The organism is Paenibacillus sp. 203 (assembly GCF_037027525.1).
GTDB lineage: Bacteria > Bacillota > Bacilli > Paenibacillales > Paenibacillaceae > Paenibacillus > Paenibacillus polymyxa_B.
The window spans coordinates 115,343-173,013 of record NZ_JAXCHD010000010.1; the positions used below are offsets into that span (position 1 = coordinate 115,343).

Genomic DNA, 57,671 nt, shown 5'->3' on the forward strand with positions numbered 1-57,671 from the left:
ATTCGTTAATGACAGCCTGCCATGCCTCTTCGCTTTGCGGTCCAGTCTCTTCGGGCCAGCTTTCCATGACATTGCCCGGAAGCTGGGGCTTCCGTCCTTCCAAATGCTCTAGCATAAACTGCTGCCAGTAAATCATATGCTTCAGCAGTTGATAAATGCTGTAAGGCATTTCTGCATTTTTCTTCCCTGCCAGCTCGACGTCGATGTCTGGTAAAGCCCGAGCTACTCGAATATGTCCACGTTCCCCGACCAGTGATTTAACCAGTGCTTGACCGAATAATTGGTTTGCATCCGACATGTATCATCATCCCTTCTATGGAGAACTTGTTTCTAGCTTATTCTCATTTTACGATTATACAATTATATTTTCCAAAATGAAAATATCCATGTAGTAAGAAGAGAAACAGAAATAATTTTTAAAAACAGTTGATAATAATTCTCAATTGCACTAAAATAAAATTGTTTCAAAGGAAACAAAGTATCAATAATAGATATATTTTGTATATATACGGAAATGTTAAAGGGGAGCTTTCCGTAATGCATATATTGTTTTCTTTGAAACAAAAATGGGCTATAATGAAAGGAGGAGTATGCCAAAGGAGTGACCATTTTTTCGTATGGAGAAAGCGACATCAGTTCAGCATGTTTATGATTTGCTCATTAAGATGAATCACCAGCTGGAGCAGCATCAGCAGAGAGAGAGCATGACTATTCTCGAAGAAATACACGAGCATTTTGATGGAATTGCTTCACTCAATCTGACGGATGTGCACGTCATTGACTGTATTGGGAGGCATGAGCCGATTAATGTTACGACATTAGCGGATCGAATTGAGCTGAGCAAGGGTACAGTTTCGAAAGTCAGCACCAAGCTGCTCAAGGAAGGCTGGATTCGTAGAACCCAGCTTAACGACAACAAGAAAGAAATCTATTTTCGGTTAACCCCGTCAGGGAAAAGACTCTTTCTTATGCATGAACGACTGCATGTTAAGGTACAGCAGCAGTTATTTCAATTTTTAAATCGTTATAGCTCGGAAGAACTGAATGTCTTGAAACGTCTGCTGTCCGATGGTGTAGATCTCTTGGAAGCTATGGAGTGGCAGGACAAGAGTCTGGACTAAAGGGATATCGAATCATCAACGATGGGCACCTGTTAATCTCCAAGTAATAGATACATGGGGAGATGCAGGTGCTTTTCTTTTAATGTAATAGCCGTTTTGCTTCCATATAGAGCACCTGTACGAACTTTTTCGTATTAATGCGGGCTTGGGACAGTGAAGGCTCCACATTGTTTTGCAGTTCCAGCATTTTTTTGCGGATTTCTGTAAAATCAAAAAATTTGGATGCATAATTTTCAAATTTAGGATGGGTATAGTCAGTCAATCCGAGCGATACTATATGGCTTAGTGTCTGGAAAATAGCACGGCGGACACGTTGCTCCGATGCCTTGATTTCCTTACTCAGCTCTACTGCTGAGGCTGAAGCCCCTAACCGTTTGGACGCTACATTAGCAAATATATCCTTCAACGGCGGGAACAGATAGGGAGATAGATTGCCTGTTTCCTCCTCATACTGGTCCAGAAATTCCAGCATGTCCAGTAAATCCATACTCCCGGCTTCGCCGATCATCCCCATTTCGGAGAGCAGAAACTGCCCGGAAGTTACGATGTTTCGGGTCGGTTCAATTGTTGCCGTTGGGTTATTCGTTGTGAACATCGACAACCCTTGAAGCGTGCGCTGAATATCCGTAATCGACTGCTGCATGCGCAGACGCTCAGCCACCTTATGAATAACTGCAATAATCTCCAGTCGATTCAAAGGCTTGGCCACATAATATTCAATACCGAGCGAGTATGCCTCGCCGATCATGTTTTTGGATTCGATGCGAGAAATCATAATGATTTTGCCGCTGAATTGATCGCCGAGTGCGCGCACGGTCTGAATGCCGTCACGAAGCGGCATCAGCAAGTCAATCAGCAATACATCAATCCGGTTCAGCTCCAGGAGGCCGCTATTCACGTAGGTACCATCCTCTGCTTCCCCGATGACTTCTCCTAGACCTTCGTCTTCAATAATGTCTGCCAGCATAGAACGAATTCCCTGATCGTCATCCACAATATAAAAACGCATCCGGGCTATCTTCCTTTCTCCGTCAGTTTCCGTAAAGGCAATGTAATTCTAAAAGTGGTCTGTAATCTATCTGTATTCTCTTCTTCATCCTGTTGCAGTTCAATCGTTCCTCCAAGGCTCTCCGCGACCTCACGTACATAAAACAATCCCATACCGGTCGACGGCTGTCCTTCCTCATCATACTTGGTCGTATACCCTGGTGTGAAGACCATTTCCCGTTTCCGTTGAGGAATCCCCGGACCGTTGTCGGTAACACTAAAGGAAGCTATATCCTCTTTTCCCGGTAGACAGCGAATGGAAACGTCAATCCTTCCGTTGTCCTTCATTGCTTCAACCGCATTGGCTGTCAGGTTATTAATAAGTGTCAAAACGGTATAAACATGCAGCTTGGGTAACAATGGATCGACATCTAGGGTAAAACGAATAGACTTGTCCAGCGATTGTGCGTATTTGCTGTTCGTTCGAATGATTAGCTCCCCAAGCTCTTGAGAAGCCATGTAATGCACTCCGCTTTCGGCATCAATCAGCTTGGACAAACCAGCAAAAATCCGCTGGCTGTCTTTTTTGATCTCGTGAACCTGTCCGGAAATACGAAGTGCCTGTCTGGCGTAATGTTCTCTATCCTTCAGAGATTCATCCTGCTGCAACTCACGGTACAGCTCGTAGCTTTCACGAGTGATTTGTTCTGCATGTGACAGCGTTTTGCCTAACTGGACCGACTCCTCATACAAGTCCGATACAAGGAGTAAAATTCGCTCCGTCTGCTGCCTTTGTGCCTCTTCATGCTGGACCGATTGATTTAACCGAATCATATTATAAAACCCAAGCACGAAGAAGCTGCGGATCATAGCCATGAAAGCTACTTTGCTGATCTTAATGATGTCCCAGAAATCGCCGTCCATGCTCCACCGGACGCTAAGCTCCGACACACTTGCGGCAACCTCAATCCCTACAGAGAGGATGCCCACGCGGAGTGCGCGGTAAGGCTCAGCATTAATGTTAAGGACCTGGAAGAGCAGGCCGTAGACCATGTAATAAAAAAAGGTAGGGCCGTGCAGTGTCAGCAACTCTTCGAAGAGAAGGCCGGGCTGAGTGTAATGATTGAGTAAGATGCGAAAGGCGACTACCGCTATCCCTGCAAGCACTCCCGATAATGCAGGCGGAATATGACGAATAGATAACAGAAAGAAAAAAAATACAGGCGTACCAAAGCTGAGACGGAATGTATTAGCGAACGGGTGAATATTCAGCTCACCTGCGAGCGGTACAAATACAAGCATGAGCAGGAAAAGGAGCGTATTCAACTTCATCCATATTCACCTCCTGGGTATTCAGTCAGAAAGGCAATGTGAGCTAAATTCACAGGCTCGCCGTTAAAGTTTGTGAATTTATAGAAAAAAATAAATGCAGCTGTAGATAATTGTCGTTTTTTATAGATCAGATTGTAGTATAAATAACATCATTTGAATATTAAGAACAGCATACTGCAAAAATATACAAATCAGCCAGGGGGGACACGAAGTGAAAAAGATTAATTTGACGATGCAAATCTTTATCGGTCTGGCTTTAGGTATTATTATTGGTGCCTTATTTTACGGCAATTCAGGGGTGGAAGTCTACTTAAAGCCAATCGGTGATATTTTCATCCGCTTGATCAAGATGATTGTCGTGCCTATTGTGATCTCAACGCTCATTATCGGCGTAGCCGGCGTCGGAGATATGAAGAAACTGGGTAAACTCGGCGGAAAGTCTATTCTGTACTTTGAGATTGTAACGACAATCGCCATCCTTTTCGGACTGCTTGTTGCCAACTTGGTTCGACCGGGTGACGGCGTGGACATGTCCCACCTGGCCAAGAGTGATATCCATTCCTATGTAGAGACTGCAGAGAAGTCAGGCCATAGCTTTATAGATACGATTGTGCATATTGTTCCTACCAATGTTATTCACGCCCTGGGCGAGGGAGATATGCTGGCTATTATATTCTTCTCCGTACTGTTTGGATTAGGGGTAGCGGCGATTGGTGACAAAGGCAAGCCTGTGCTGAATTTCTTTGAAGGTGTAGCCGACGCCATGTTCTGGGTAACCAATCAGGTCATGCGCCTGGCTCCGTTCGGTGTATTTGCCCTGATTGGAACGACAGTGGCCAAGTTTGGATTGGCCTCGTTATGGCCTTTATTGAAGCTTGTTTTGTCGGTGTACGGCTCCATGATACTGTTCATTGTGATTGTTTTTGGAATTATCGCCAAGCTTTGCGGTACCCGTCTCTGGACCATGGTTAAAATTTTGAAAAGTGAGCTGTTGCTTGCATATTCGACGGCCAGTTCGGAAAGTGTTTTGCCTAAGATCATGGAGAAGATGGAGAAGTTCGGATGTCCTAAAGGAATTACGTCCTTTGTCATTCCGATTGGGTATTCTTTTAATCTGGACGGTTCCACCCTGTATCAGGCACTGGCTGCGATTTTTATTGCCCAAATGTACGGAATTGACCTGCCAATCACGACACAAATCACGCTGGTGCTAGTTTTGATTATTTCCTCCAAAGGTATTGCAGGGGTGCCAGGTGCTTCCTTTGTCGTTTTGCTCGCTACACTTGGAGCAGTGAACCTCCCGCTGGAGGGGTTGGCTTTTATTGCTGGTATTGATCGCATTCTGGATATGGCTCGTACGGTAGTCAATGTATTAGGCAACTCGCTTGCCGCTGTGGTCATGTCCAAATGGGAAGGCCAATATGATAAAGAAAAGGGCGAGGAATACGTTGCTTCAATTAAATAAGATGTAACGAACTGAATAGTTGCCAGAAAGAGCACTTTTGCGAAGTAATGCGAAGGTGTTCTTTTCATTTCCAGACTTATTAAGACCTTTCCTTTTTCGACATTTTTCGATGTTTTTTGTATGAATATATAGGTATATGGACATAAAAACGATTCTTATTACCTATGCAATTTTAGATTTATTTATAATGATTCTTAATAAAATTCCGATATTAAACTATATCGTTTTATATATTGGCTTAGAAGGGAAGAGCATATATGTTTCTTAAAAAAAATGAGACCCACTCACTTGCTCCTTTAGTAGAAGAAAGCCGCAAACTTTCACAAAGAATACAGCAGAAGGATTATTCTGCCGCAATACAAGTTTCATCCAAATCTTCCGAGATTCAAGAAATCGCAAACAATGTAAACCAAGCGCTTGAATCCATGAAAAATGATGCTCAACATGTTGACATCCGTCTGAAGCTTGTTACCAAGGCTATAGAGATTGGCTTATGGGACATGGAGGTGGTTGCGGGTGATCCCGTCAATCCAAATAATACGTTTACATGGTCAGAAGAATTTCGTGCTATGCTGGGGTATCAGAGCGAAAAGGACTTCCCCAATGTATTAAACAGCTGGGCATCCCGGCTGCACCCCGAAGATCATGACAGAGCATTGACCGAATTGTCGGATCATTTGCTGGATTTTACGGGAAAGACGCCTTATGACGTACAGTATCGTTTGAAGCTGAAGCATGGAGAATACCGCTGGTTCCGGGCTACCGGAACGACGATCCGCGATCAGCAGGGAGTGCCGCTTCGGATTGCCGGCGCTCTATTGGATGTGCACGACCAGAAGATTAAGTCTGAAGAGTTGGAGGCCATGGTTACAAGATACGATCTCATTAACCTTGTGCTGGTAGAGGCTCCTTACGATGTAAACATTATTGGAGGAAATATAGAAAATCCGGATAATACATTTTGGTGGTCACCGCAATTCCGCGCAACGCTAGGCTTTAAGGACGAGCAAGATTTCCCAAGCAAGCTTAGCAGTTGGGCTTCAATCCTGTATCCTGAGGATGCCGAAATGGCGATTAAGATTTTGAATGATCATTTAAATGATTATACGGGACGCACACCGTACGAAATGGAATGCCGTTTAGTGCGTAAGAATGGCGAGCATCGGTGGTATTATTGCAGTGGAAAAAGCATACGCGATAGCAAGGGAGTGCCTATTCGTATTGCGGGTACCATTCGTGATATTACTGTCGAAAAGGAAAAGCAGGCTGTTGCGGATGAGCTGACGCTCAAGATCCAGCATCTCTCCGATTCCATTACGGAAATGGTGAACGGCGTTAACTCGGTTAGTAACCAGGCGCAGGAGTTGGCTACGGCTCAGGAGCAATCGACAGAGGCAGCGAATCAAGCCAAAGTCAGTGCAGAAGAGACGCAAAACATTTCCAACTTCATTAAAGAGATTGCGAATCAAACAAATCTGCTGGGTCTGAATGCCGCCATTGAGGCATCGCGTGCGGGCGAGCAGGGACGGGGGTTTGCGGTAGTTGCAGATGAAGTGAGAAAACTCGCCATACACAGTGCTGATGCGACCGGAAATATCGAGACTAGTCTGGACGAAATGAAGACACTCATCGAGCGGATTTTGCACAATATCGGTAATATGTCTACGCTGACACAAACACAAGCCGCGCTAACGCAACAAGTGAATGCATCTACAGACGAGATCAACAGCATGTCCAAAGCTTTGTTGGATTTTGCAAGAACGATGTAAGGCTTCATGTAGAAATGAGGCCGGGCCTTAGGCTCGGTCCCTTTACTGTTTTTGGAAGATGAACTATACTTTTCGAGGATAGATCTAAAAATCGCCTCATAGTAACTTTATGTGGAAAAGAGGAATATACTTGAGCTTACTTAGTTCAATATTGGTCGGAATTGTAGCTCTGGAGCATGTGTACATTCTAATATTGGAAATGTTTCTGTGGACGACTCCGCGGGCGATGCGTACGTTCGGCACCTCGAAGGAGCTGGCGGAAGCAAGCAAATCCTTGGCTGCAAATCAGGGGCTGTACAACGGCTTTTTGGCAGCCGGATTGGTGTGGGGCTTGTTCTATCCGGATATTGTGTTCGGGCGGCAAATCCAATTATTCTTTGTCATTTGTGTGGTAGTGGCTGCGTTGTATGGTGCATTTACTGCCAATAAGTCTATTTTATTAAAGCAAGGCCTGCCTGCCATTCTGGCACTAATCAGTTTGTGGATACTCTGAAGACACCCTTAACGGGTGTCTTTTTCTAGATTCGATCACATAATGTCTGGAATGCTAATGACAAGGGGAATAAACAGTTTTTGATCGATTGTAAATCCGACTATTCCGATTTATAATAAATTTATTACATACTAAGTGGACACGGGGGCTAGAGCGATGCGTCGTAATTTGACTGGTGTATTGGTATTTATTGTATTGATGTTGGTTGTAAGTGCATGCTCCGGCGGGAATTCTGGATCTACGTCTGAGACGAATGGGAATACACCCGGTAAAGCTACCACAACAGCTGATAACGGACAGCCTAAAGATGGCGGCAGCCTGATCATTGGCGTACAAGCTGATCCGGTGGTGCTGAACCCGAACTATGCGGGTGATCGGGTAAGTCTGACGATAGATCAGGCGATATTCGCACCATTGTTTCAAGTGAACAATGGCAAAAAGACATTTTATTTGGCAGACAGTCTGACTCCTTCAGCAGACAAGCTGACTTATACACTAAAACTGAAAAAAAATCTGACTTGGCATGATGGCGAGAAACTGACGGCTGACGATGTTGTTTTCACCATTAACAAAATTTTGGACGAGAAGCAGCACAGCTTTTTGAGAAGTAATTTTATGGTTAATGGCAAACCGGTTCAGGCGAGCAAGGTTGATGATACAACGGTGGATTTCAAGCTTCCTCAGCCAGCTCCTGCTTTTGAGGCAGCACTGGTACAGGTATCCCCGATTCCGAAGCACATTTTCGAGAATGAAGCGGATATTGAGAAGAGCACAAAAAACAACTCTCCGATTGGATCTGGTCCTTTCAAATTTAAAGAGTACAAAACCGGTGAGTACGTTACACTCGAACGGTTCGATAACTATGTTGGCGGAAAGCCGCATCTGGATTCAGTAACATACCGGATTGTTAAAGATTCAAATGCTGCGAATTTGGCCCTTCAAAATGGTGAGATCAATGTAAACTATCTCGATCCGCAAAATGTGGAGACCATTAAAGCAACAGATAAGTTTGACATTTTCCCTTACAGCGAAGGTCGCTTGGCTTATCTGATGTTTAATGAAAATAGTGATACGAAGCAGTTGAACAAAAAAGAAGTACGGCAGGCGCTTTCTTATGCATTGAATCAGGATGAATTGATTCAGGTATCCTATGGCTCCAAGGAATATGCAGATACTGCGAAATCTGCTCTGACACAGGATGTACTGTATCACACGAACGACGTTGCATTTTTCAATAATGATGTGAACAAAGCAAAAGAACTGCTGAAATCGGCTGGAGCTGAAGGACTGAAGCTGCGCATTATCATTCCGGGCGGCAACAAGATACAAGAAGCACAAGCGCTCTATATCCAGCAGAAGTTAAAGGACATAGGCGTTCAACTGGACGTGAACAGCATGGATTCCTCGGCATGGTCGCAAAAATTCGTCGATACGAATGCCAAGGACTTCGATCTGGCGATCAGCGGCTATATCATGGGATATGACCCTGACGCATATCGTATTTTGTATAGCACCGGATCATCCTCCAACTATTCGCATTATTCAAATAAAGAAGTGGATAAGCTGCTGGAAGAGGGCGCGGGTGAGTCGGATACGACGAAACGTGGAGCAATTTATAAAAAGGTACAAGAGCTGCTGGCTGAGGATGCTGTCATCTACCCGATTGCTTACACCAAGACTATTGTAGCCTTCGACAAGCAGTATGGCGGGATTGATCAGGCTGTGTTAAAGCCGGTCGTGATTTTCGAGGATTTGTCCAAAATTTATCACAAATAAGACAGGGTTTTCAAAAATAAGCTGGGCTAACCAGCTTATTTTTTTCGAAAACAGCAAGGGGAAGGGAAACGTATGAGACAACTCATCGCCAGAAGGTTGCTGCAAGTTATACCGATGCTATTTTTTGTGTCCATTGTCTGCTTCGGCTTGATCAAGCTGGCTCCAGGTGATCCGGTTCTCTCTTTTGTTACACCGAATATGCATCTGGAAGACATTGAACGAATGAGGCATAGCTTGGGGCTGGACCAGCCTGCTTATGTGCAGTACATATTATGGCTTAAAAAAAGCCTAACGGGTGATCTCGGCTACTCGCTAATTAATCACCAGCCCGTGCTGGATCAGATTCTCGATCGTCTCCCGGCAACAGCCGGGTTGATGGGCGCCTCCATCATACTGGCTGTACTGATTGCGATTCCACTCGGTTTGACGGCTGCGGCTAATCGGAATCGCTGGATCGACAAGCTCATTAATCTGATGTCGTACATCGGAATTTCTGTTCCGCTATTTTGGCTTGGTATTTTACTTATTTATTTGTTTGCGATTTATCTGCATTGGCTTCCGAGTACAGGAATGCGTACCATCGGTACGGACTCGGTGCTAGATGTAATCAAGCATGGGATTTTACCATGTTTTGTACTGGCCTTCGGCTTTCTGTCTGTGTATGTGAGGTACATCCGTTCCAGCACGATTACGCAGCTCAAGGAAGAGTATGTGCAGATTCAATACGCGTTCGGATCTGGAAAAAGACTGGTTTTGTTTCGACATGTGCTCAAGCATGTGCTGTTGCCCATCATTACGCTGCTTGGAATGTCGGTTGCGGACCTGGTGGCCGGAGCCATTGTGACGGAGACGGTATTTTCCTGGCCGGGCATTGGCTCGCTGGGCATGACGGCGGTAAAAGGGATGGATTATCCCGTCATCATGGGGATTACTTTATTTTCCGCTCTGCTGCTGATCCTGGGTAATCTGCTTGCAGATATCTTGTATAGCATCGCGGACCCGAGAATTAAATCAACGAGGTGAATTCATGAATCAGAGCAAATGGCGCAACATCGGGATCGAGCTGATGACGAGCAAAATGGGCGCCGTCGCTCTCATACTATTGATCGTATTCTCGCTGGGGGCGATTTTCGCATTTTTATCGCCGCAGGACCCGAATAAGTTGAACGTGCTGGAGCGTCTCCAACCACCGGGAGCGGCACACTGGTTTGGGACGGATGATTATGGGCGGGACTATTTTACAAGAGCACTGTACGGCGGACGTGTATCATTGCTGGTAGGCTTCGCGTCCATGATTATTGCGACCAGTATTGGTGCAGTGGTAGGGATTATGAGCGGGTATTTTGGAGGATGGATCGACAATCTGCTTATGCGGGTTTTGGAGCTGATCATGTCAATTCCGTCTTTCTTGGTTATTTTGCTGCTGAGTGTGTTTTTGAAGCCGGGCGTCGGCAATATCATTGTCATTATCGCACTGCTCATGTGGATGAACATTGCCCGTGTGGTTCGTGCAGAGACAATGACGTTGCGCGAACGGGAGTATGTACTATACGCCAAAGCTTCGGGACAAAGCACGTTGGGTATTATTATGAAGCATATCGTACCGAATCTGATTCCGGTAATTATCGTAGGGGCGACGAACAATATCGCTTCAGCGATTATGATGGAATCGTCACTGAGCTTCCTCGGCTTTGGTGTTCAGCTGCCGAACGCTACGTGGGGCAGTATGCTGAATAATGCCCAAGGATATATTGCACAGGCCCCATACATGGCATTATTCCCGGGTCTACTTATTTTACTGACTGTATTGAGCTTTAATGTTTTGGGAGATGTGCTGCGTGTAGGCTTTGAACCCAAATTAGTAAAACGATGATTCATAGCACAGATCCATTACAAATGGCTCCAGGAGCGACAGGAAGGAGCGAAAAGACAATGACAGAACATCTACTGTCCGTCGAACAGCTGGAGGTCTCCTTTTTCACTCGTGAAGGGGAAAATCAGGCAGTTCGAGGGGTTAGTTTTCATATTGATGCTGGAGAAACGGTAGGAATCGTAGGAGAATCCGGGAGCGGCAAAAGTGTTACAGCGAAAGCGATCATGTCGATGATTGCCCCGCCGGGCAAGCGGCTGAACGGCGATATTCGTTACCGGGGACAAAGCCTGACCGCTCTGACGGAAAAGCAATGGCGCAAAATACGCGGAAACCAGATTGCAATGGTTTTTCAGGACCCGATGACCTCGCTGAATCCGGTCAAAAAGGTTGGCTATCACCTGGTCGAGGTGATTCGCAGACATCGAGGACTGAGCAAGGAAGCGGCTACGCAAGCAGCTGTAGAACTGCTGCGACAAGTAGGCATTACCGAGCCGGAGCGCCGAATGAACCAATACCCGCATCAATTCAGCGGCGGGATGCGCCAGCGGGTGATGATTGCCATGGCGCTCTCGTGCAGCCCGGAGCTGCTGATTGCAGATGAGCCGACTACAGCGCTGGACGTAACGATTCAGGCGCAAATCTTGGAGTTGCTCAAGACGCTAAAGCAGCAATCCGACATGTCGATTGCTCTGATCACCCATGATCTGGGCGTCGTCGCCCAGGTGAGTAGCCGTGTCATCGTCATGTACGGCGGCATGGTGATGGAGGAGGGGCGCGTGGACGATATCTTTTATCGTCCGGGCCATCCGTATACACAGGGCCTGCTGCGTTCTGTGCCCCAGCGCACGAACGGCTTCCGCGAGCGGCTGGTGCCGATTGAGGGCACGCCGCCGGACCTGCTGAACCCGCCATCAGGCTGTCCGTTCATGGAACGGTGCCCACACGCGTTTGCCCGCTGTGTGGAGCGGCCGCCGATGGTGGAGCTGCGCCCGGATCAGCGAGCAGCCTGCTGGTTGAACGAGCCGGACGCAGTGCCTGCCGGAGTCTGCGAGACGCCGAAAGCGGGCCACGCGGAAGGAGGGAATGACGGTGAGTGAAACAAACGATGTATTGGGTGAGCAACAGCCCTTGGTGGAGGTACACCAGCTTAAGAAGCATTTTGTGACCGCAAAGGATTTGTTAGGGCGTAGCTCTGAGGTGCTCAAGGCGGTGGATGGCGTGAGCTTTCAAATCAAGCGTGGCGAGACGTTCGGACTGGTCGGTGAGTCAGGTAGTGGGAAATCAACGGTTGGACGCTGTCTGACGCGATTATACGATTATACAGAAGGTACGGTACGCTTTGACGGTCAGGATATTTCCAAGCTGAACGATAAACAGCTCAAACCGCTGCGTCGGCGTATTCAGAGCATTTTTCAGGACCCATATTCCTCTCTTAATCCGGGTATGAACGTGCTTGACCTGATCGGTGAGCCGATGGATATTCACAGATTGCATCAGGGTAGTGAGCGTAAAGATGCTGTAGTAGCTTTGCTTGAAAAGGTAGGGCTGAAGCGGGAGCATCTGTATCGCTACTCACACGAGTTCAGTGGTGGGCAGCGCCAGCGGATTTCCATCGCTCGTGCTCTCTCCGTGAACCCCGAGTTCATCGTCTGTGACGAGCCGATTTCGGCACTGGATGTGTCCATTCAGGCGCAGGTCATTAACACGCTGGAGGATCTCCAGCAGGAGTTCGGGCTGACGTACCTGTTCATCGCCCATGACTTGTCGATGGTGCGGCATATTTCAGACCGAATCGGTGTGATGTACCATGGGCGACTGGTAGAAGTAGCCGATGCAGATGAACTGTATGAGCAGCCCGCTCACCCTTATACGCAGGCACTGCTATCCTCCATCCCTGTGCCTGATCCGAGAGCGGTCGGAGAGCAAGGGGGACTGGGAGGAGGCTTGGCCCAACCAGACGGTTCATTAGTATGGGACAAGGATAACAACAGTACAACCGAGCTGAGAGAAATCAGTCCCGGCCATTATGTAGCATACCCGGTTAACCTTTAGGGTTAAGAGCGGTTGTACGATGTGCATGACCCAAAGGAGGCAAAAAACGATGACTGAATCGACGAAAAGAGTACGTATTTCCCAATGGGACGCGCTCTTGCTGGAATCATTACGCTCTTTAGGCTGGTCCCAAGAGGAATTAATCCGTCGCGTGCAGCAAAATGAGCTGCCAACGGACGGACCATCCGATTTTGATTATACAGAGCTTGTCACCGGGCTGGCGTCCCAAGAGCCGGAGGTGTTTGTCAGCGCAGTAACGGATGGATATCAGATCAAGTACAATACGATCCGGGGCATTCGTTCGTGGATTGCCGTTGCGTTCGGGCGGGAGCCTGAGCTGTCACTGGAGGAAGGAAGCGAAGCCGTTACATCTGAACTGACGAAGGCTGAGTATGATCGGCTTGGGCGGGTACTGTCATTAGGCTGGGTCATCCAGGAAGTACGTCGCGCGGCGGGCGAGACTTCAGGATTATACCGAATTGTACCTGCTTCACAGACGAATTAAATCATGGGGATGGAGTAACACCATTCACCAGAAATGAAAACGAGCTGACCGTGAAGGCCAGCTCGTTTTTTTAATGCAATCCTTCTTCATCTTTTTTATTCAGCATAACCAGACTATTGTGAATGATCCGTGTCATGCAGTAAAAGAAGGCCATTCTGGTGGTTTGCACAATGGCTCCCAATAACATGGACATCGATTCCATATCGGGAGAGTGTTGGATAACAATCCGATTAATAATTCCTTCACCAAACCAGACAAAATATAGCGGAACAATCATCTTTTGAATATAACGGGCTTTGCCCTCCAATTCGGGGTGGAGCGCAAAGTACCTATAAATATGGGTGAATGTATTAGAGAATCCCCACAAGTTAATAAAAGGAATCATGCGAGCAATGGCTCCCACGGTACGAATCGGATAATCGGAATGCTTTTGCCGGATGGCTTTATGTACTTGAACTAGCCAGATCAGATAGGTTACAAAACACAAGTAGTACAGCACAAAGCTAAAAACTGTAAATTTTTGCTCCAGCTCGTATAGATGATCATAATAAAAATCATTTGCGTAGATATACACTAATGTAAAAATAAGGATGATAAATTCGCCTATAGTGCCCACTGCTAGTAAGGCTTGATGTACGCTGCCAGCTGTCTTGGATGGGAATGCTTTGGAATCTGGATCATTCAAGATGTACTTCCTCCCAATCTAGTTGCTTCAAATACACGATAGCATCCTCCAGTGTTTCTACGGGGATAATGCGTAACTTGAGTTCATGCTCCTTTTGAACTCGGGCAGCCTCTGCTTCGTTGCCTTCCTCACCGTACCATTCATAATCTGCCGGTACGAAAAATAGATCAACCTTTGCCGCCTCGGCTCCCAGCAGCTTTTGCTCCAGTCCACCGACTGATCCGACATCTCCGTATTCTTCCATTGTGCCAGAGCCTGCGATTTTGTGACGTCCGCCATCTGAAAAGTCGATATTATTGGCTTCCTCATACAGTCCGATACCTGTCATCAGACCCAAGGAATTTCCCGAAAGATCCTGCAAATGAGTCAATAGCTCCGCATAGCGAGCATCCTCCAATTTGTTAAGATTCGAGAAAGTCGCCGTAGCCCCAGCTGTGTCGCTGTCTACGCTTAATTCCGTCGCTGCATGTACGGCTTGCATGGCAGAATATTTTAGCGTGTCCGTCTCTGTAAGGTCCTTCAAATAAGAGTCCACTTCATCAGGGGCAAGAGGTTCAAATTTAATCGCTCCCCCAGATACATTTTCACTGGAATATACATTCCAACGCTCCAGGAGATTGTTAGCAATACCCGTTTGCACAGACGCAAAAAACACGCTTCCCTGAACGCCAAGATCTTTGACCGGATGCATTTCTCCCTGCAAAATATACTGCGCAGGCATAGGCCTTGTTCCAATAAAGGCAGCGATAGCGGGGATCAGCAGCAGCGCGAAGATGAGTATACGTTCTTTGTTTATGCCAAATATCTTTTTGAGGAGATATGGATTACGGCTTGGCACCTCATTCACAACCTTTCCAACTGTTCTCATACGGATATCATCGGTTGAAATGATTAGAAAGGTTACATTTTTCACCATAAATGACCGATAAGAGTATAGTAGTATTCATATTTTTTACGCTCTGCCAGATCATCAGACGCTCATTTTTTATGCTATATTTTATACATAAGGAAAATTTGAGAGTTGAGGTGCAGCATGACATCAATGAATATTTTCGAATCATCCGTCAAACCAGGATTAATGGCTTTTCAGGCAAGCACTGAAGATCAGGAGCAGGTTCAGGAGTTAATTTTAAAGACGGCCAGATGGCTGCACAGCAAAGGCTCTACGCAATGGGGACGCTTACTAAAAGGAAAAGATGATCATAACCTAGGCGGCGCTATTGCACGCGGAGAAGTGGTTATTTTCCGAGCATCAGAGGATCATAGCCTGGCAGGCGCAGTGATCTTGCAGCAGCAACCCAGTGCATGGGACCGTAAGTTGTGGAAACTAGACGAAACGGATTCTGAAGGAGGAACCTCAGTATATCTGCATCGTTTGGTTGTGGATCGCGATAGCACCGGGAAGGGGCTAGGCCGTGAACTGATGCAATGGATTGAACGAGGCATCCACTTCACAGGCAAGGATCGAATCCGTTTAGACTGTATTGCGGGCAATGACAAGCTTAGTGAGTTTTACAGACAATGCGGTTATACGTATATAGGCGAAACGAACGGCTATAATATTTTTGAAAAGATGCTAATAAATTCATAGAAAACGGAATCATACTGAAGGAATACGAAAGAAGGAAGCAGGTGATCTGCATTCTTCTTTTTTTGTTGTGCAGCCCTTTACTTTCCCTTGGTCGCTGTCATATCAGAGCCCCCAAAAGAAAAAAATTTATATAAAAATGAAAATGGGGATATCGCGCCTCCCCCTCCTACATATGATGATAGGGAAAGTTTTGTAAGCGCTTCAAAAGAAGGATGACATACAACCATGCGAAGCTACAGGAGGCGGTTAAGGTGGACAATTACATGAGCTGGATAAAGATTGGATTTTTCCTCAGCGTTCTGTTTTTACTTGCAGCGGCATGCAGTACCTCTCCCAAAATAGAGGAGACAGAAGGGCAAAAAGTGCGACTTACAATGCAGGCTTGGGGTAATCCTGCGGAGGTGAAGGTGTATCAGCGGGCGCTGGATGCATTTGAAAAGGAAAACCCAAATATCGAGGTTAAGCTGGTGCCTGTACCGGGAGACCAATATGAGCAAAAGCTGTTGACACAGCTTCAGGGAAGTCGCGGACCGGATGTGTTTTATTCGTATGAATCGACGATTGCGCGTTTGATCGGGGCGAAGCAGGTACAGCCTTTGGGTGAGTTTTTAAAAAGTGATGCGAGTGATGTGAAGGCTGAGGATTTTCCGGAAGGATTGTGGGGACCGGCAAAGCGTGATGGGGAAATTTATGGGGTCACTCCCGACTCAAACCCGATGGTCATGTATTACAACAAAAAGGTATTTAAGGAAGCAGGCGTGAAGACGCCGCAAGAATACTATGACGAAGGCAAGTGGAATTGGGACGCCTTTGAAGAGGTTACATCCAAGCTGAAGGCAGCCGGAAAGCAGGGTTATATTGCGGAAAACTGGTGGGCTCACTGGTATTCATGGGTGTGGTCGAATGGCGGTCAGATCTTTGATGAACAAGGCAAATATGTGCTGGACCACAATGAAAAGGGCAAGGAAGCCTTCGGTTTTATGTACGATATGGTGAAAAAGGGAAATGCGGTATATCTCGGCTCGCTTCCCAAAGGGCAAGGGGCTGACGCGATGTTCATGTCCAATCAAGTCGGTATGCTGGCGGCGGGAAGATGGCTGGAACCCTTGTTTAGCCAAAATAAAAGCCTCGACTTCGATTATATTTACTGGCCTTCCAACACAGGCAAAAATGAACCTGTCGCTATTCCGGTTGCCTATGTAGCTGTGAACAAAAATAGTCCGCATGTGCAAGAGGCCATGAAGTTAGCAGCATTCTACGTCTCTGTGAAGGGGCAGGAGGCCCGGCTGGTTGAAGGTGGGAATGCCATGGGTACGCTTGCTGCCGCAGATGAGAGCATTATGAAAAAGGCGACAATTGAGCATTCAAGCTATTTGACCGAAGGACGTAACATAGGGCATGCTCATGGATCTGCACTGGCCTATGATGCTCAGGTGCCAGGGCTGAACTCGGATATCACGGAAACCATCGACCTGATGTTCCTGGGCAAGCAGGATGCTGCGGCAACCATTGAAAAGTTGAATCAGATCATATCCAAGGCGGTCAAGTAGGCACGGGATGGGCCGTGACCGGGGAGGAAGGTGACAAGATGCAGAAAAAGCATCAAGCGCTGTGGGGCTATCTATTCATTGGCCCCCAGTTTTTGGGTCTGTTATGTTTTTCGCTGTTGCCGTTGCTATATGCGCTTTACTTAAGCTTTGTAAACTGGGATGGATTTGGCGTACCCTTGTTTGTCGGCTTGGACAATTTCAAGGGCCAATTATCTGATCCTGATTTTTGGAAGGCACTCATCAATACGATGTACTATATGGTGTTGGTCATCCCGGCGGGGATTATATTGGCTCTGCTCGTAGCCATCATGCTCAACAAAGTGAAGGGCAAGGAAATTTATCGCTTGTTCTTTTTCATGCCTGTCGTAACCAGTTCGGTATCCGTTGGTGTCATCTGGATGTGGATACTGAACGGCGAATTTGGCATTTTAAATCATCTGCTGCGAGCGATTGGGATTACAGGCCCGATGTGGCTTACCGATACGCAGTGGGTGATTCCGTCGATTGCGCTTTTGAGCATATGGCTGGGACTGGGATATAATATGGTCATTTTTCTGGCAGGACTCCAGGGTATCTCCAAAAGCTATTACGAGGCAGCCGAAATTGACGGGGCCAGCAAGTTCCAGCAGCTAAGGTATATTACATTGCCGCTGTTGTCACCGACGACCTTTTTTGTGACCATCATGATGGTCATCAGTTCTTTTCAGGTGTTCGATCAGGCGTTTGTCATGACGAATGGAGGGCCAGCTAAAGCAAGTTATACACTGGTGTACCACATTTATGATCAGGCGTTCATTGACTTCACGATGGGAGAAAGTGCCGCGGCAGCAATGATTTTGTTCGTGATCATTCTCGTATTTACACTGTTGCAATTTAAAATGCAAAAGAGGTGGGTGCACTATGGAGATTAGTTCCAGAGGTAGGGTATTCCTGCGCCATGTGCTGCTCGCTGTCGGCTCTTTAGTCATGTTTTTTCCATTCCTGTGGACTGTTCTAAGTTCCCTGAAGGATATTTCTCAAATTTTCGTCGTCCCACCTCAATGGATTCCTGATCCGTTCGTATGGAGCAACTATCCGGCATCGCTGGAGGCGATGCCCTTCGTGCAGGCGTATATGAACAGCTTTTACATTACGGTGATCATCGTGACAGCGACACTGATTAGCGCGTCTATGGCGGCGTATGCTTTTGCTAAAATCCGATTTCCGGGCTCGAATATACTGTTTATCTTGTTCCTCGCTACGATGATGGTGCCCAAGCAGGTGACGATGATTCCGTTATATTTGGTGATGGATCGCATCGGTTGGCTGGATACGCATTGGTCGCTGATCGTACCTGGAGCCTTGTTTAATGCATTCGCAGTGTTTCTGCTCCGCCAGTTCGTCATGGGCATCCCACGCGATCTAGAGGAAGCGGCGGTAATGGATGGGGCGGGCTACATTCGTATTTACTGGAGCGTCATCCTGCCACTCATTCGTCCGGCATTGGCGGCAATAGGGATTTTCACCTTTTTGGGTGCCTGGAACAGCTTTCTTGATCCGCTTATCTATCTCAATACACCGGAGAAATTCACGGTTCCGCTTTTACTTAACAATTTCAAAGGGTTATATACCGCCGATTGGTCACTGATGATGGCGGGTACCACCATTTCTGTCGTCCCGGTGCTAATCGTCTACATCATTGCCCAAAAGCAAATTATTGAAGGCATCACCTTGACGGGAATTAAGGGGTAGGGGCATCTCTCTACTCCTTTTTGTATTTTTTTCGGTACTGTAGTGGGGTGTGCCCGGTAAGGTGCTTGAATACACGACCAAAGTGAGCGATGCTGTCAAAACCCGTTTTTTCAGCAATGGAAGTCACTTTCCAGCTTGTTTCTCTTAAATACGCCCGAGCCTGCTGGACCCGCACATCCTGAAGATATTCTACTAAGGTAAAACCTGTTGTCTGCTTGAAAATACGGCATAAATACGTGCTGCTAATATAAAAATGCTCAGCCAGCCGATCTAGCGACAGGCTCTCGTCATAATGAGCATGCAGGTATGCGATGACCGAGTACACGCGCTGCTGCTTTTCGCTACGTTCCGGTGCAATGGTATCGGCAGTGGCCGATTGTATGCGCCGGATACGGATAAGGAGCTGGAGTAGCAAGCTCTGGAGATATAGCTGGCTGTAGGCATGTTCTTGGTGGTATTCATCTAGCATTTGCCGGAATAGGTGTTCCAGCTCGCATTGTTCTTCCGCGGAGGGGCGAAGCAGAAAGCTTTTCTCTGGCAGAAGAAGCTGGTTCTGATCGCTGGAGGGAGAGACGGTCATTGACGAGGCTGCAAATTCTTCATCAAAGTTAATCAAAATCCGTTCATGGCTACCGCTACCCTTGTTACTCGTACGATGAAAATCATGTTTGCTGATCCAAATCAGATCGCCCTTCTGGAGGGCGTATACCCGTTGATTAATGTAGTAGTAGCGCTCTCCTGCCAGCAAATAATAGATTTCGTGCGCTTGGTGGACATGGTCGGCGGACATGCTGAATGGCACCTTCCGCAACGCTTGCTCGATGGCAAAACGGGGTGTAGCGATCATATCGATAGTCTCCTTTAGTGAAAGAATACATAAGGATAATATATGTATATTTTACGGATAAAATCATAATAAAAGCGAAGATTTTGCTCTTTCTTATACTATAAAATAAAAGCAATTCATGTAAAGGGTGTGAACCAATTGGCTAAAATCAAATATGCACTTGTGGGTACCGGAGGAAGAGCCGAATTTTTTTACGGTGAAGTTGTTACCGTTTTCAAAGATACCTCGGAGCTGATCGCGTTCTGTGACGTCAATCAGACGAGAATGGATTATGCCAATCGGCTGCTGCAGGAGAAATACGAGCATGAGCCGATTCCTACCTATAAAGCTCACGAGTTTGATCGGATGATCGCGGAGACGCAGCCGGATATCGTCATTGTCACGACCATTGACCGGGTACATCATCGGTATATTATCCGGGCGATGGAGCTGGGCTGTGATGTCATTTCTGAGAAGCCGATGACGGTGGATGAAGATAAATGCCAAGACATTTTGGATGCCATAGACCGCACGGGACGGAAGCTACGCGTCACCTTTAACTACCGCTATGCGCCGCATAATACGAAAATCCGTGAGCTGATCATGGACGGAACGCTCGGAGAGGTGCTGTCAGTCAATTTCGAATGGCTGCTGAATACACAGCATGGCGCGGATTATTTCCGTCGGTGGCACCGGGACAAGCGCAATAGCGGCGGTCTGCTGGTGCATAAATCGACGCATCATTTTGATCTGATGAACTTCTGGCTTGGCTCGAAACCGGAGACGGTGTATGCGATGGGAGATCTGAAATTTTACGGCCGGGAAAATGCGGAGCAGCGTGGCGTGACGGAGTTTTATCAACGGGCTTACGGCAGCAAGGCAGCGGAAAATGACCCCTTTGCGCTACATCTGGACCGTAACGAGCATCTAAAAAGCATGTATCTGGACGCTGAGCATGAGGATGGATATGTGCGGGATCAAAGCGTATTTGGCGACAATATCAGCATTGAAGATACGCTGAGTGTCATGGTGAAGTATCAGAACAAGACGGTAATGAACTATTCGCTGAATGCTTACATGCCTTGGGAGGGCTTTATCATCGTATTTAACGGCACGAAGGGACGGATGGAGGTTCGGGTATCCGAGCAATCCTATGTTAATTCCGGTGGCAGCAAGGCAGATGAGGGTGCGCTAAAAGAGAAGACCATCACCATCTATCCCCACTTTGCAGCACCTTATGAGGTCGAAGTGGAGGAAGGCCAGGGTGGTCATGGCGGAGGAGATCCAGTTATGCTGCGTGATATTTTCGATAAGCCGGCAGAGGATCGGTTCCATCGTGCGGCCTCACATATTGACGGTGCATGGTCCATTTTAACAGGCATTGCCGCCAACCGTTCTATGCGTACAGGTCAACCGGTGAAGGTGGAGGAACTGGTGCGCTTGTAATGAGCAGTAAATTTAATACCGAAAAGCCCCCTCTAACTAGATGAATAGAGGGGGCTTTTGGGGTGTATTTATATATAGAATGCACCTTACATCTTACGGCACTTTATTTTATTATTTATCGGCAGTCAGTTCCCGGGTTCCCAGTTGTTGTACAGGACGATGGTTATCGGGAAAAATGGCAGCAAACTGGTTGATTTGGTCTGCGGACATTTCAATAGGCTGCTCCAGCACTGTCCAATTTACATGTTCTGTGCATGGCGGGGTAGTCAGCGATCCATTGTAGCGAACGGAGTGCAGGTCTTTTGGCAGCAACGCAGCGAGATCTATTTCTTCATCTAGAGCCGCCGCTTCTTGGGAATTATCCTTCGGTAGTTTGGACCAAATGCGGTTGAAAGCCTTGTTTTCTTTGCCACTTTGGATAAGGACTCCTAAGACAGCTGTACTTCCGTTGTCGCTTTGATGGACAAAATGAAGCTCCATTTCAGCATTTTTACCATCTATTTGGTGTTCGCTCGGGTGATGAAAATGAAACTGCTTTAAAGTGAATTTAGTACCGTCCAGCATGATGCTATTGCTGGCATCGGCAACATTGATTTGCACAGTGTGCCCATTATTCAAAATGGATGCTTTCGTATTAGTGTAATGAACTTGCAGCGGTTGCTGCGTTTGCGATGCTTCCAAATGGGTATGCTCTATATTGACAGGAGATTGTTCGTGGCCGTTACCACAAGCAACAAAATCTTTTTCCAGCTCTCCCCAATGCTCCGGTCCCTGATCTCCTTCATAGGACCAGTGTGGGCCTTTCTGAACGACTGCATGAGCGTTGGTAGCTGATGAGGATGAAGTGCTGGTGGTACTAGAAATGGCGGGCTGTGAATTGCATCCTGTTACCGACACAACCAAGATAATGGCAAATATGCTGAACAGGCAACCTTTCCAGTTTTTTTTCATGTTTCTTTATCCTTCTTCCAAATAGAGTATGTGAAACTTTTTACATTGTAAATTATTGTACAAAGTTCCTACAAGGGTCCAAGGACTTAGAAAGAAGCATTTTTCGATTAAATAGTTTTAAGTTAGTAAGTTAGATTTATATTTGTCCTTTTCGGGCAAAAATTACTATAATAATGGAGTGTGCATTACAAAATAATTCCATATTATTTAAAGGAGAGATCTACATGAAAGCAGCAATTGTTACAAAAGACAAGAAAGTCAGTGTAGAAGAGAAACCTTTACGCTCCCTGAAGCATGGGGAAGCGTTAGTCCAAGTCGAGTATTGCGGAGTTTGCCACACAGATTTACATGTAAAAAATGCAGATTTCGGTGATGTCACAGGCAGAGTTCTGGGGCATGAAGGTATTGGGAAAGTCATTGAATTAGGTGAAGGAGTAACCAGTCTTAAGATTGGTGATCGCGTAAGTATTGCCTGGATGTTCCAAAGCTGCGGTCACTGCGAATATTGCCTAACCGGGCGGGAAACGCTGTGTCGTGAAGTTAAAAATGCCGGATATACGGTAGACGGTGCAATGGCAGAGCAATGTATTGTCACAGCTGACTACGCGGTCAAAGTACCAGATAGTCTTGATCCTGCCGCTGCAAGTAGTGTAACTTGCGCAGGGGTTACCACATATAAAGCAGTTAAAGTAAGTGAAGTCAAACCAGGACAATGGATCGGTATCTTCGGCATTGGCGGCTTGGGTAACCTGGCTGTGCAATACGCCAAAAATGTATTCAATGCTAAAGTTGTAGCCTTTGACATCAGTGATGAAAAACTAGAACTGGCCAAACAAATTGGTGCTGACTATATCGTTAACAGCATGAAAGAAGATCCGGTCGCTCGAGCTAAGGAGTTAACAAACGGTGCTGGTCTGGATGCAACCGTGGTTACTGCTGTTGCCAAAACACCTTTCAACCAGGCCATCGACGTTGTGAAGGCTGGCGCGCGTGTCGTAGCTGTAGGTCTCCCAACCGATAAGATGGATCTGGACATTCCACGTCTGGTTCTGGACGGCATTCAAGTTATTGGCTCCTTGGTCGGCACTCGTGAAGACCTTAAAGAAGCGTTCCAGTTCGCTGCAGAAGGTAAAGTTGTCCCTCTTGTACAAAAACGTCCGCTCGAAGACATTAATGAGATCTTCGAGGAGATGGAGCAGGGCAAAATCCAAGGACGCATGGTCATTGATTTCACAAATTAAAATGATGTCCAATTCGTAACCCTTGGAATTCGGAGAGAGAAAGCGCCTGCTGATGTATTGTAGGCGCTCTTTTTGGCTTTACAACTTATTCAGAATGTTATCTTCCAAAACCGCAGATTTATCCCCGTATTCTTTAATAATATGTCTTTCTCCCCAAGCACAAAGAGAATCTAAAATGCCTTTCAGACTACATCCATATTCACTAAGCTCGTACTCCACCTTGGGTGGAACCTGATTATAGCTAATCCGATTGACAATGCCGTCTTCCTCTAATTCACGAAGCTGCTGAGTCAGCATTTTTTGGGTTATGGAAGGCATCATCCGTTTTAATTCGCTTGTCCGCATCTTTCCATGTGTCAAATGACACAGAATGACGCATTTCCATTTCCCCCCGATCACCTCTAACGTCGCCTCAACAGAGATATTGTATTTTTTCTTCCCCAATGCCGATCCCCCCATGTGTATCGCTTCTGTTATACATACCTTAACAGCCTGTTTTAATTAAAAAGAACTTTATTTAGGGTACTTTTTAGTACCTATATCACTAAAAAGTACGTACTGTTCATATTTGCTTGAATAACTCATAATAACATCTGCTGGTCGAAGATTTCTATAGATAGGAGTGAAAAACATGTCGCCAGAATCAAAACGAAGTATCTGGCCATTACTGGCTCTAGCCGTAAGCGCCTTTGCGATTGGGACAACTGAGTTCATCAGCGTGGGACTGCTTCCCCTGATTGCTGAAGACTTGCACATATCTGTAACGATGTCTGCACTAACTGTAACGCTGTATGCATTAGGGGTCACCATCGGGGCACCTGTCTTGACCTCATTAACATCAAGTGTTCCCCGTAAAACGTTGCTGCTGTGGATCATGATTATATTTATTGCAGGCAACAGCCTCGCTGCGGTCTCTAGCGGAATTGCCTTGCTACTGATTGCACGTGTGATCTCGGCGTTCGCTCATGGGGTGTTCATGTCTATCGGTTCCACCATCGCGGCCGATCTTGTGCCGGATGATCGGCGAGCGAGTGCGATTTCCATTATGTTCTCCGGGTTGACCGTAGCCACGGTTACAGGCGTACCTTTGGGTACCTACATTGGGCAGCAATGGGGTTGGTGGGCAGCGTTTATGGCGATTGTGGTCGTCGGTGTAGTGGCACTCATCGCCAATCTGATTCTGCTGCCATCTACGCTGCGCAAAGGGAACAAGACTCCTTTCCGCGAGCAGGTCAAACTGGTCACCAATGGTCGCTTGCTACTCGCATTTATCATTACAGCTTTGGGGTATGGAGGCACATTTGTGGTATTTACTTATTTATCTCCATTACTTCACGACATAACCGGATTTCAGCAAAGTACGGTAACGTTTATACTTTTGCTGTATGGAATTGCGATTGCCATCGGGAATGTTATTGGCGGAAAAGCAGCAAACCGCAAGCCGCTTTCAGCTTTGTTTTACATGTTTCTGATTCAAGCAGTGATCCTGTTTCTCCTGTTGTTCACGGCACCTTTTAAAACGGCAGGACTGATTACGATCTTCTTTATGGGATTGCTTGCGTTTATGAACGTGCCCGGGCTACAGGTATATGTCGTCATGTTAGCCGAACGGTTTGCACCCAAAGCTGTCGATGTTGCCTCTGCTGTTAATATTGCAGCTTTCAACGCAGGGATAGCCATCGGAGCTTATGTAGGCGGGATTGTAACGGATTCACTCGGTCTCATTCATACGGCCTGGCTCGGGAGCATTATGGTTTTCGTTGCGGTTTTGCTCACAGGCTGGAGTCGTATGCTCGAAAAAAGGGATACAACCCCCATTACAGGTTAAAGCTTTTAAAAAATAGAGAGGAAGATTCAAAATGACACAAAACTTACAAAGCACAACATTGTTAAACAACGGAGTTCGCATGCCTTGGTTTGGCATCGGGGTATTTAAAGTGGAAGAAGGTTCGGAGCTGGTCGATGCTATAAAGGTTGCTGTAAAGCATGGCTACCGCAGTATAGATACAGCTGCAATCTATGCGAACGAAAGCAGTGTAGGGCAGGCTATTCAGGAAGCCCTTCAGGAAAATAATCTGTCCAGAGAAGAACTGTTCGTCACGTCCAAAGTGTGGAATGCAGATTTAGGCTATGAAGAGACACGAGCAGCTTATGAAGCCAGTCTGGACAAGCTGGGTCTGGACTATCTGGATCTATATCTGATTCATTGGCCAGTTCAAGGAAAGTATAAAGAAGCTTGGAGAGCGTTGGAATCCTTGTATAAAGAAGGACGGATTAAGGCAATTGGAGTCAGCAACTTCCAGATTCATCATTTGGAAGATCTCATGAAGGATGCTGAAATCAAGCCCATGATCAATCAGGTGGAATTCCATCCACAATTAACCCAAGCCGAGCTGTTGCAATTCTGTCAAAAGAACGACATTCAAATGGAAGCCTGGTCTCCGTTAATGCAAGGCCAATTGCTCGATCATCCGGTACTGCAAGACATAGCGACCAAGTATGGCAAATCGGTGGCGCAAGTGATTTTACGCTGGGATGTGCAGCAGGGAGTTGTCACTATTCCCAAGTCTACCAAGCCGCATCGTATCGTGGGAAATGCTGACATTTTTGACTTCGAACTGACGCGCGAGGATATGGATCGAATCCAGGCGTTAAATGCCGATCTTCGGGTAGGTCCAGATCCGGATAACTTTGATTTTTAAAATTACGTTCATCATGAGACGCCGTTTCCTTCTTCACTGAAGGGACGGCGTTTTGTTTGTGCATGATGGGTCTGGGGCTACAGCAATCCAATCCCGCCATATGGTATTATAGGGTTATGAAAAGAGACGTTTTGGAAGCTTGTGAATACGAAAAATCACCGGGGGACTTCATGAATAAGACGATTGCAGATATAGCCCAAATGGCTGGCGTATCCAAGAGCACGGTATCCCGTTTTTTGAACGGCGGGTCTGTCAGCGTGGATACGAAACGAAAAATTGAAAAAGTGGTTAAAGCCACGGGCTATGTGCCCAATGCCTTTGCCCAGAGTCTTAAGGCGAAGCGGACCAACATCATCGGCACCGTTGTGCCGCGTCTAGATTCTTTTGCGACATCTCATACGCTGATGGGGATTGATGAGGAACTGCGTTCTCAGCATTATCAGATGCTGATCTCTAATACGAGCCAGGATGTACAGCGTGAAATCGAAGCCATTTATGAGCTGGGAAGACAAAAGATTTCGGGTATCATTTTGCTGGCTGCTCAAATTACAGACGACCATCTGACCGCGATTCGTGACATTGGTATTCCGGTGTTGCTGGTGGGCCAGCAGCACGAGCAGCTTCATAGCCTGATCCATGATGACTATCGTGCAGGATATGATATCGGCACGTACGTTTTGTCACAGGGACATCACGAAATTGCCTACGTTGGTGTTACTGAAAAGGATGTTGCCGTCGGTGTGCAGCGCAAGGAGGGTTTTAGGCAGGCGGTTCGCGATGCATTGCCTGCGGAGTCTCATACGGACGATGCGATGCGAGCAGCAGGGTATGATATCAGATACTATGAGACCGGATTTAAAATGTCCGATGCACGGATTGCTGCATCCGCCATTTTGGACCATTTCAAGCCAACGTTAATGGTGTGTGCTACGGATAATATCGCGCTGGGCGTAATCAATGCGGCTTATTCCAGAGGGATTGTCATCCCGTCGGATTTGTCGGTAACTGGCTTTGGGGGATACGATATTACGGAGGTCATTCACCCTGCCCTGACAACCGTTCAATATCCGTATATGGAGGCTGGACGTGTAGCAGCGCAAAATATTATGCGGCTGGTAGAACATAAATCGGTAGAAAAAGTGACGGTCATGAATTATTCTCTTATCGAAAGAGAAAGCGTTGACAAACGCTGAACAAGTGGATTATAATTTCTACGAAACCGGTTCCATAGCATTCGGGCACAAATGGAATCGGTTGCAAATCCATGGATGAGCATTTTTTTAATCGTATGGGAACCGGTTCCGATAGAATTTTTTTCATTGAGTTGGAACCGGTTCCTGAAGCGAAAGTTTTAATAAAAATGAGGTACACCTATGAAAATGACAAGAGAACAAAAGTATCGAATGATCGAGCAGGCAGAACCCGGTGAAATAGCCGGCTTGGAGGAGAAAGTGGAGCAATGTCACTGGCGGCAGGCGTTTCATATCCAGCCACCGACCGGTTTGCTCAATGACCCCAATGGATTTTCTTATTACCAAGGTGAATACCACTTATTCTATCAGTGGTTTCCGCTCGGAACGGATCATGGGATGAAATACTGGTATCACCTGAAATCTAAAGATTTGGTCACATGGAATAGTGCGGGCATTGGCATCGCACCGGGGGACTATTTTGATTCGCATGGGGCTTATTCCGGCAGCGCACTGGAGCATGAGGGCAAGTTATATATGCTGTATACGGGAAATGCACGAGATGAAGACTGGATCAGACATCCTTATCAATGCATGGCTGTTATGGACGAGAATGGTCACATTACTAAATGGGAGCACCCCGTTATTTCCAATGTGCCAGAAGGGTATACAGACCATTTTCGTGATCCCAAGCTATGGAAAGACGGCGATAGCTTTTACTGTGTGATTGGTGCCCAAAGAACGAATTTAACAGGCTGCGCCGTCCTCTACCGATCAACCGACCTTCGTACGTGGGAGTTTGAGGGAGAATTGTGCACAGGCCTGGAGTCGTTTGGCTACATGTGGGAATGTCCGGATTATTTTGAACTGAACGAAGCGGGAGTCTTGATCTTTTCTCCTCAGGGCTTGGAGCCTTCTGGGGATGAAAAACGCAATATTTATCAATCGGGCTACGTAATCGGCAAGCCGTTGGATACCGGAACAAGAACACTGGAGCACGGTGCATTCCACGAGCTCGATAGAGGCTTTGACTTCTATGCGCCACAGACGATGATTGACCCACAGGGGCGGCGTATTATGGTGGCATGGATGGGCCTGCCGGATATCGAATATCCCACAGATCCGAACGGATGGGCTCATTGTCTGACATTACCAAGGGAGCTTACGCTTCATGAGGGCAAACTCTTGCAGCGGCCGATCCCTGAGCTGACTACGCTGCGTAGAAATCGTGAGGATCGGGTAGCTGACACGTTATTTTCAGAGAGCAAAACCTATGAAGGATTTACAGGTACGGCCTATGAGCTGATCTGTGAGGTAGATCTTTTGAGCGCTAAGGTGTTTGGTATTGAATTCCGTGCGAGTGAGACTGAGAAGACGGTGATTAAATATAATGCCGTCAGTCGCAAACTTGTATTGGACCGTTCGCAATCGGGTGAGCCTGTAGCCACTTCGTATGGTGAGGTACGGCAGTGTCCATGGGATAAAGATCATATCAAACTACATTTGTTTGTAGATGCGTCTTCAGTTGAGATTTTCGTCAATGATGGGGAAGAGGTGTTCACCAGTCGTATTTTTCCGCATCCAGAGAGTGACGAAATACGCTTTTTTGCCGACAAGGGAGAGGCTCTCTTCCAGGCGGTAAAATGGGATTTTACATGAGTAGGCTAAAACATCAAGTGGTTCGTTAATCATCAAATATAACGGAATGAACGAGGGGATGAACATCATGGCGGAAAACAGAGAAATAGCTAAAGAAGTGATCCAGGCAATCGGTGGGCAAGAAAATATTGCATCTTTTGCTCATTGTGCGACGCGCTTGCGGATTATGGTGCATGACAAGGAGAAGATTGATCAGAAAAAAGTTGAGGAGATCGACAAGGTCAAGGGTGCTTTCTTCAATTCCGGACAATATCAGATTATTTTTGGTACAGGTACGGTAAATCGAATTTTTGAAGAGGTCGAAAAGCTTGGCGTGACCGGTTCATCTAAAGAAGAGGTGAAGAGTCAGGCGAAAAAGGAAGGCAACGTCTTCCAACGCTCCATTCGTACCTTTGGCGATGTGTTTGTACCCATTATTCCTGTGCTGGTTGCTACGGGGCTGTTCATGGGGCTACGTGGCTTGCTCACTCAGCCGCAAATTCTCGCTCTACTCGGCATGACGCCACAGGACATTTCACCCAATTTTCTATTATACACACAAGTATTAACGGATACAGCCTTTGCTTTTCTGCCAGCGTTAGTCGCATGGTCAGCCTTTAGAGTATTCGGCGGTAGTCCAGTGCTGGGTATCGTTCTCGGTCTGATGCTGGTAAACCCGGCCTTGCCCAACGCTTATAGTGTTGCGGACGGCTCAGCCCATCCGTTGACGATGTTCGGGTTCATTCCTGTAGTGGGCTATCAAGGCTCGGTATTGCCAGCTTTCTTCGTGGGCTTGATCGGAGCTAAGCTGGAGCGGGCGCTGCGCAAACGGGTGCCTGAAGCGCTAGATCTGATTCTCACACCGTTTTTAACACTGTTGATCATGATCACTTTGGGATTGTTTGCCATCGGTCCGATTTTCCATTCACTCGAAGAATGGGTGCTGCACGGAACAACGTTTGTGCTGGATTTGCCTTTCGGTATTGCAGGGATTGTCATCGGTTTCTTGCATCAGATTATCGTCGTTACAGGTGTGCATCATATATTTAATTTCTTGGAAATTCAACTGCTTGAAAAGAACGGAGTAAATGCCTTTAACGCCATCATTACCTGCGCTATGGCTGCTCAAGGTGCTGCCTGTCTGGCGGTTGGGCTGAAAACGAAGAATAGCAAGCTGAAAGCGTTGGCACTTCCTTCCTCGTTGTCTGCTTTTCTGGGGATTACGGAGCCGGCTATTTTCGGGGTCAACCTGAGATACATGAAGCCTTTTGTTATGGGCCTTATCGGTGGGGCGGTTGGCGGCTTTATCGCTTCTGTCTTCCATTTGGCGGCTACAGGCATGGCAGTTACGGTCATTCCAGGGACGTTGCTCTACATGAATCATCAGCTTCCGCTTTACATTTTGGCGAACTTGGCTGCTATGGTTGTAGCCTTTGTCCTGACCTGGATGTTTGGCTATAACGATAAAATGTTGGAAGAGGTCAAAACAGCGGGTTCCTCCAATTAACACCACCAAGTAATGCGAATACACGCAGATTTATACGCGTAATTATAAATATGATGGTCGTTCTATATGGAACGCTCTTGGTCCCTAATCAAAAAGGACTGCTAGAGCAGGGTTCCAGGTAGAACGACCATTTTTATTAACTATAAAATTCCACCCAGATCATCAAACTAAACGATTGAGGAACGTTCATCCAGAAATTCGGACGGCGAGCAGCCTGTCAACCGTTTGAAGATTCGATGAAAATAGGAAACATCACTATATCCCACATACTCCGAAATTTCACGAATCGTTAGCCGGGACTCGGTCAGCATGTAGATGGCGGTTTTAATACGTTGCGTATGTACATGCTCGCTGATCGTTTGGCGTGTTACCTCACGCAGCAGCGTCGCGGCATAATTGGGGGTTTTACGGATGGCGTCACCAAGCTCCTCCTTGGTTACCTTTTCCCGGTAGTGGTTCTGGATATACTGTTTCATATGTTCCACATGTCGCTCTCGATCGCAAGAAATGGCGCCTTTGTCCCATTCCTGATTCATATATATCATTGCCTCGGTCAGCAGACAGTCAGCCATCAGGGTGTAGTAGCTTGGGTGTTCAGTCCATTGATAGTACATCGATTTAATTCGTTCATGCAGCATATCGTAGCATCCAGGTTTGATCAACAACGGCTTGTCAGTATTCAGTATGGGAAGTGTGCTGTTCGTACATGTTTTGCGGCAATGTATCACATACTTGGTATGAAAAAGCGTAGGAATGCTCTTGCCATAGTAATCCAGATGACCGGGTAAAAGCAGTGTTTCACCCTTACCGAGAATGAATTTGCAATCGTTCACCCAATATACACATTTGCCAAAGGTGACCAAAATGAACAGTAAGTCATCGTTGTCGCTATTTGCACCAGCCTTTTCATACCAGTCCACACCGTTATCCTGCCGTATATCCACCAATGTAATCATGAAACTCACTCCCCGATGTCTTCAACATTCATTATACTGTAGTACATTCATCATACTATAGTTCATAGTCTTGGTGCACGGGTACAGGTAGAATAGAGCTATATAAGTTTAATGTAGATAGAGAAGCAAAGTGGAATAGAAAACCATACAGTAAAGACATTCAGGAGGATGACATTACTATGCTTAAAACGAAAATTATTTGTACTATGGGACCTGCCTGTGACTCCATTCATTTGCTAAAAGAAATGATCCAGGCTGGTATGACTGTAGCCCGCTTGAATATGGCTCACGGGGAGCTAGAAGATCACGTTAAACGTATCGAAAATGTGCGTCAGGCTGCGAAGGAAATGAATACCTTTATACCTGTCATGATGGATATTAAAGGACCGGAAATACGGATTGGCAAGCTGAGAGAGGCATCTTGTCTGCTAAAACCAGGAAGCCAGCTCATTCTGACCACAGAAGAGATTCTAGGGGACGAGCATCGTATTTCAGTGAATTACCCGGATATGCCGAAGGACATCAAACCAGGCGACCGCATTCTCATTGACGACGGTTTGGTTGATCTGACTGTAACCTCCATCGAAGGTACGGAAATGATTTGTAATATTGTAAGCGGCGGTATTTTGAAACCGAGAAAAGGTGTAAACCTGCCAGGGATTCATACGACCCTTCCAGGCGTGACGGAGCGAGATGTGAGGCACATCCAATTTGGGGTGGAGCAGCGTGTTGAGCTTATTGCGGCTTCTTTTGTGCGTAAAGGCGACGATATCCGTGAAATCCGTGAGATTTTGAAGGGACATCATGCTGAGCATGTACAAATCTATTCCAAAATTGAAAATGCTGAAGGCATGGAAAACCTGGATGATATTATCGAAGCTTCCGATGGCATTATGGTAGCCCGTGGCGATCTGGGTGTCGAAGTGCCGATTCAAGATGTGCCTGTGATGCAAAAAGAAATGATCGACAAGTGTAATCTGGTCGGCAAACCCGTTATCGTAGCTACCCACATGCTGGAATCCATGCAGGTGAACCCGCGTCCGACGAGAGCCGAGGTTAGTGACGTGTTTAATGCCGTTATGCAAGGAGCCGATGTTGTTATGCTGTCGGGCGAATCAGCTGCGGGTAAATACCCTGTCGAGTCTGTACGGACCATGGCCGCTGTAGCTGCCAGAGCAGAATCGCAATTCGATTATCAGGAGCAGTTTGATAAGCGCAGAGCACGTCAAAGCACCAACATCACCGAAGTGATTAGTCAGGGTGCGGTGAGTTCGTCTCTGGAGCTGGATGCGAAAGCAATTATTACATCGACTGCCAGCGGATTCACGGCACGTATGGTATCCAAATATCGTCCGAAGGCACCTATTATTGCGGTTACTCCGAATAATACGGTATTCGCTAAAATCTGCCTGTTATCCGGCGTATTCCCGATCAAGGGGGATAAAGTAGCAACAACGGATGAAATGTTCGAATCCTCCATCCGTAACGCCCTCAATGCAGGATATATCCATAAAGGCGATACTGTAGTCCTGTCAGCAGGTGTTCCTGTCGCTGAGGCGGGCACCACTAACTTGATCCGAGTATATCAAGTGTAATTTACAACCAAATATAGACAAGCCAAAAGGCGCTGGCCCCCATGGGTTCAGCGCCTTTTTCACATTCTGTCATGTCACTAACTTACAGCCCGAACACACTTTTAGCAACGACCTGTGTCAATTCTGCCTTATGGGCTTGGTATTGCTCAGGTGTAATGCTCTTATTGGCCAGTCGCTGATCCAACTGCTCCGTTAACTGAGCTACCTGTAAATCAACGACAGCCTGTGCGTCCTTTTTATTGGTTTGTGCAATATCTGCCAAGGTTTGACCGTTATATAACGCATCATACAATTGCTCATCCGAGGATGCGCCCAGTGTTTTCAAAAGTTCATCATCCTTGGAAGCTTCATTATCCTGTACCTGAGGGGCTCTCTCTGGAGCCAGTGTAGCAGCATTAGCCCGACTTCCCCAAGTAGAAGACTGCCCAATAGATAACGCCAACAACAGTGTACAGATGACTATAATTCGTTTTCGATTCATGAGTGTAAATCTCCTTTGTGTTCATTCAATTTCTGACAAGGTGGAGCCTTATATGGATATCCAACGGGAGTAATGTTTATGCCTTTAGCCGATCCGGCTTATGTAGTTACCAGATTCTAATATACATCATACACACCCAATCTTAGCGCCAGCTTAATACTCGTTTAAAATAAACTAAAAGAGGAGGATATAAACAGGTAAAACCAAAAAAATTCACAGCTGATGAATAATACATGTGATTTACCCTTTGGATTCTGCTGGATATGAAAAAAACCTCCTTCACAAAAGTGAAAGAGGTTTTAGACAAAACCATTACAGTTTAGGGTTTTTCCCATACTTATTGTCGCTAGGCTGACTGTCTTGGCAGAAGAATACAATCAAAATAATTGACCCTACGAGAGGAATCAGACTGATTAGAATCCACCATCCGCTTCTACCTGTGTCATGCAGTCTACGGGCCATAACGGCCAAGGATGGCAACAGGACAGCAAGAGAATAAATCAAAGTCAATATTGGTGATAAGCCTACAAGGCTATCGATCAGGCTGACTACAAAGCTAGCGATTGCACTAAATAGTACAAACATCCAATACTCTGTACGTCTTGCTCTACCTTGAAACCCTACATAGTTTTTTAATGCATTTAAATACCATTGCATATATTTTTCACCTCCTTATAAAATCTAAATGTTTCTATACACGTAAAATTGTTCTTTTAGGTATATCGGCAGGAAACATATAGAATTTTAGTTGTAAAATTATAACTTTAAACTAGAAATTTACGCAATACATTTATTAATGTTAATAATTCGATGAATAATTTATAAAAACATAAAATTACATATTGAATTTTCCATATCCATTGAATAATATAGAGGTACGGTTAACCGCCAGGTTTGAATCGTCCTTCTTAATAGAAGGTGCTTTTATTTTTCAAATCAATTGAAAGCGCTTTAATTCAAAATAGGAGGGATGACCAACATTAAATTCGAGGGTGAAGAAGTTAATACAAACATAATCCTGACCGCTTTCTCAAGATTTTTTTATGTTATCAGGGATGTTCAAAATGAGAGGAGATTGATTTATGAAGCAATCATTTGTTCGTAAAGTAACGGCAGCTTCACTCGCAGGTGCGCTGTTGTTGCCTGCTTCTTTGGTAGGCGCGGAGCTAACACTCAATTCAGATACAGATGGAATTCAAAATGTGGGGCAAACTTCTGCTCAAGACCTAGAAAACTTTTCAATTCAAAGTAAAAAGGCTGTCTCTTTCAAGGAGACTTCCGTACATGATCCATCCATTCTGAAAGTGAAAGACACATTTTACATTTTTGGCTCACATCTGGCGGCTGCAAAGTCCAAAGACCTTATGAATTGGGATACGATTGCTACAGGAGTGGCGAATGGTAATGCATTGATTCCCAATGTCAAAGATGAATTAAAGGAAGCACTGGATTGGGCGCAGACGGACACGCTGTGGGCAGCTGATGTCATTCAACTGGCAGATGGCAAGTTCTATATGTATTATAACGCTTGCAAGGGTGACTCCCCGCGTTCAGCGATGGGCCTAGCAGTTGCTGATAAAATTGAAGGGCCTTATAAGAATAAAGGAATTTTTCTGAAATCCGGCATGTGGGACCAACCGAGTGAGGATGGAACGATCTATGATGCAACCAAGCATCCAAATGCCGTAGACCCGGACACCTTTTATGATAAAAACGGCAAGCTGTGGATGGTATATGGCTCTTACTCAGGAGGCATATTCATTATGCAGATGGATGAAAAAACAGGGAAGCCGCTCCCTGGTCAAGGCTACGGGAAAAAGCTGACAGGCGGTAACCATGCTCGTATGGAAGGGCCGTACATACAATACAGTCCGCAAACGGACTACTATTACTTGTTCCTGTCCTATGGTGGATTGTCAGCGGATGGCGGATACAACTTGCGGGTGGCTCGGTCCAAAACACCGGATGGCCCTTTCTACGATGCTGAAGGCAATGATATGATCAAGGTCAAGGCAAATCCTGATAAACCACTTTTTGATGACGCTTCCATTGAACCATACGGTGTCAAACTGATAGGTAATTACCTGATTCCAAGAGAAATTGGTGATCCGGGTACTGGACTGGGTGCAGGCTATGTGTCGCCCGGACACAACTCGGCTTATTATGATCCCAAGACGAAAAAGCATTTTGTCATTTTCCATTCCCGTTTCCCGGGGAGAGGCGAACAGTATGAAGTGCGGGTACATGAAATGTTCATGAACGCTGACGGTTGGCCTGTGGTTGCACCTTATCGTTATTCGGGAGATGAGGATTCACTGAAAAAGCTGTCAGAAAAGGATGTCCTCGGTCAATATTCGTATGTAAATCACGGGAAGGAAATTTCGGCAAATATTAAACAAGCCGTTAACGTCAGTCTGGATAGCGGCGGCAAGCTGTCTGGTGGAGTGAACGGTACATGGAAGTTGGGGGCAGGCAATCAGCTGGAAATTACAGCAGAGGGTACGAAGTACAAAGGCGTATTCCTGCAGCACCGTGATCCAGACACAGGTGCCAAGACGCTTGCTTTTACCGCGTTGTCCTCAAAGGGTGTTGCGGTATGGGGTTCGCTAAAGCCTGACCTGAAGGCCAGCAAGATTGTAGCTGCTGTGCAGAAGGATCTGAGCCTGGGCGATACGAGCAATGTTCTTTATAATCTGACGCTACCTACTCAAGCAGCACAAGATACCACTATTTCATGGGAGTCCACCCACCCGGAGAGTATTTCTGTGACAGGTGAAGTATACCGTCCAGAAGCCGGTTCTCAGCCTGTAACAGTTACATTGACGGCGACCATCAAAAAGGACAAAGCCACAGCTAAGAAAAGTTTTACAGCCACTGTTCCCGGACAGGCCCAAGGTCCTCAGCTTGCACGCTATTCGTGGAGTGAAGATCAAGGAACTTCGGTTGTCGACAGCACATACAATCAATTCGACGGTAAGACCTATGGTGGTGCTGCATGGGATAAAGACGGGAAGCTTGGCGGTGCTCTCGGCCTCAACGGTAAGGATGGTTACGTTCAACTACCAAATATGGTAACAGATGTGAAGGATTTTACCTTTTCCGCTTGGGTGAACTGGAAGGGCGGTGCAGCTTGGCAACGGATTTTTGACTTTGGCAACGGCCAAGCCCGGCATATGTTTCTTACCCCTTCCCAAGGAAGTGGTGTGCTCCAGTTTACAATCCATGAGGGTACGGATCAAAGCTTGCTTTCCAAATCATCATTACCTCTAAACCAGTGGACGCATGTAGCGGTTACACTGGAAGGGAATACAGGGAAGTTGTATGTAAATGGTGAGGAAGTAGCTGTTAATGACAGCATTACCTTTAATCCCAATGAGTTGCTGACGAGCGAGGCTTATCTCGGCAAAAGCCGCTTTGCGGCCGATGCTTACTTCAATGGCAGCCTGGATGAAGTTCAATTGTATAACAAAGCGCTGACAGCAGAGGAAATTAAAGCGCTGGCGGAGTTGTAATTCAAATGAACTAAAATGAGCAAATAACGCAGGAGATGAGCTTTTAGAAAGAAGTTCGTCTCCTGCACAATGTTTTGTATATTTATTTCTTGATTGCTGGTATAATAGGAAGCAACTGCGGATATAATGTTTTAAGTAGGCGTTAATGACTCACTCCCGCCGAATGAACACAGCTTTGAAGCAGCAATAGAGAACATAAGCACTCTGCATAAATTAAATTCACCAGTGCTTGCGTTTTCAATACACTTATGGTAATATGAGTATATTGAAATTGTGACCTGAGATTCGCATATTGTAGAGGGCTATTGTTTTAGGTTGAAATAACCTTGTGCAATATGTGAATTTTTATTTGTAAAAAATAAAGGTCATATAAATACATTTTGGAGGTAATTCCATGCAAACAGGTACAGTTAAATGGTTTAACGCAGAAAAAGGTTTCGGTTTCATCGAGGTTGAAGGTGGAAGCGACGTATTCGTACATTTCTCCGCAATCCAAGGCGAAGGTTTCAAATCTTTGGACGAAGGCCAACGCGTAGAATTCAACGTAGTTGAAGGAAACCGTGGACCACAAGCTGAGAACGTTGTAAAACTGTAATTTAAAATTACAGCCTACTTCAGATGCCCCGAACATAGCGTTTGGGGCATTTGTTTTTATCTGTTCACAAGACCGTTTTTGAACTGATTACATCTTATCGCTTTATAAATCATGAAGAAAGAGGGATGTTTATGTACAATTCACGGAAAAAGCCAATGGATGAGATTCCTGAGGAAATTACAACTGTCTGGAATTGCGCCAGCGATACATGTAACGGCTGGATGCGGGATAACTTCGCTTTTTCTGTCGAGCCGACATGCCCCATTTGCGGTTCTGCCATGGTGAAGGGCGAGAAAAAGCTGGCAGTTTTAAATAATACGAGCTTCAATCATACCAAACAATCCTAAGCGGATAAATGTTTGTAGTGAAAGATGCCCCATAGCCATTAACGGCGCTGAGGCGTCTTTTTGTTTTTTATAAATATAAATTATACATAAGAATGAACAGGCTTTCAATTATGGTGTGGAGGATGGGGCTAGTATGCTCAGTAAGATAGAATTAAATTCAGGTAGCGCTTCGTAAAATACACCGTGCCCGCTACGTTCGAAAGGAATAAGTTTTGATCCGGCAATTCCTTTTTGAGTTTGGACAGCCAGGGGGAAAGGACAGACCCGATCCAGCTTGCCGTGTAGAATCCAAGTAGGCACGTGTATACATGGCAAATCAGGACGCAAATCAGAGTCACGTAGTGAATACAAAGTACAAGCCATGCTATGAACTGAAGCCGCAAAGCCCTGATCACGTAACCAGTCGCGTAAGCTCTGGCTGACGGGATTGGCAAACAACATTTCGCCAAAAGAAGTTACCAATTGTGGGCGATCTGTATAGGCTTGTTTGATGAGTTTATCTACCTCTGTGACAGGAGTACCATAAGGGAAGTCGCTGGTTGGGGTGAACCGGGGTGTAGCTGCTCCGATCAAGATCAACTGATTGACGCCAAATCCCCGGTGCCTGCTCATGTAGCGTGTGACCACAGCTCCCCCCATGGAAAAACCAATGAGCCGGACCTGGTTTAACTGAAGCGCCTGCATAACAACCAGCAGATCGTCCGCCAATCGATCATAATTGTATCCATGCCATGGTCGATCAGACTTGCCGAACCCCCTAAGATCAACCTGAATACAGCGATACCCGTAAGCAGGCAACAAGGCGACCTGGTATTCGTACATTCGGTGATCCAGCGGCCAGCCGTGCACCATCAGAACAGGGATGCCTTCTCCAATATCCTCAACATACAGCTTCACGCCGCGTTCCACCTCAATATAATATCCCATCGTGTTCACCCCTCTAGAAATCACGTCATTTCATTCTCTCTCACATATATGTAGCCAGGGCTTAGCTCATTCGAAAAAGGGATGAGTCTGTCACGATATAAGCATATAATATGTCAAAAAATGTATGTCATCCTGTATAGGGATAGGATATAATTATGGAATGAAACAGCATCGGGAGAGTGGAACAATGACACCATCAAAAACATTAAAATGGATTACAGGCGGATTGGAGCTATTTTTAGCTATTCCCGTTTTGGGCGGGCTGCTCATCGTAAATTCCGCGTATACTATATTGTTCTTTATGCTGATTTTCCACATTGTTACGTTGGTGCTATCGGTGACGAATAGAGAGTCTTATTATGGATCTATTTTAGGGATCGTGACCTCGGTTATTGGATGGATTCCGATTGTGGGCTGGTTGATGCATTTGCTCTCAGGCATATTTTTGATGATTACCGCAGCTCAGCAGCCGCGTGATCAGTATCGCAATCGCAATCCTTATGATGATTATCGCTACTAGGGGATGTGTGGCGATGCAAAGATGAGAGATCCTGTTGAACAGGGTCTTTTTTTATTTATGAAATCTCCCCATGATGATGGTGTTGTAGTATTTGCCATCTGAAAGAACCTTATCGTTTTTTAATAACCCTTCGATTTCAAATCCATGTTTTTTATAAAGCTCAATGGCTTTATCATTCGTTTCCAAAACTTGTAGAGTCATTTTCTTGATGCCATTGGAGTCAGCCCAGGAAATAGATTTTTTTAAAAGATTTGTCCCTATCCCGTAACCCCAAAAATCCTTTAGTACACAAACGCCGAATTCAACTTTATGAGAGAATCTGCTCAGAACATGGCCCTCACATCTTGAAAATCCGACGATTTTATCATGAACTACCGCAACTAAAAATAGGTTTCTGTTATTCTCTGTATCTGACTCAATGAGCTGTTCAAAACCGGATGTACTTATAAACGCTTCTCCCTTCTCTCTATCTAAATTTTCAGTTTCTCCATCAATCAGCAAGCGGATTTCAGACAAATTCTTCGCATCTTGAATTATGGCTGATCTGATCGTATAGTGTATTCCTTGCACATCAAATTCCTGTTGATTTATTTTCATTACATTCTCCTTATTATGAATTAGAGTGAAAAATGACTCTGGATCATGTTAGTCTACCACATATTATCTTGTTTACATGACAAATAAGCCTGTCTCCTTCTGTTGTATCGCAGCAGGGGACAGGTCTATTGGTTTCTCTATCCGTACAGGGAGGCCGGATGGAGATTTATTATACATAGGTGGATGTGTCAGATTAATAAATGGTTTTTATGAATGCGACTTATCGAGCTACAGCTTTTGGAAAACAGGAGCTGTAGCTATTTCTGCTTAGCAGAGGCTTTAGCTGCATTGGTTTTAGCAGAAGCCTTGGCTGCATCTCCCTGAGCAGGAGCTTTACCTGCATCCGCTTTACCGCCATCTACTGGTGGTTTGGATGGTTTCACGCCATTCACCATATCTGTCATCATTTGCTTCAGATTAGAGACACGTTGGTTATATTCGGTTGCCGTAATCTTGCCGTTTTGTTTTTCCGTAGCCAGTTTTGCTTTCATATCTGAAACCATTACATCAATAACGGAATTTACGCTCACGCCTTGTGCTTTGGCGATCGTAGCAAGGGATTTACCTGCTTTCAACTGTGTATCCAACTGACTGGAGGACAATTTCAATAATTTCAGGAGAGCTTTGTTCTCAGCATAGTTACCTCCTGCGATTTTAGGGCCATTAGCATCGCCGGGATTCCCCTTAGGTGCCTGTGCTTTGTCTGCGATGGGAGCCTTCTCAGGTGTAGTTGAAGCAGCATGGGCTGCGCTTGTGGAGTACAGTGCCCCGCCTCCTAAAAATGCCAAGGCCATCGTTCCAGCCAAAATTGCTTTCTTGGTGCTCTTCATCTTCATTTTCCACCTTTCGGTTATGGTTTGCTTGGTACGTGATACATCATAAGGGATCAACTTGAATGCTATCTGAGCGCAAGCTGAGCATTTACTGAATGAAATTTGGGTGGCATGACTAAAATTTCAGCTAAAGTAAACTTGTATTATGTGTATTAAGTGATATAATACACTACAGGCACGATAGATGCAGCCGATTAGGGGGAAACACCCATGGAAGAGCAACGGGTTGGCTCGTTCCGATTTTTAATTGACTTTAGCCAGCCATTATATGAACAAATATTAAATCAAGTACGAAGCTCCATTGCTAAAGGGGAGATCGAAATGGGAAGCAAAATGCCATCTGTTCGTGATTTAGCGCAGGAATTACGCATGAATCCGAATACCGTGATGCGGGCATATCAAGAGCTGGAGCGGGACGGATTGACTGAGAAGCGGCGCGGGTTAGGTACTTATGTTACTTCGTCCAGTGAACGGATTGCCAGCTTTCGGGAACAATTGGCTATAACGTATATAGATCAGTTTCTCGGACAGATGAGCAGTCTGGGGTTATCGTGGGAAGATGTACAGCAGTATATACGAAGCAAACAGGACGGAAATGACAAGGAAGGAGGCGATAAGGCATGACGGAGTCTGTTGTGGTTGCGAATCATCTGGTGAAGCAATACCGCAGTAAAAAAGCACTGGATCAATTAGATGTCATCATTCCGGCAGGACGTATTGTAGGCGTGCTTGGACCCAATGGCTGTGGGAAGTCCAGCTTCTTTCGAGCAATCACCGGATTGATTCAGCCAGATGGGGGCGAGCTTCAGGTGCTGGGCCGACAGCCTAGTTGGGAAACCAACCGGGATATATCCTATCTTCCTGACCGGGCACGCTGGTACCCCAATCATACAGTTCAGCAGACGCTGGAATGGGGGAAGTCTTTTTTGCCTGGCTTCAATATAAAAGACGCGTATAAACTTGCTGATCATATGGACGTCGAGCTGGAACTTAAAATGACTGGGCTGAGTCGCGGACAGGAGGCACGTGTGCTACTGATTTTATGTCTGGCACGTGAGGTTCCACTCATGATCCTGGATGAGCCGTTTGCGGGTATTGATGTTCTCTCTAGAGAGGCGATTGTAGCCGGAATTATTGATTATTTGGAGGGGCGGCAGCAGTCGATACTCATTAGCACGCATGATATTCAGGAAGTAGAAGGCTTGTTTGACTACACGGTCATGATGGACCGTGGACGGATCATATGGTCTGGTGATTCGGATGATCTGCGTGCAGAGCATGGCTCGCTGAATCAGGTGTTCCGCAATTTGTACAAAAAGGAGTGGAAGGCGTGAATTCATCAGGGCTGTTCAAAGATTTGATACGCCATGAATTTCAAAATAAAGGAAGCTGGAGAAAGCAGGGCCGCAGTCGACTACCGAGATCGTGGAGACTCGTGTATTTCTCATTATTTCTAATTGCGGCGTTCGCTATTTCCTTGTACTTCGCACTTCACAACCAGCTCGAATTAACAAGGCTGTGGTATGTCACCCTGGGCCTGCCGTACATGATCATTTTTATGGGTGTGGGAAGCTTGAGAAGAGAATGGGAAAATGATACCTACGGATGGTGGCTGACCCTTCCCTATCCGCGCATATGGCTGATTAGCGCCAAATGGATTGCGGCTATTTTACAAACCATGGTCGTAATATTGCTTCTGTTTGTGGTGGGTTCTCTGTACGCGTTGTTCATCTCATCAACCATACAGCCTTATACGTTTGCGGATGCAGCGTCTTTTATTATGGCCGGATTGAACTGGTTTGTGATGATTATCGCCTTCACGCCGTTGGTTATTGCGCTGGGTCTATTGACGGCCAGTACCAAATACAGCACCTTGCGGCCGCTTAACCCGATACTGTGGATTCTTTTGATGGGTGGCGGGAGTGTCTTTTATTGGTCGGGCGATCAGGGGCTTTATGAGCAGTTTGACCATGCTCAAACAGGACAATGGTTTCCATTTACCTGGCATTTCCCGATTGCGGTGTTGATGAGTTGGATTGTTGCGTATGTATTAATCCGCTTGAGCGCGTATCTGCTGGAGAAAAAACTGTCGATTTAGGCTAGCGTATCTACAGGATCTATGAGGAAGGAGTTACTACACCATGACGACGATATTTATATATGTATTGATGGCTGTTCTGGTGGGGCTGATGATCTGGTTAAGGACCAAGAGACGAAGGGGACCGGTAAAAGGAAATGGAATCCGGATTCTGCTCCCCTTGTTTATCGCTTTCCCGCTTATGATGATGTCTGTGTACCAATTAATGCATATTCCCGGTCAAACGTACGAGCTCCCCGCCTTTTGGGAACTGCTGGTTGCCGGGCTACTAGGGGCTCTGTTCGGCTATGTTATTTTGCTGCATACGGCGTATGAAAGACGGGATGACGGTCTTATTTATCCCAAGCCGAACCAATATTTTAAATATATTATTATCGCTATTATCTTGATTCGCGTCGTTTTGACCCAGTATCTCAGTAGTTTGGGTACGACCGAAATTAGCATGCTGGCGATTACGATGGCGCTGGTGTATATCTCAATCTGGCGAATCGGGAGCTTTATCAAGTTTCGGAGGACGTTATCCGTATAACAATAGCAATGGGGTTAACACAGCAGCTTACTATTCAAAAAGCGTTCATTCGCTTGGCGATAGGAGCCGCTTTTTTTTGAGTTTTGGCATTAGCAAGTTATCACACATTGTTATTGCTCCCCATATCCTTTATTCTAAGGCTTGTGGCTTGCATTGTAGCAGTACAATTATAAATTTTTGAAAGGAGGGTTATTGAGGTTTCAAAAGATTTAAATGGGGTTTAAAGTTAGATAGGCGGGGAAAAGTTGTTTCTTGCGATTAGGTGTAACTATATTAGTTACATAAAAGGAAATTGTTTTCCACATTTTATTTTACATGTTGAGAGGGGTTCACATCCATGAAAAAACATACGGTTACTGCTGCACTCGCTGGTCTGCTTGTTCTGTCTTCTGCTGTACCGGCTTTAGCAGCCGAGGTAAAACCTACTACGGGTATTCAGGTTTGGGTAGATGGCAAGAAGGAGGCTTACAAAATTGCGCCTATCGTGAGAAATAAGCAGGTCTTAATTCCCTTGAGACAATTGGCCTCCAGTTTGGGAATTCCGATGGATGCCAAGCATATTACGTTCAATACGGCGCGACAAAGCACGACCATCCGATATGATCAGGCGACGGTTGTACTGGTGTCTGGCAGTCCGGAAGCGCAAATCAACGGGATTAAGGTACCGCTATCCACCTCGACCCTATTGACCAAGCAGGGAGTAACCTATGTACCGGTTGATGTCGTCAAAGAAGCATGGGGCAAGCAAGTGATTTGGGACCCGGCCAGCCAAACGGTACAAATCGGGGTGAGTAATAAGGATAAGGTCATTGAAATCGTGAAAAGCTTTGAAACCGGAGACACGAAAGTGGCCGAGACTTGGATCAGCAAGGATCAGTACATTCAGCACAACCTGAGCTTTGCTAGCGGAAGAGATGCGTTGCTGCAAGGGATTAGCCAGGCGAAGGGAGCCAATGTACAGGTTGAAATCCAACGTGTAATTCAGGATGGTAATGATGTAGCAGTTCATTATAAAGAGTCCATTGCAGGGAAAACGAGCATTGTTTTTGATATTTTCCGCTTCGATAGCAATGGTAAAATTGTTGAGCATTGGGACAACATGCAGGACTCGGCTCCAGCCAATCCAAGCGGACACACCATGATTAATGGAACAACACAGATCACGGATCTCAACCAAACTGAGACGAACAAAACACTGATCCGCAAGTTTGTGGATGATGTCCTGGTTGGCAAAAATCGTGCTGCATTGGAAAGCTATTATAACGGTGACCATTACATTCAGCATAATCCTCTTTTTGGTGACGGTGTATCCAATTTGAAACAAGCATTTTCCGCAGCAGGAAGCCAAGGAGCTTCTTTTGGATATGATCAGGTTCACATGGTCATTGGAGAAGGCAACTTTGTGCTGGTTGTGAGTGAATTGACATCGTCTAAGGGAACTTCAGCCGCTGTCTATGATCTGTTCCGGGTAGAGAACGGCAAGGTAGCGGAACATTGGGACGTAGTTCAGGAGGTTCCAGCTAAAACAGAGTGGAAAAATACAAACGGCAAGTTTTAAGAAAGTGCATTTGTGGTATGGCGTGATTGGCATGCTTTCCTAATCGTCCTCTTCCTGTTAAAATGATGCAAACTTATAACAGGAGGTTGGACGATGGAAGGCTTGAAGCAACGTGTGGGCTGCCTGCATGCACATCACTCGAACATAGCCTATGTGGAACGAGCTTTTGCTTCTTATGAGGTGGAACTGATACATTTTGTGGACCCTGGGCTTATGCGCCGGATCTCGTCAGACCCGCATTTTTCTGCGGACGATGCGAGTCGCAAGGTAGAAGAGCAACTGAGCTGGATTGCCCAAAGCGACATAGACGTTATTTTGATAACGTGTACGAATTATATTGTTTTGGCAGAAAAGGCCCAATTGACCCTGTCTACACCAGTAATTACGCTGGATGAGCCCTTTTTTCATGAGATATGCGATGATTTGCTGCCACGGACCTTGGTATTCACGAATCCGGCTACTGTAGAGGGAACGATGAAGCGTCTTTATCATACGGCTGCTCTGTTAGGCAAACCGGATATCTCTTCTTGGATAGAGGTTAAGGTGGTGGAGGACGCTTTTGAACTGATTATGCAGGGACGTGAAGACGAGTATAAGGAATTGCTGGTTCGTTCGCTGTATGAGCTAAGGGAGGCTGATCCAAGCAGGGGGCTGGCTGTAGCACAGTTGTCTATGGTTGATGCTGCGTTACAGGTGGAGCTGGAGACGGGGCAAACGATTGGTAATCCCTTACGGTCGTTGTCGAATTCAATTGAGGATTTGTTAGGTTAAATAAGTATAACCAAAAGAACTTCCACCCCGTGTTTTGGGCCTGTGGAAGTTCTTTTTTTGGGAGGAGGCTGGCGGGCAGGTTACTTCTGCGTTGTTCATCACAGACTCTGTTGATCTTGGGTGATGAATGCTGCGCCTGCCGATTCTCTTTGGACAAGCGTAACGTATAAACGTTCATGCTCCACGTCTTCCCCAGCAATGATTTTGAGAACCTGTTCGGCAGCTACAGCTCCCCATTTTCGCTTGGAATAGTCAATCGTTGTCAGACGGGGCTGAATATATTGCGCCAGCTCGATATTATCAAAACCGACGATATGAATATCCTTGCCAATCGTCAACTCTGACTGAGCCATTCGATTGTAAAAGCCCACTGCCATTTCATCATTGAGAGAAAATACGGCTACAGGTTCCGAACCCGGGCTAACGTGTTGCTGCAAAATGATCTCAGCCGCCTGTTCACCGCCCGATTTCTCAAAATCGCCGTCAATTTCGATCATTTCAGCCACGCCGCTACGCTCAATGGTCTGCTTGACCGCCTGCATCCGTTGCCATGAATCGTAAGAACCTTCTGGTCCGGTAACCACATATAGCTTACGGTGTCCCAATTCCAATAAATGTTCGATTGCGAGAGCGGCGCCCGCTTTGTTATCCAGCAGCACCTGGTTAATGTTAGGATGATTCAGTTCACGGTCCAACACGACAATTTTATGTCCTCGCTCGGCGTAGTTCAGTAGCTCCTGACTATCAAACGTCTGATCCAGCACAATGGCGCCGTCGATCATGCGTTCCGGCAACATTCGGTGAGACTGCTTACCGCTGCATACGATGAGATCATAGCCCTTGCGGTTCAAAATTTCCTTGATGCCATACAGTAAATCTCCATAAACGTCTCCACGGAAATCAGTTAGGAAAACGCCAATAATTTTGGTCTGCCTTTTCTTGAGATTACGTGCGGCGGCATTGGGCACATAGTTAAGCTCTTTGGCAATGGCTAAAATACGTGCGCAAGTTTCTTCTGTTACCTTATCGCTACCATTCAAGGCATATGAAACGGTAGATATGGAAACGCCCGCCTGTTTGGCGATATCTTTAATGCTGACCACATCGTCACCTCCTTGTCGTCCATCTTATAATTGCTATTGTATATTCATTATTAACCACATATCTATTCCAAATGTCGTAGTCCTACACATAAGCAGCAAAGGGCGATCCCGCAAGATCGCCATCCCTTTGTTGCCTATACCAGATTCAGCATTAAAAACACTTTATAAAATAATCTCCAGACGGTGTACACCGTCATGTTCTGCCAAGGCTTGCTCGAAAATCTCGCGTTTGATGCGCAAGGCACCGGAGCGGTAGCGATTATCATCGGCTGGCACGCTTTCCAGTGGTATTCCGTTCAATACTGTACGGCCTTGCTCACCGCCAGTATGCTCTTGCAGCATGCGGTAGACGAAGGTAATTGGTTTTCCTGCAAAGGAAAATTCAAATTCCAACCCATCGAGATGATCCGGTAGCACGGGGTCTAGGATCAGATCTTCGCCTGACTGACGAACACCAAGGACGTTCGATATGAGCTGATTCATATAGATTCCTGGACCACTGGAATAGATTCTCCAGCCGCCTTTGACGGGTACGGCTCCTTCACGCAGTTCACCAAACCGTTCCTGTGCTTCATAGCGGGTATTAAATTTACCATCCGAGCTGCTGAAATAGGCGTTGCTTTGGCGCCATTCGGCATTCGGTACGGACGCACGGATGCCGACCGGATTGATGAGCTTCAAGCTGTGCCAAGCGTCGTCCTTGCGTCCCAATTTGGCCATCGCTTCCGCAAAGCGAATATGGGCATGCACATATTGCAGCCCGACCTCACGTCCGAAGTTGGCCGCTTGCTCTGCACGCTTGAAGTGCGAGCTCACACCGCCATCATACTGTGCAGGGCGGTTCATCAGACGCACGCCATCCGGGCAGAGGAACTGCTCACGGATGAGTTGCTCATGAGCCAATGCTTGCTCAGGCGTGAGCAGCTGGCTGATCATGCTGCGTGTCATCGGCAGCAACCGATAATGGATTCCTGTCTCGGTGTCAGACGGATGGAGCATCAGCTTAGGTTGGCCGGGCTCTTCCATATACACGAAGCCCGGAATAATTCCGCTCTCCAGCATGTAGCGGTTAAAGTCTTTACGGATGCCATTGGCCATCTGATGTAGATCTTGTGCGATCTTGTCGGCTTCACTTACTACACCCGCGGGGGCCTGCTCCAAAGCAGCAGCAAAGTTACTAATAACTTGATAGGTGAGTGCAACCGTCCAGCTGCTCGCCATGTATTGCTTCAGCTGAGCATTGGCTGGTTGGAGGGTATCATCCCAATCGCCGTCGCCATAGGCCGACAAATACGTATCATGCAGGAAATTCTCGCGAATATATTCGATTTCCTTCAGGGTATGTTCCATGAGAGTCGCGGTCTGCTTGGTATAATCGAAAGTATGCCGATGGGTGTAAGGCACATTTTCTTCCAGAATACTGTAATCACGGGTAGCGGTCAAATAGTCGCCCAGTACCTTGAGTGGCCAGACGATAATATCTCCATGGCTTTCTTCTTGCTGCACGTGAGTATAGTTGTCAAACATAAACCATTGCGGCCAGTTTCCGCTGTCCTCGTACTGATGGCTGAAAACAGTCAGCAAAATGGAACGAACCTCATCGAACTTTTGCATAGCTGAGAAATATTCCACAGGCCCCTGACACACATCACGTGTTCCCCAGGCTGCACCGCCGTATTGCTCCAGACCGTGAGGCACGGAGTAGTGAACGAGCATATTGTGGGTGTACCACCAAGCCACTGCGTTCACACGGAATAGCTCGCTCGTTTCGTGTTGACCCAGCGAAAGATGGAAACCGTTCATAAGCTCGGCAAAATATGCCCGATAGCGCTCGCGCTCATCTTCAAAGGAAGCATGGCGCTCTTTGTGCGCTGATTCTTGCCCAGCTGAAAGCCCATTCAGCCAACCCTGCACGGTGCAGGTCCATTCGCTGCTGTCACCCAGCTCCAGCACAACCAGAGACGCATCAGGAGAAGCTTTCCCCTGTAGCAGTGCGTGAGCGTCGCTCACATGCTGTAATGGAGCGCCCTCTATGTGCATTCGGTACACCAAGTCTGGATAGGCCTCGGCGCTCAGAGAGGTGGAGTCTGCCCGGAAGAGTAGGGCGTCACCTTCACGTTCCATATGAAACGGGAGCTCATATTCGTTCACATGCATAGACATTTGCTGAGTGATGAGGAACGGATAGGTTTTGCCACTCGCCGCACGCATGTGAAGCCGTACTTCTGGGCTATCGACATTCGTATGGTTTGTAATAATGAATGTATCGTCAGCCGTTTTGTAATACCAGCGCACATAATTGAAGCCAATCTCGAACAGGGAAGGCATCGTGAGCAGGCGGTATTTCCCTTGGATTCCGACATAAATACGTTGACCGGATGTCTTGGGAATATTGAGCGCATTACGCGCGTTGGTAATCATTTTGTTGAAATTTGTATTGCCGATTACGAGTTGGGAATTGAACACCCCGTACATATAGGAGGTGGTTGTAATGGTTTCTTCCTTACCTCCTGAGTAATGCCCACCCATTAAAATGTGCCCATGGGGACGCTCTACACGAAGCTCTTTGGATTTGAGTACGACATGCTCATAGCTGTCCGTGAAAAAGGAAAGTAGTTCATCGCCATCCCGTTCTTCTTCCTGCCGTTTGGGGAAAAGCTGATTCACTTCGGCATCGGTTAAGTCCAGCGTGCGCAGCGGCTCACCGATGGTTTGAGCTGGAGCCACACGCCCTGCCTGAAGATCACTTGCCGCGCGTACCGGTATGATGGTCTCGGAAGCGTCTACTAGAATGGCAGCTACTTCGTCACGTGCTTTTGTCACCAGTTCCTGATACTCCAGCTTTGTCACTGCGGCTGGATGATTCGGCTGGAACAGACCGTAAAAAGTAAAGCGAGCTTCCCCAGCCAGTTTCACCCGCTCAGATTGCAACGCGGTATAGGCGAATTCGTATTGGTACACTTCATTGGCGAGCGAGTCGCGACGGAGTGCTTCCGGCTCATTCGTTTCTTTGTACGAAAGTCCAAAGAACTGAAATCCGTCAGTCGAGTAACCAACAGTGCGGGTTAACGAGCCTTGTTGAATGTATGGGAATTCCTGACTTTGAGGCTGGTTTTGACGTGAGCAAACGGTGTAGCCTCTTTGTTCATCATGGTAGACGGTGTGGTCAATATATTGAGACAAATAAGCTTCATTACTGCGCACAGCAGCGGTATCGGCAATGCCGATATCCTGACCGTACACGACATCTGCTTCCACGTCATCGCCCTGTAGGGTTACATCCCAGAACCATACTCCCAGGCGGCTTAGCGTGAAGGTCACCTGATAGCCTACACCAGCGGTGAAACCTTCCCAAATAATCTGCTGATCCGTTTGTCCGATTACTCCCGGTGAGCGAACCCCAAGCAGGGGAGTGATACTTACACCGGACGGACGATACAATCTCAAGTACAGATTGTTCAAGGAACCGTCGACTGAATTGGTCAACAGTTGGTTGATCATCGTTGAGCCGTGGGCGATCTTATACACATCACCACTGCTCAAGAAGGTAAAAGACAGGTCGCCGGCCCGCAGCAAAATATTTTGATCCAGACTTGTATTCATCATAGGGAACGCCTCACTTTCCTGTTTCTTTTACTAACCGAAAACGGCCTTCTGTAGTATCTCGGCTGTTAGGTCCTGTAAAGACGGCAAATTCACCGCTGTCACTGTCAAAGCTCAAATCTGCATGATGATAGCGCAGCTGAGGCTCGGTCACTGTAAATTCCACTTCCCGGCTTTCGCCTGGGGCAAGCAGGACTTTGCAGAAATCTTTCAGTTCTTTCATCGGACGAACCGTATCACCGCTGATATCACGGACATAGAACTGAACGGTCTCCTCGACTGGACGTGTTCCTGCGTTCGTTACCTGCACTTTAACGGTCAGTTCCTGACCGGGAGTAAGAGTGTCGCCGGAAAGCTGTACGCTGTCATAGGCTACATTGGTGTAGCTCAGTCCATAGCCGAACGGGAATAAAGGTTCGTTCGGTACGTCTAGGTATTGGGACACGTAGCGTTCTTTTGTATTCGGATCTAACTGCGGGCGTCCTGTATTAAAATGATTGTAATACACGGGCACTTGTCCGACCGATTGCGGGAATGACATGGTCAGGCGACCCGTAGGTTCGGCATCACCGTATAACAAATCGGCAATCGCTGCGCCGCCTTCGCCACCAGGGAACCAGGCTTCCAGTACAGCGTCTACTTCTTCAATAACACCGTGCAGATCCAACGGACGACCATTAAACAATACGGCTACCATAGGCTTGTTCAGCGTCTTCAAGCGCTTCACCAGTTCCAACTGGGCTTGTGGCAAGCGAATATTGGAACGGCTGCCTGCTTCACCACTCATATCCGAGCGCTCTCCAAGCGCCAACACGATAACCTCTGCTTGGCTGGCAGCTTGCAGAGCTTCTGCATATTGCTCCTCTGTTATGTTGTCTACAGAGCATCCTGCCGCTACCGTGAGCAGCGAGGAGGATATTTTCGATTGGAACCCGTCAACAACACGAATGGCTTCCTCTTGTGAACCGCTCCACGACCAAGAACCCAGAATATCGCCGCTCTCTGCAAAAGGTCCGATCAATGCAATATGTTGATTCCGATTCAATGGAAGAATGGAATCATTTTTGAGCAACACGCAAGATTTAATAGCTAATTCTTTCGCAACCGCGCGGTGAGCTTCGCAGAACACAACTTCACGTTCACGCTCAGGGTCTGCGCCGCGTAGCGGATTTTCGAACAAGCCCAGCTTTTGCTTGAGCTTCAATATACGCATCACTGCTTCATCAATAAGCGCTTCATCCAGCTGTCCGCTGCGAACCAGCTCAGGCAGATGCCCGTTATAGCAGGATGTCATCATTTCAATATCTACGCCTGCCAGTAATGCTTTCTTTGCTGCCTCGCGCTCATCTTCGGCAATGCCGTGAGGGATAAGCTCCTTGATGGCGGCCCAATCCGAGATGAGTACACCATCAAAGCCCCATTCATCACGAAGCAAATCACGCATCAGGCGCTTATTGCCCGTTGCGGCTACGCCTTCTACGGTATTGAAGGATGTCATCACCATTTCACAGCCTTCATCTAAAGCAGCTTTGTAGGAGGGGAGATAATACTCTCGCAGCTGCCATGCGGATACATCTACAGTATTGTAATCCCGTCCGCCTTCGCCAGCTCCATATGCTGCAAAATGCTTCACGCATGCGGCCACCCGGTCGGTATCGTTCGTCAGATCTTTACCCTGAAACCCACGCACAAACGCACGAGCAAATTCGCTGTTGAGGTAAGGGTCTTCCCCTGTAGATTCCATCACACGGCCCCAGCGCGGGTCACGCACCAAATCGACCATAGGGGCGAATGTGACGTGAACACCGGATACAGCCGCTTCTCGGGCAGCAATGGTAGCGCTCTCTTCTGCCAGCTGCATATCCCATGAGCAACCAATAGCCAGCGGTATAGGGAAAATCGTTTTGAAGCCATGTACAATATCTGCCATAATTAAAAGCGGAATACCCAGACGGTTTTTACTCAAATGAGCCTGCTGAACACGAATCGCTTCTTTAGCCCCTGCGAGGCCAAGCACGGAACCGACGTTATGGACATTTTCTTCTGTGATGCCGAGAGAAGCCATAGGACCGGTAATTTGACTATCTGTTCCCGCTTCTTCAAAGAAGGCACCTACAAGCTGTAGCAGTTGATCGACTTTTTCTTCAAGCGTCATGTTTTCTAAATAGGAATTCAGGTGTTGTGCCATCATAATCCTCCATAAGCTGTATTGTTGGTGGACAGCTCTCTTTTTCAGATTCATGAGATTTTTTGGATAAAGATGATTCAAAAAAGTGCTGAACAGGCTAATAGCTAGTATAGAAGCATAATATTCTGTCGTATTATTAATCGAAACGTTTCTATTGTTGAACTCAGTTGGATTATATACGCTTTCAAATGGAGAGTCAAATCCAATTCAGCGGGTTTTTATAGGATAAATAGCGTAATAAAGATGATAAAAACGAAAAAAAAGTCAGGATTCCGAGTGAATAAAAAATAATATTGCTATTGAATACGGTTTCAATTTGTTCTATAATGACTATCGAAACGTTTCTATTGACGGGTATGGTCCTTGTGCTTTGAACATAAGTGTTATAGCGGTATGCTTTAATCGCTATGTATTTACATGCATCAGGATTTTGCAAAATTCGATTCCAATCAATTATTGTATTTTTGCAAAGTCCTCGTATTTGAATCCGTTATCATATTGCATGATCGGTAAACCGATCATCTCGGGAGGAATTTGTATGATGAAAAGAACGTTGGGGATCATTTTGGCAAGTACCTTATTACTGGGGGGCGCGCTGGTAGGCTGCTCGTCCAAGGATGATTCGTCTGGCAAAGATGCTAACGGCAAGACGACCATCACCATGTGGGGCATGGGAGCAGAAGGAAAACTTCTGCCTGAAATTGTAAAAGATTTTGAGGAAGAAAATCCAGATATTCACGTTGATGTACAGGCGTTGCCTTGGGATAACGCTCACGATAAGCTGCTGACAGCAGTTGCTTCAAAATCCGGTCCGGACGTGGTTCAGTTAGGTACATCATGGGTTCCCGAACTTGCGTCTGCGGGTGCATTGACGGATATTACCCCTTATATCAGCAAGTATCCTGAACTGGAATCGAAGAATTTCTTCGAGGGTGCTGTAGGTACGACAAAATTTGAAGGGAAACCAGTCGGTGTGCCTTGGTACACTGAAACGAGAGTTTTGTTCTATCGTTCTGACCTACTGAAACAAGTCGGATATAATGAAGCACCTAAAACGTGGGAAGAGCTTTCCGATGCTGCTCAAAAGCTGGCGGCTCGGGGCAAAGGCAAATATGGCATCTCCTTTAGTGCAAAGGAGCAGTCTATGGGCTTTATGTTTGCTCTCCAGAACGGTTCCAAGCTGGTTGACGAGCAGGGCAATCCGCTGTTCAATCAACCACCGTTTGTGGATGCTGTGAAGTATGTGAATACCTTTTTCCAAAATGGCTCTAACGCAGTGGATATTGGAATTGATTCTGTTCAAGGTTTGCAAGGCGAGGGTATCGTTCCAATGTTTATCAGCGGTCCTTTCATGATTAAAGAAATCAAGAGCAAGGCACCAGAATTGGAAGGTAAGTGGAATATAGCGGAGCTTCCTGGCAAAGTAAACAACCTGTCCGTTTTGGGTGGAGCCAACCTTTCAATTATGAAATTCAGCAAGCACCCAGAGGAGTCGGCCAAATTCCTGGCTTACATGAGCAAACCAGAAACACAGCTGAAATGGATGGATCTGTCCAGTAACTTGCCTGCAACTACTAAATCGTGGGAAGATGCCAAACTGAAGAGTGATCCGATGCTTCGGACGATTCGCAAACAGTTAGATCATTCCGCAGCATTGCCGCAACTGGCCGCATGGGAAGAGGTTTCTCAACAATTCATCAAGAGCTTCGAACGTATTTACCGCGGTCATGCCGATGTACAGAAGGAAATGGATGACTTTAATCAGCAGGCTGCAAGTATAATGAAAAAATAATGATCCATATCCGTCATTGTCAAAGGGAGTGAAGGCATGAAAGGAAGCTCGCAGAAGCTTGCGCCATACTTGTTTATCGGTCCCTCCATCATCCTGTTAACGCTGTTTTCGTTGTTGCCGATACTACTGGCGCTCGTGATCAGCTTCACGGATATGGATCTGTCCGGACTCGTTAATTATGAAAGTATTCGCTTTATAGGATTGGAAAATTACACGAACGTGCTTTTGGACCCTTCCTTTATAAAGTCCCTTGGTAATACCCTGTTCTTCGTCATCATCGGTGTTCCGTTGGTGCTGATATTTTCGCTTAGCATCGCGATTCTGATTAACATGGGTAAATCACGTGCTTTCAAAGTATTCCGCGTCGTGTTCTATCTGCCGTCCGTAACGAATGTGGTTGCGGTCGCAGTGGTTTGGAGCTATCTGTATAATCCGACGCTTGGATTATTCAACTACGTACTTGGTCAGATGAATTTAGGTCCCGTCCCATGGCTGACCGATCCAACAGTAGCGAAAATTTCGCTGATTGTGTTAGCGGTTTGGCGGGGCATCGGCTTAAACATGATTATTTTTATTGCGGCTATTAAAGGGATTCCGGGCTCTTATTATGAAGCGGCACAGCTTGACGGGGCCAATACATGGCAGCAAATTCGTTATATTACGCTTCCGCAGCTTCGTTACGCTATTTTCTTCGTGTCCATCACAACGATGATCGGCTGGCTGCAATTTTTCGAGGAACCTTTTGTCATGACCAAAGGGAAACCGCTGGACGGCACGCTGACGGCATCCTTGTTCATTTACAATAACGGCTTCCAATTTAGTAAATTCGGGTATGCCGCGGCGGGATCGTTCATTCTGTTCTTCGCGATCATCGCGGTAACGCTGATTCAGTTCCGTTTGCAAAATAAAGCGGAGTCCTGATAGAGAGAGGTGATGAACGTGAAAACAGCTGTTCAGCAAGCCCGCGCCAATACGCGCAGTGGTGAAAAAACATTTCAATGGTTCGTGGCGATTCTCCTGACCGTAGGAGGTCTGTTGATGGTGCTGCCTTTTGCGTGGATGATTCTATCCTCCTTTAAGACAGAGGGGGAGGTAACCAAAATTCCTCCGACCATCTGGCCGCAGCATTTTACACTGGATAATTTTAAATTACTATTCGATAGCATGGCTTTTGGAACCTATCTGACGAATACGCTGATTATTGTTTTAGCTTCCTTCTTTGGATTGTTCCTCAATGCCATGGCGGGTTATGGCTTTGCCAAATTCCAATTTAAAGGCAAAGGGTTTCTGTTCTATCTGGTACTGGCAACGATGATGATTCCAGGCCAAGTGACGATGATTCCCGTCTATTTGATTCTGAACCAGATGGGGTTGACCAATTCCATGCTAGGGATTGTCCTGCCTGGATTGGTAGGTGCGTTCGCGATCTTCCTGTTCCGGCAGTTCATGTCCGATATCCCGGAAGAACTGCTAGAGGCGACACGCCTCGATGGAGCAGGGGAGTTCCGTACTTTTCTGCAAATTGTACTGCCTATTTCGACGCCAATTATCGCGGTACAGGCCATCCTGACCTTTATCGGCGGATGGAATAGCTTCTTGTGGCCGCTCATTATTGCGAACGATGAGAAGCTGTACACCTTGTCCGTCGGACTGTCACTGCTCAAGGGGCAGAACGAGAGTCAATTTGCCCTTCAAATGGCAGGCTCGACCTTCATGGTCGTTCCGATCATGATTATCTTCATTGTTTTCCAAAAGTATATTATTGAGAACTACACGATTTCGGGGATTAAGTAATAGTGTAGTGACGAACTATAGGCTGAACATAGTAACGGCGTAGTTTCTTGGTTTTAAACCAACGAGACTACGCCGTTTACTCTAATGGAAATATGATCAGCAGGACAACTATTACTATTTAGCAAAGGGTTATTCACTCAATAAGTTTGTTTGTAAAACGAAATATTTAGAAATACGTAACCAATTACTTATCGTTTATTCTAAACGTTAATAAATAAATTAAGTATTTAATAATAATATTGACTATGATAAATATGGTGTGTTATATTAAAACCGTAAATAAAACGGCTTCTTAGTCTTGGTGGTACAACGGATTTTATTTTCGCATTCAGAGAGGATGGTTTAGGTGGCAGCAGCTGTAAAAGCAAAGATGATCGTAGACAAATCTTTTCGTATTGCTGAAGTCGATAAACGCATTTATGGCTCTTTTGTAGAGCATCTCGGGCGTGCCGTATATGGCGGTATTTACGAGCCTACTCATTCAACTAGTGATGAAAGCGGTTTCCGAAATGATGTTAAAGAGTTGGTAAAACAACTTGATGTTCCTATTATACGCTATCCGGGAGGCAATTTTGTATCCGGTTACAATTGGGAGGACGGTGTCGGCCCTGTCGCGTCCAGACCTAGACAGTTGGAGCTGGCGTGGAGAACGGTCGAGCCGAATGAAGTGGGTACGAATGAATTTTTCAAGTGGGCCAAGGATGTAGGTTCCGAAGTCATGATGGCAGTTAATCTGGGTACGCGCGGAATTGATGCTGCGCGTAATCTGGTGGAATATTGCAACCACACAGGCGGTTCCTACTGGAGTGATCTACGTCGTAGTCACGGTGTAGAGAAACCACATAAGATTAAAACCTGGTGTCTTGGTAACGAGATGGATGGCCCATGGCAGATTGGTCATAAGACAGCAGAAGAATATGGCCGACTGGCTGTTGAATCTGCAAAAGCCATGAAGCTGATTGATCCTGACATTGAGCTTGTATCTTGTGGTAGCTCTAGTTCCACAATGCCGACGTTCCCAGAATGGGAAGCAACCACACTGGATCATACCTATGAGGTAGCAGACTATATTTCCTTGCACCAATACTACGGCAATCATGACAATGATACGGCTAATTATCTGGCACGCTCTATGGATATGGATCATTTTATTCATACGGTCATTTCGACTTGTGACTATATCAAAGCAAAGAAACGCAGCAAGAAGAAAATGATGCTCAGCTTTGACGAATGGAACGTATGGTACCACTCCAATGATGCGGACAAAAAAATTGATCCGTGGTCTGTGGCACCGCCGCAGCTTGAGGATATCTATAACTTTGAGGATGCATTGTTGGTAGGCAGTATGTTGATTACGTTCCTGCGCCACGCGGATCGTGTGAAAATGGCTTGCCTCGCCCAACTGGTCAACGTTATTGCGCCAATCATGACCGAGAATAAC

53 protein-coding genes (2 of these 53 running past the window's edge) are annotated in these 57,671 nt (G+C 46.3%); 36 read left to right on the forward strand and 17 right to left on the reverse strand.

Annotated features, from left to right (window positions below; translation table 11 throughout):
- Window positions 1-298 carry the 5' portion of a DinB family protein gene (locus tag WA407_RS21250; protein ID WP_023986557.1) on the reverse strand. The gene continues 200 nt to the left of window position 1, outside the view, so the window shows 298 of its 498 coding nt (coding positions 1-298); it begins with the start codon at window positions 296-298; the stop codon falls past the left edge of the window.
- Between the two features lie 319 nt (window positions 299-617).
- On the opposite strand from WA407_RS21250, the gene WA407_RS21255 reads away from it, so the two are divergent.
- Window positions 618-1,121: a MarR family transcriptional regulator gene (locus tag WA407_RS21255; protein WP_336078307.1), complete on the forward strand. Its 504-nt coding sequence runs from the start codon at window positions 618-620 to the stop codon at window positions 1,119-1,121.
- A gap of 79 nt (window positions 1,122-1,200) precedes the next feature.
- Here WA407_RS21255 and WA407_RS21260 read toward each other — a convergent pair whose 3' ends face one another.
- The gene (locus WA407_RS21260) at window positions 1,201-2,130 is read right to left on the reverse strand and encodes a response regulator (RefSeq protein WP_061831911.1); all 930 of its coding nucleotides are present in this window, start codon (window positions 2,128-2,130) and stop codon (window positions 1,201-1,203) included.
- Window positions 2,131-2,135: 5 nt separating this feature from the next.
- Complete coding sequence (locus WA407_RS21265; protein WP_336078308.1) at window positions 2,136-3,440, reverse strand: sensor histidine kinase; 1,305 nt, start codon at window positions 3,438-3,440, stop codon at window positions 2,136-2,138.
- 211 nt (window positions 3,441-3,651) lie between these two features.
- On the opposite strand from WA407_RS21265, the gene WA407_RS21270 reads away from it, so the two are divergent.
- The 9 genes from WA407_RS21270 to WA407_RS21310 all read left to right on the forward strand — a co-directional run bounded on the left by WA407_RS21270 (window position 3,652) and on the right by WA407_RS21310 (window position 13,373).
- Window positions 3,652-4,905: a cation:dicarboxylate symporter family transporter gene (locus WA407_RS21270; protein ID WP_061831913.1), complete on the forward strand. Its 1,254-nt coding sequence runs from the start codon at window positions 3,652-3,654 to the stop codon at window positions 4,903-4,905.
- 257 nt (window positions 4,906-5,162) lie between these two features.
- On the forward strand, window positions 5,163-6,674 hold the full coding sequence (locus tag WA407_RS21275) for a methyl-accepting chemotaxis protein (RefSeq protein WP_302058684.1): 1,512 nt from the start codon (window positions 5,163-5,165) through the stop codon (window positions 6,672-6,674).
- A 130-nt stretch (window positions 6,675-6,804) separates the two neighbouring features.
- Window positions 6,805-7,167 (forward strand): DUF1304 domain-containing protein, encoded by a 363-nt coding sequence (locus WA407_RS21280; RefSeq protein ID WP_336078309.1) that lies wholly within the window; start codon window positions 6,805-6,807, stop codon window positions 7,165-7,167.
- A 156-nt stretch (window positions 7,168-7,323) separates the two neighbouring features.
- On the forward strand, window positions 7,324-8,943 hold the full coding sequence (locus WA407_RS21285; protein ID WP_336078310.1) for an ABC transporter substrate-binding protein: 1,620 nt from the start codon (window positions 7,324-7,326) through the stop codon (window positions 8,941-8,943).
- A gap of 72 nt (window positions 8,944-9,015) precedes the next feature.
- Window positions 9,016-9,966 (forward strand): ABC transporter permease, encoded by a 951-nt coding sequence (locus WA407_RS21290; RefSeq protein ID WP_023986565.1) that lies wholly within the window; start codon window positions 9,016-9,018, stop codon window positions 9,964-9,966.
- A 4-nt stretch (window positions 9,967-9,970) separates the two neighbouring features.
- Window positions 9,971-10,816 (forward strand): ABC transporter permease, encoded by an 846-nt coding sequence (locus tag WA407_RS21295; RefSeq protein ID WP_336078311.1) that lies wholly within the window; start codon window positions 9,971-9,973, stop codon window positions 10,814-10,816.
- A 59-nt stretch (window positions 10,817-10,875) separates the two neighbouring features.
- Window positions 10,876-11,913, forward strand: a complete 1,038-nt coding sequence (locus WA407_RS21300) for an ABC transporter ATP-binding protein (protein WP_336078312.1) — start codon at window positions 10,876-10,878, stop codon at window positions 11,911-11,913.
- Window positions 11,906-12,868: an ABC transporter ATP-binding protein gene (locus WA407_RS21305; protein WP_442952045.1), complete on the forward strand. Its 963-nt coding sequence runs from the start codon at window positions 11,906-11,908 to the stop codon at window positions 12,866-12,868. Before WA407_RS21300 ends, WA407_RS21305 begins: the two co-directional genes overlap by 8 nt.
- 49 nt (window positions 12,869-12,917) lie before the next feature.
- Window positions 12,918-13,373 (forward strand): hypothetical protein, encoded by a 456-nt coding sequence (locus WA407_RS21310; RefSeq protein ID WP_254330111.1) that lies wholly within the window; start codon window positions 12,918-12,920, stop codon window positions 13,371-13,373.
- Window positions 13,374-13,443: 70 nt separating this feature from the next.
- On the opposite strand, the gene WA407_RS21315 is transcribed toward WA407_RS21310, so the two are convergent.
- Both WA407_RS21315 and WA407_RS21320 read right to left on the reverse strand, forming a co-directional pair.
- A complete protein-coding gene (locus WA407_RS21315; RefSeq protein WP_254330109.1) occupies window positions 13,444-14,058 on the reverse strand; it encodes a hypothetical protein in 615 nt (204 codons plus the stop codon).
- Window positions 14,051-14,974, reverse strand: a complete 924-nt coding sequence (locus tag WA407_RS21320) for a hypothetical protein (protein WP_235306961.1) — start codon at window positions 14,972-14,974, stop codon at window positions 14,051-14,053. Before WA407_RS21320 ends, WA407_RS21315 begins: the two co-directional genes overlap by 8 nt.
- A gap of 117 nt (window positions 14,975-15,091) precedes the next feature.
- On the opposite strand from WA407_RS21320, the gene WA407_RS21325 reads away from it, so the two are divergent.
- From WA407_RS21325 to WA407_RS21340, 4 genes are all read left to right on the forward strand, one after another.
- Entirely contained in the window at window positions 15,092-15,649 is a 558-nt protein-coding gene (locus tag WA407_RS21325) for a GNAT family N-acetyltransferase (RefSeq protein WP_235306962.1), read from the forward strand.
- Window positions 15,650-15,900: 251 nt separating this feature from the next.
- Window positions 15,901-17,199: an ABC transporter substrate-binding protein gene (locus WA407_RS21330; RefSeq protein ID WP_322174116.1), complete on the forward strand. Its 1,299-nt coding sequence runs from the start codon at window positions 15,901-15,903 to the stop codon at window positions 17,197-17,199.
- Between the two features lie 38 nt (window positions 17,200-17,237).
- Entirely contained in the window at window positions 17,238-18,110 is an 873-nt protein-coding gene (locus WA407_RS21335; protein ID WP_336078313.1) for a carbohydrate ABC transporter permease, read from the forward strand.
- Complete coding sequence (locus WA407_RS21340; RefSeq protein WP_013308340.1) at window positions 18,100-18,930, forward strand: carbohydrate ABC transporter permease; 831 nt, start codon at window positions 18,100-18,102, stop codon at window positions 18,928-18,930. The genes WA407_RS21335 and WA407_RS21340 overlap by 11 nt, the downstream gene beginning before the upstream one ends.
- A gap of 10 nt (window positions 18,931-18,940) precedes the next feature.
- Here WA407_RS21340 and WA407_RS21345 read toward each other — a convergent pair whose 3' ends face one another.
- Window positions 18,941-19,777 carry a helix-turn-helix transcriptional regulator gene (locus WA407_RS21345; RefSeq protein ID WP_336078314.1) on the reverse strand — a complete coding sequence of 279 codons (837 nt, stop codon included), beginning with the start codon at window positions 19,775-19,777 and terminating at the stop codon, window positions 18,941-18,943.
- A gap of 138 nt (window positions 19,778-19,915) precedes the next feature.
- Between WA407_RS21345 and WA407_RS21350 the strand changes: the two genes are divergently transcribed.
- Complete coding sequence (locus WA407_RS21350) at window positions 19,916-21,202, forward strand: Gfo/Idh/MocA family protein (RefSeq protein WP_061830753.1); 1,287 nt, start codon at window positions 19,916-19,918, stop codon at window positions 21,200-21,202.
- Window positions 21,203-21,313: 111 nt separating this feature from the next.
- Here the strand turns inward: WA407_RS21350 and WA407_RS21355 are convergent, their stop codons facing one another.
- Window positions 21,314-22,153, reverse strand: a complete 840-nt coding sequence (locus WA407_RS21355; protein WP_254330090.1) for a carbonic anhydrase — start codon at window positions 22,151-22,153, stop codon at window positions 21,314-21,316.
- A 224-nt stretch (window positions 22,154-22,377) separates the two neighbouring features.
- Between WA407_RS21355 and adhP the strand changes: the two genes are divergently transcribed.
- On the forward strand, window positions 22,378-23,394 hold the full coding sequence (gene adhP / locus WA407_RS21360) for an alcohol dehydrogenase AdhP (RefSeq protein WP_061830749.1): 1,017 nt from the start codon (window positions 22,378-22,380) through the stop codon (window positions 23,392-23,394).
- A gap of 78 nt (window positions 23,395-23,472) precedes the next feature.
- Here adhP and WA407_RS21365 read toward each other — a convergent pair whose 3' ends face one another.
- The gene (locus WA407_RS21365) at window positions 23,473-23,838 is read right to left on the reverse strand and encodes a winged helix-turn-helix transcriptional regulator (RefSeq protein WP_013308345.1); all 366 of its coding nucleotides are present in this window, start codon (window positions 23,836-23,838) and stop codon (window positions 23,473-23,475) included.
- A gap of 187 nt (window positions 23,839-24,025) precedes the next feature.
- Here WA407_RS21365 and WA407_RS21370 point away from each other — a divergent pair, with 187 nt between their 5' ends.
- The 5 genes from WA407_RS21370 (at window position 24,026) to WA407_RS21390 (ending at window position 30,431) form a co-directional block, all read left to right on the forward strand.
- Window positions 24,026-25,222 (forward strand): MFS transporter, encoded by a 1,197-nt coding sequence (locus tag WA407_RS21370; protein ID WP_336078315.1) that lies wholly within the window; start codon window positions 24,026-24,028, stop codon window positions 25,220-25,222.
- Between the two features lie 31 nt (window positions 25,223-25,253).
- Entirely contained in the window at window positions 25,254-26,096 is an 843-nt protein-coding gene (locus WA407_RS21375; RefSeq protein ID WP_336078316.1) for an aldo/keto reductase, read from the forward strand.
- 170 nt (window positions 26,097-26,266) lie between these two features.
- Window positions 26,267-27,289: a LacI family DNA-binding transcriptional regulator gene (locus tag WA407_RS21380; RefSeq protein WP_336078317.1), complete on the forward strand. Its 1,023-nt coding sequence runs from the start codon at window positions 26,267-26,269 to the stop codon at window positions 27,287-27,289.
- Window positions 27,290-27,469: 180 nt separating this feature from the next.
- On the forward strand, window positions 27,470-28,945 hold the full coding sequence (locus tag WA407_RS21385; protein WP_336078318.1) for a glycoside hydrolase family 32 protein: 1,476 nt from the start codon (window positions 27,470-27,472) through the stop codon (window positions 28,943-28,945).
- 67 nt (window positions 28,946-29,012) lie between these two features.
- Window positions 29,013-30,431, forward strand: coding sequence for a sucrose-specific PTS transporter subunit IIBC (locus WA407_RS21390; protein ID WP_013308350.1), 1,419 nt, complete (start codon window positions 29,013-29,015; stop codon window positions 30,429-30,431).
- A 167-nt stretch (window positions 30,432-30,598) separates the two neighbouring features.
- On the opposite strand, the gene WA407_RS21395 is transcribed toward WA407_RS21390, so the two are convergent.
- Window positions 30,599-31,387 (reverse strand): helix-turn-helix domain-containing protein, encoded by a 789-nt coding sequence (locus WA407_RS21395; RefSeq protein ID WP_061830739.1) that lies wholly within the window; start codon window positions 31,385-31,387, stop codon window positions 30,599-30,601.
- A gap of 179 nt (window positions 31,388-31,566) precedes the next feature.
- Between WA407_RS21395 and pyk the strand changes: the two genes are divergently transcribed.
- Window positions 31,567-32,982: a pyruvate kinase gene (gene pyk, locus WA407_RS21400; protein WP_023986598.1), complete on the forward strand. Its 1,416-nt coding sequence runs from the start codon at window positions 31,567-31,569 to the stop codon at window positions 32,980-32,982.
- Window positions 32,983-33,064: 82 nt separating this feature from the next.
- Here pyk and WA407_RS21405 read toward each other — a convergent pair whose 3' ends face one another.
- Together WA407_RS21405 and WA407_RS21410 are read right to left on the reverse strand one after the other, a co-directional pair.
- Window positions 33,065-33,463 (reverse strand): hypothetical protein, encoded by a 399-nt coding sequence (locus WA407_RS21405; protein ID WP_336078319.1) that lies wholly within the window; start codon window positions 33,461-33,463, stop codon window positions 33,065-33,067.
- A 312-nt stretch (window positions 33,464-33,775) separates the two neighbouring features.
- Window positions 33,776-34,120 carry a DUF805 domain-containing protein gene (locus WA407_RS21410; RefSeq protein ID WP_061830735.1) on the reverse strand — a complete coding sequence of 115 codons (345 nt, stop codon included), beginning with the start codon at window positions 34,118-34,120 and terminating at the stop codon, window positions 33,776-33,778.
- Between the two features lie 425 nt (window positions 34,121-34,545).
- On the opposite strand from WA407_RS21410, the gene WA407_RS21415 reads away from it, so the two are divergent.
- The 3 genes from WA407_RS21415 to WA407_RS21425 all read left to right on the forward strand — a co-directional run bounded on the left by WA407_RS21415 (window position 34,546) and on the right by WA407_RS21425 (window position 37,917).
- Complete coding sequence (locus tag WA407_RS21415) at window positions 34,546-36,975, forward strand: LamG-like jellyroll fold domain-containing protein (protein ID WP_336078320.1); 2,430 nt, start codon at window positions 34,546-34,548, stop codon at window positions 36,973-36,975.
- A gap of 394 nt (window positions 36,976-37,369) precedes the next feature.
- Complete coding sequence (locus WA407_RS21420) at window positions 37,370-37,570, forward strand: cold-shock protein (protein ID WP_007428290.1); 201 nt, start codon at window positions 37,370-37,372, stop codon at window positions 37,568-37,570.
- Between the two features lie 131 nt (window positions 37,571-37,701).
- Window positions 37,702-37,917, forward strand: a complete 216-nt coding sequence (locus WA407_RS21425) for a cold-shock protein (protein WP_013308357.1) — start codon at window positions 37,702-37,704, stop codon at window positions 37,915-37,917.
- A gap of 108 nt (window positions 37,918-38,025) precedes the next feature.
- On the opposite strand, the gene WA407_RS21430 is transcribed toward WA407_RS21425, so the two are convergent.
- Window positions 38,026-38,844 (reverse strand): alpha/beta fold hydrolase, encoded by an 819-nt coding sequence (locus tag WA407_RS21430; RefSeq protein ID WP_254330068.1) that lies wholly within the window; start codon window positions 38,842-38,844, stop codon window positions 38,026-38,028.
- Between the two features lie 187 nt (window positions 38,845-39,031).
- On the opposite strand from WA407_RS21430, the gene WA407_RS21435 reads away from it, so the two are divergent.
- Window positions 39,032-39,364: a hypothetical protein gene (locus WA407_RS21435; protein ID WP_061830729.1), complete on the forward strand. Its 333-nt coding sequence runs from the start codon at window positions 39,032-39,034 to the stop codon at window positions 39,362-39,364.
- 51 nt (window positions 39,365-39,415) lie between these two features.
- Here WA407_RS21435 and WA407_RS21440 read toward each other — a convergent pair whose 3' ends face one another.
- Both WA407_RS21440 and WA407_RS21445 read right to left on the reverse strand, forming a co-directional pair.
- On the reverse strand, window positions 39,416-39,961 hold the full coding sequence (locus WA407_RS21440; RefSeq protein ID WP_235306976.1) for a GNAT family N-acetyltransferase: 546 nt from the start codon (window positions 39,959-39,961) through the stop codon (window positions 39,416-39,418).
- Window positions 39,962-40,218: 257 nt separating this feature from the next.
- Window positions 40,219-40,791, reverse strand: a complete 573-nt coding sequence (locus WA407_RS21445; RefSeq protein ID WP_336078321.1) for a hypothetical protein — start codon at window positions 40,789-40,791, stop codon at window positions 40,219-40,221.
- Between the two features lie 213 nt (window positions 40,792-41,004).
- Here WA407_RS21445 and WA407_RS21450 point away from each other — a divergent pair, with 213 nt between their 5' ends.
- From WA407_RS21450 to WA407_RS21475, 6 genes are all read left to right on the forward strand, one after another.
- A complete protein-coding gene (locus WA407_RS21450) occupies window positions 41,005-41,418 on the forward strand; it encodes a GntR family transcriptional regulator (RefSeq protein WP_235306978.1) in 414 nt (137 codons plus the stop codon).
- Complete coding sequence (locus WA407_RS21455) at window positions 41,415-42,128, forward strand: ABC transporter ATP-binding protein (protein ID WP_336078322.1); 714 nt, start codon at window positions 41,415-41,417, stop codon at window positions 42,126-42,128. The genes WA407_RS21450 and WA407_RS21455 overlap by 4 nt, the downstream gene beginning before the upstream one ends.
- Window positions 42,125-42,892 carry an ABC-2 transporter permease gene (locus tag WA407_RS21460; RefSeq protein ID WP_336078323.1) on the forward strand — a complete coding sequence of 256 codons (768 nt, stop codon included), beginning with the start codon at window positions 42,125-42,127 and terminating at the stop codon, window positions 42,890-42,892. The genes WA407_RS21455 and WA407_RS21460 overlap by 4 nt, the downstream gene beginning before the upstream one ends.
- A 43-nt stretch (window positions 42,893-42,935) precedes the next feature.
- The gene (locus WA407_RS21465) at window positions 42,936-43,421 is read left to right on the forward strand and encodes a cytochrome c biogenesis protein CcdC (protein WP_235306981.1); all 486 of its coding nucleotides are present in this window, start codon (window positions 42,936-42,938) and stop codon (window positions 43,419-43,421) included.
- Between the two features lie 337 nt (window positions 43,422-43,758).
- Window positions 43,759-44,979 carry a stalk domain-containing protein gene (locus WA407_RS21470; RefSeq protein WP_235306982.1) on the forward strand — a complete coding sequence of 407 codons (1,221 nt, stop codon included), beginning with the start codon at window positions 43,759-43,761 and terminating at the stop codon, window positions 44,977-44,979.
- A gap of 93 nt (window positions 44,980-45,072) precedes the next feature.
- On the forward strand, window positions 45,073-45,750 hold the full coding sequence (locus WA407_RS21475) for a hypothetical protein (RefSeq protein WP_254330046.1): 678 nt from the start codon (window positions 45,073-45,075) through the stop codon (window positions 45,748-45,750).
- A gap of 98 nt (window positions 45,751-45,848) precedes the next feature.
- Here WA407_RS21475 and WA407_RS21480 read toward each other — a convergent pair whose 3' ends face one another.
- From WA407_RS21480 to bglX, 3 genes are all read right to left on the reverse strand, one after another.
- Complete coding sequence (locus WA407_RS21480) at window positions 45,849-46,853, reverse strand: LacI family DNA-binding transcriptional regulator (RefSeq protein WP_336078324.1); 1,005 nt, start codon at window positions 46,851-46,853, stop codon at window positions 45,849-45,851.
- A gap of 162 nt (window positions 46,854-47,015) precedes the next feature.
- Window positions 47,016-50,456 carry a GH36-type glycosyl hydrolase domain-containing protein gene (locus WA407_RS21485; protein WP_336078341.1) on the reverse strand — a complete coding sequence of 1,147 codons (3,441 nt, stop codon included), beginning with the start codon at window positions 50,454-50,456 and terminating at the stop codon, window positions 47,016-47,018.
- Between the two features lie 13 nt (window positions 50,457-50,469).
- Window positions 50,470-52,644 (reverse strand): beta-glucosidase BglX, encoded by a 2,175-nt coding sequence (bglX, locus tag WA407_RS21490; RefSeq protein WP_336078325.1) that lies wholly within the window; start codon window positions 52,642-52,644, stop codon window positions 50,470-50,472.
- Between the two features lie 538 nt (window positions 52,645-53,182).
- Between bglX and WA407_RS21495 the strand changes: the two genes are divergently transcribed.
- The 4 genes from WA407_RS21495 to arfA form a co-directional block, all read left to right on the forward strand.
- Entirely contained in the window at window positions 53,183-54,436 is a 1,254-nt protein-coding gene (locus WA407_RS21495) for a sugar ABC transporter substrate-binding protein (RefSeq protein WP_336078326.1), read from the forward strand.
- A gap of 36 nt (window positions 54,437-54,472) precedes the next feature.
- The gene (locus WA407_RS21500) at window positions 54,473-55,357 is read left to right on the forward strand and encodes a carbohydrate ABC transporter permease (RefSeq protein WP_069290875.1); all 885 of its coding nucleotides are present in this window, start codon (window positions 54,473-54,475) and stop codon (window positions 55,355-55,357) included.
- A gap of 18 nt (window positions 55,358-55,375) precedes the next feature.
- Window positions 55,376-56,230, forward strand: a complete 855-nt coding sequence (locus WA407_RS21505) for a carbohydrate ABC transporter permease (RefSeq protein WP_103048490.1) — start codon at window positions 55,376-55,378, stop codon at window positions 56,228-56,230.
- Window positions 56,231-56,576: 346 nt separating this feature from the next.
- Window positions 56,577-57,671, forward strand: the 5' portion of a protein-coding gene (arfA, locus tag WA407_RS21510; protein ID WP_336078327.1) for an arabinosylfuranosidase ArfA. 420 nt of this gene lie beyond the right edge of the window; the window shows 1,095 of its 1,515 coding nt (coding positions 1-1,095); the start codon lies at window positions 56,577-56,579; its stop codon lies beyond the right edge, outside the window.

What these genes read in the sequence shown, in the direction of transcription:
- WA407_RS21255 (WP_336078307.1), top strand. Translation starts at nt 618, where the DNA reads ATGGAGAAAGCGACATCAGTTCAGCATGTTTATGATTTGCTCATTAAG.
- WA407_RS21260 (WP_061831911.1), bottom strand. Translation starts at nt 2,130, where the DNA reads ATGCGTTTTTATATTGTGGATGACGATCAGGGAATTCGTTCTATGCTG.
- WA407_RS21265 (WP_336078308.1), bottom strand. Translation starts at nt 3,440, where the DNA reads ATGAAGTTGAATACGCTCCTTTTCCTGCTCATGCTTGTATTTGTACCG.
- WA407_RS21275 (WP_302058684.1), top strand. Translation starts at nt 5,163, where the DNA reads ATGTTTCTTAAAAAAAATGAGACCCACTCACTTGCTCCTTTAGTAGAA.
- WA407_RS21285 (WP_336078310.1), top strand. Translation starts at nt 7,324, where the DNA reads ATGCGTCGTAATTTGACTGGTGTATTGGTATTTATTGTATTGATGTTG.
- WA407_RS21290 (WP_023986565.1), top strand. Translation starts at nt 9,016, where the DNA reads ATGAGACAACTCATCGCCAGAAGGTTGCTGCAAGTTATACCGATGCTA.
- WA407_RS21295 (WP_336078311.1), top strand. Translation starts at nt 9,971, where the DNA reads ATGAATCAGAGCAAATGGCGCAACATCGGGATCGAGCTGATGACGAGC.
- WA407_RS21300 (WP_336078312.1), top strand. Translation starts at nt 10,876, where the DNA reads ATGACAGAACATCTACTGTCCGTCGAACAGCTGGAGGTCTCCTTTTTC.
- WA407_RS21310 (WP_254330111.1), top strand. Translation starts at nt 12,918, where the DNA reads ATGACTGAATCGACGAAAAGAGTACGTATTTCCCAATGGGACGCGCTC.
- WA407_RS21320 (WP_235306961.1), bottom strand. Translation starts at nt 14,974, where the DNA reads ATGGTGAAAAATGTAACCTTTCTAATCATTTCAACCGATGATATCCGT.
- WA407_RS21325 (WP_235306962.1), top strand. Translation starts at nt 15,092, where the DNA reads ATGACATCAATGAATATTTTCGAATCATCCGTCAAACCAGGATTAATG.
- WA407_RS21335 (WP_336078313.1), top strand. Translation starts at nt 17,238, where the DNA reads ATGCAGAAAAAGCATCAAGCGCTGTGGGGCTATCTATTCATTGGCCCC.
- WA407_RS21340 (WP_013308340.1), top strand. Translation starts at nt 18,100, where the DNA reads ATGGAGATTAGTTCCAGAGGTAGGGTATTCCTGCGCCATGTGCTGCTC.
- WA407_RS21345 (WP_336078314.1), bottom strand. Translation starts at nt 19,777, where the DNA reads ATGATCGCTACACCCCGTTTTGCCATCGAGCAAGCGTTGCGGAAGGTG.
- WA407_RS21355 (WP_254330090.1), bottom strand. Translation starts at nt 22,153, where the DNA reads ATGAAAAAAAACTGGAAAGGTTGCCTGTTCAGCATATTTGCCATTATC.
- adhP (WP_061830749.1), top strand. Translation starts at nt 22,378, where the DNA reads ATGAAAGCAGCAATTGTTACAAAAGACAAGAAAGTCAGTGTAGAAGAG.
- WA407_RS21370 (WP_336078315.1), top strand. Translation starts at nt 24,026, where the DNA reads ATGTCGCCAGAATCAAAACGAAGTATCTGGCCATTACTGGCTCTAGCC.
- WA407_RS21375 (WP_336078316.1), top strand. Translation starts at nt 25,254, where the DNA reads ATGACACAAAACTTACAAAGCACAACATTGTTAAACAACGGAGTTCGC.
- WA407_RS21380 (WP_336078317.1), top strand. Translation starts at nt 26,267, where the DNA reads ATGAATAAGACGATTGCAGATATAGCCCAAATGGCTGGCGTATCCAAG.
- WA407_RS21385 (WP_336078318.1), top strand. Translation starts at nt 27,470, where the DNA reads ATGAAAATGACAAGAGAACAAAAGTATCGAATGATCGAGCAGGCAGAA.
- WA407_RS21390 (WP_013308350.1), top strand. Translation starts at nt 29,013, where the DNA reads ATGGCGGAAAACAGAGAAATAGCTAAAGAAGTGATCCAGGCAATCGGT.
- WA407_RS21395 (WP_061830739.1), bottom strand. Translation starts at nt 31,387, where the DNA reads ATGATTACATTGGTGGATATACGGCAGGATAACGGTGTGGACTGGTAT.
- pyk (WP_023986598.1), top strand. Translation starts at nt 31,567, where the DNA reads ATGCTTAAAACGAAAATTATTTGTACTATGGGACCTGCCTGTGACTCC.
- WA407_RS21405 (WP_336078319.1), bottom strand. Translation starts at nt 33,463, where the DNA reads ATGAATCGAAAACGAATTATAGTCATCTGTACACTGTTGTTGGCGTTA.
- WA407_RS21410 (WP_061830735.1), bottom strand. Translation starts at nt 34,120, where the DNA reads ATGCAATGGTATTTAAATGCATTAAAAAACTATGTAGGGTTTCAAGGT.
- WA407_RS21415 (WP_336078320.1), top strand. Translation starts at nt 34,546, where the DNA reads ATGAAGCAATCATTTGTTCGTAAAGTAACGGCAGCTTCACTCGCAGGT.
- WA407_RS21420 (WP_007428290.1), top strand. Translation starts at nt 37,370, where the DNA reads ATGCAAACAGGTACAGTTAAATGGTTTAACGCAGAAAAAGGTTTCGGT.
- WA407_RS21425 (WP_013308357.1), top strand. Translation starts at nt 37,702, where the DNA reads ATGTACAATTCACGGAAAAAGCCAATGGATGAGATTCCTGAGGAAATT.
- WA407_RS21430 (WP_254330068.1), bottom strand. Translation starts at nt 38,844, where the DNA reads ATGGGATATTATATTGAGGTGGAACGCGGCGTGAAGCTGTATGTTGAG.
- WA407_RS21435 (WP_061830729.1), top strand. Translation starts at nt 39,032, where the DNA reads ATGACACCATCAAAAACATTAAAATGGATTACAGGCGGATTGGAGCTA.
- WA407_RS21440 (WP_235306976.1), bottom strand. Translation starts at nt 39,961, where the DNA reads ATGAAAATAAATCAACAGGAATTTGATGTGCAAGGAATACACTATACG.
- WA407_RS21445 (WP_336078321.1), bottom strand. Translation starts at nt 40,791, where the DNA reads ATGAAGAGCACCAAGAAAGCAATTTTGGCTGGAACGATGGCCTTGGCA.
- WA407_RS21450 (WP_235306978.1), top strand. Translation starts at nt 41,005, where the DNA reads ATGGAAGAGCAACGGGTTGGCTCGTTCCGATTTTTAATTGACTTTAGC.
- WA407_RS21455 (WP_336078322.1), top strand. Translation starts at nt 41,415, where the DNA reads ATGACGGAGTCTGTTGTGGTTGCGAATCATCTGGTGAAGCAATACCGC.
- WA407_RS21465 (WP_235306981.1), top strand. Translation starts at nt 42,936, where the DNA reads ATGACGACGATATTTATATATGTATTGATGGCTGTTCTGGTGGGGCTG.
- WA407_RS21470 (WP_235306982.1), top strand. Translation starts at nt 43,759, where the DNA reads ATGAAAAAACATACGGTTACTGCTGCACTCGCTGGTCTGCTTGTTCTG.
- WA407_RS21475 (WP_254330046.1), top strand. Translation starts at nt 45,073, where the DNA reads ATGGAAGGCTTGAAGCAACGTGTGGGCTGCCTGCATGCACATCACTCG.
- WA407_RS21485 (WP_336078341.1), bottom strand. Translation starts at nt 50,456, where the DNA reads ATGAATACAAGTCTGGATCAAAATATTTTGCTGCGGGCCGGCGACCTG.
- bglX (WP_336078325.1), bottom strand. Translation starts at nt 52,644, where the DNA reads ATGGCACAACACCTGAATTCCTATTTAGAAAACATGACGCTTGAAGAA.
- WA407_RS21495 (WP_336078326.1), top strand. Translation starts at nt 53,183, where the DNA reads ATGATGAAAAGAACGTTGGGGATCATTTTGGCAAGTACCTTATTACTG.
- WA407_RS21500 (WP_069290875.1), top strand. Translation starts at nt 54,473, where the DNA reads ATGAAAGGAAGCTCGCAGAAGCTTGCGCCATACTTGTTTATCGGTCCC.